The following is a 57,671-nucleotide window of genomic DNA, read 5'->3' on the forward strand; positions in this document are numbered from 1 at the left end:
AATAGCGACCGCGCAGGACTTGGCGACTGGCAGGAGAATAAAAGTAAACTGCCAAACGGTATCTCTTCTCTGGTTAAAGAAGCAGAAGGAAATGGAGTAAAATTCGGTATTTGGATAGAACCTGAAATGGTGAATCCGAAGAGTGAACTCTATGAAAAACATCCTGACTGGGTAGTAAAAGATCCCAAAAGGCCTGAATACTACTATAGAAATCAATTGGTTTTAGATTTGAGCAATCCCAAAGTCCAGGATTTTGTTTTTGGTGTAGTAGATGGGCTTTTCACTAAAAATCCTTCCTTAGCTTATATCAAATGGGACTGTAATGCGGTAATTTATAATGCTTATTCAGCCCATTTAAAAGAGAATCAGTCGGCGTTTTATATCGATTATGTAAAAGGATTATATCGGGTATTAGAAAAAATAAGAGCTAAATATCCAAAAGTTCCCATCATGCTTTGCTCTGGTGGCGGTGGAAGGGTAGATTATGCAGCACTGAAGTACTTCACAGAATTTTGGCCCAGCGACAATACCGATCCGCTGGAGCGTATCTTTATGCAATGGGAATATTCCTATTTCTATCCGGCAATAAGCAGCGCTAACCATGTTACCGATTGGGGCAAGCAACTCATTAAATTCAGAACTGATGTTGCAATGATGGGTAAACTGGGTTTTGATATTGTGGTTTCTAAACTACCGGAAAAAGACTTGTTGTTTTGCCAGCAAGCCATACAGAATTATAATTTAGTAAAAGCAGATATCTGGCATGGTGATCAATACCGTTTGGCCAATCCAAGGGAGGGAAGCGTTGCAGCCATGTTATACCTGAACAATGAAAAAACATCCGGAGTAATTTTTAATTACCTGGTTAATAACAGATATGCAGAAAATAGTAAGTTTCCGATTAAAATGCAGGGACTTGACCCAAATAAAAATTATAAGCTAACAGAAATCAACCTTTACCCGGGAACCAAAAGTACAATAGATGGATCACGTGTTTACAGTGGCGATTTCTTAACCAAAATTGGTTATAATCCTAATGTTAGCGCCAGCAGAACCAGTGTTGTACTTAAATTAGAAGAAGCAAAATAATGAATGTAAAATCTCTCGCTGCTATTTTAACTGCAGTACTACTCTTAAATGGTTTGAACCTTTCGGCTAAAATTACACTGCCCGGTGCAATTGGCTCAAATATGGTGTTGCAGCAAAGCACAAAAGTTACCCTTTGGGGTAAAGCAGTGCCCATAAAAAATGTTACGCTAAAATGCTCATGGACTAAAACGCCATATGTAATTAAGAGCAATGCAACTGGAAACTGGGAAGTAAAAGTGAATACACCTGCATATGGAGGACCGTATATCATTACCATTTCGGATGGGGAAGCAATTACATTAAAAAATATAATGATTGGTGAGGTTTGGTTTTGCTCAGGCCAATCCAATATGGAAATGCCTTTAGCGGGTTGGGGTAAGGTAGATAATTACGAGCAGGAGATTAATGATGCCAACTACCCGAATATCAGGTTGCTTCAGGTTAATCATGTCACAGCTGATTTACCTGTTGACGAGGCAAGTATTGCTGCTGGGGGCTGGCAAAGTTGTTCTGCAAAAACTGTAGCTGCATTTTCTTCAACAGCCTACTTTTTTGCCAGAACGGTTTACAAAAATACGGGTATTCCCATCGGATTAATTCATTCTTCATGGGGCGGTACCATTGCAGAAGCCTGGACCAGTGCCACAACGCTTAAAACCATGTCCGATTTTAAAGCAGAAACAGAACGGATTCAAAATCAGGCACTTTTGAATAATGGCGCAAACCAGGGGGAATTGCAGGCAAAATGGGAGAAAAACGTAAAGGACGCGGATTTAGGTTTCGTTGCCGGAAAATATATCTGGGCTGCAGACACAACCGAAAAAGATTGGCGTAAAATCACTGTCCCGGCATTGTGGGAAGATGCTGCATTACCGGGTTTGGATGGTATTGTTTACCTCAAAAAGAAAATCCTCATTACTGAACAGCCTAAAACAGATGCTAAGCTAAGCTTAGCTCAGATTGACGATAATGATATGACTTTTTTAGATGGCAGGCTGATCGGCGAAACAACAGGCTATAATCAAAATAGAAGTTATAAAATTCCTGCCACTAGTTTAACTCCAGGAGAACACTTACTGGTGGTTCGGGTGTTCGATAGTGGTGGTGGAGGAGGGATTTATGGCGAAAAAAATGAAGTGTTTTTAGATTTAGGCAACCAGGGTAAAGTAGATTTAAGTGGTGAATGGCATTACCGTGTAGCCCTAGATTTGAAAAAGCTTGGCCCTGCACCTGCTGCTAATCAGGGCGCCAATAGGCCCACTGTGTTGTTTAATGCAATGGTTAACCCTTTTCTAAAATACACCATAAAAGGAGTAATCTGGTACCAGGGCGAATCTAACGCAGAGCGCGCAGCACAATACCGCACACTTTTCCCGGCACTCATTAGCGATTGGCGCAAGCATTGGAATATAGGCAACTTTCCTTTTCTTTTTGTTCAGTTGGCCAATTTTAAAGCTAAAACATCAGCTCCTGGTAATTCGCAATGGGCAGAACTCAGAGATGCACAGTTAAATACATTGTTTGTTCCAAATACCGGCATGGCCGTAACAATAGATATTGGCGATGCTAAGGATATCCACCCCAAAAATAAACAAGACGTTGGCAATCGTTTGGCATTAATTGCATTAGCAAAGGTTTACGGAAAAGATAACGCTTATTCCGGGCCTCAGTATAGTGCAATGAAGGTAGTTAATCAGTCAATCGAACTTAGCTTCAGGTTTGCCAACGGACTAAAATTTTCCGGTACCGAATTAGCTGGATTTGCAATAGCGGGAGCAGATAAAAAATTCTATTGGGCAACAGGTAAAATTGTGGGCGATAAGGTAATCGTTAGCGCAACTGAAGTAAGTCAGCCGGTTGCGGTGAGATATGCCTGGGCAGATAATCCAAATGCTAACCTGACCAATAAATCGGGCTTACCAGCTACACCTTTTAGAACCGATGCCTGGTGAGGAGCAAGGAACAGAGAGCAAGGAGCAAGGAATAAAGAGCAAAGAAGTATTGTTATGAACTAAATTAACTATGAAAAATACAATTAAGATACTGGGGATAGGAATTTTACTATCTGTTTTTCAAACCGCAAATGCGGAGGATATTACCATCAGGATTACCAGCAAATATCTCAACCTGCCTGTATCTCAGAAGCAGGAAAGGGGCAATATGAAATTTGAAATCGGAGGGAAAACCGAAAGGCTTTTTAAAATTCGCCTGGCAGGAGACACGCCGGAATACTGGGTGTTTTGTGATGTTACCGCTTTGAAGGGCAAAACCATTAAAATTAGTTATGATGGAAAATCTTCAGGATTACAAAAGATTTATCAAAATGATACAATTGAAGGCCATGAAGGGATATATGAAGAAAAAAACAGGCCACAGTTCCATTTTACCAGCAGAAGGGGATGGATTAATGATCCCAACGGGCTAATTTTTTATGAGGGAGAGTATCACCTTTTCTATCAACATAATCCTTATGAGCGCGAGTGGGAAAACATGTCCTGGGGCCATGCAGTAAGTAAAGATATGATTCATTGGCAAGAACTGCCTGTTGCCCTTCATCCGGATGAGCTGGGGACCATGTTCTCCGGTTCAGCCGTAATCGATTATAACAATACTGCAGGTTTTAATAAAGGAGGTACGCCAGCTATGATAGCAGCTTATACGGCTAATACAGCTGATAAACAAACGCAATGCATTGCTTATAGCTTGGATAAAGGCCGAACATGGACTAAATACAGTAAAAACCCTGTAATTGACTCGAAAGCAAAATGGAATAGTGTAGATACCCGCGATCCAAGAATATTCTGGTATAAGCCAGGAAACAACTGGGTAATGGTGCTCAATGAAAGGGATGGACATTCAATTTATAATTCTAAAAATTTACTCGACTGGACTTTTGAAAGCCACACTACCGGTTTTTGGGAATGTCCAGATTTATTCGAATTACCAATTGATGGCGATAAAACAAAAACAAAATGGGTGATGTATGGTGCTTCTAATACCTACATGATTGGTTCGTTTGATGGGAAGAAATTTACACCGGAAACAGGTAAACATTATTATGTAACCGGAAGTATTTATGCTGCTCAAACCTTCTCCAATATGCCAGAATCGGATGGAAGAAGAATACAGTTGGGCTGGGGCAGGATTAGTCATGAAGGCATGCCTTTTAACGGGATGATGTTATTGCCAACTGAGCTTAAACTTAAAACTACAAAAGATGGCGTCAGAATGTTTAGCGAACCCGTAAAAGAGGCAGAAGCGCTCTTTATCCCTTCAAATAAATGGGAGAAGTTAACAGCATCTGATGCAAACGACAAATTGAAAACTTATGGCGGAAGTGATAAGCTGCGCATCAAAACCAGGATAAAATTATCACATGCTACAAGTGCCGGATTGAGTTTAAATGGCCAGCGCTTATTGGATTATGATATGAATTTTAATCTTGTAAATGGCGTATTCTATTCCCCTCAGGATATGACGAGCATGGAAATCTCTGCCGATATTTATATAGACCGGACTTCTGTAGAAGTATTTATCGATGGTGGCGCATACAGCTATTCGATGCAGCGAAAATTAGATGCCAATAACAAAGAAGGATTGCATTTTTGGGGCACCAATATCAGCGTTGAAGCCCTAGAGGTATTTTCGGTTAAATCTATCTGGAAGTAATCGAATTCGATACAAAACCGGGCTAAAAGAATTAAAAATAGCCGGACGATAGGTGCAGAACCATTGCCCGGCTATTTTTATTTAGATTTGGGTCATCCAGATATTGATATCCATAGTAGAAGGTATATTCAATTTCTTTCTAATCCTATATTTTTTACTTTCAACAGATCTTACAGAACTTTTGGTGTAGCGGGCAATTTCTTTGGTTTCAAAGTTTAGCCTCAATAATACACAGAACTCTATTTCTGCAGCCACAAGAGTAGGGGCAATGTCGAGTAATTTTTTGCTAAAGCTGGTGTCGAACTCATTAAATTTAACTAAGAATGCCGGGTTATTCTCAACAGCAAGTTCTACAATTGATTTGAGCTCCTCCATTTTCGCCGGTGAACGATCTTGCTCATTGAGCTCAATCTTCTCCATCAGTTCATTTATCTTTTGCTTAGCCCGATGCACTTCCTCCTCGTTTTCTGCTCTTAGCAACAACTCTGCGTTGTTCAGCCTGATAATAAACACAATGAGTAGAATCGCAAATAAAATGATCAGGGCAAGAGCTGCTAAATAAAACTTATTTAACAAAACAGTCGTTTCCTGGTAATTTTTAAGTGCCACAACTTTAAACTCATCAATCATCTGGTAGTTAATGTCTTTAACATTGTTGATGATATTCTCCAGCTCATTACTGATGTGACTGTTGAGCACGATAAGTTCATTTTGCATCCCCAGCAATTTCTCGTTTTCACGCTGAAGTTGTTTCAGCTTATTCAGGTAAACCTTGCGGTCGTTACTGCTGCTGGCCTTTTGGTCACTGGTCGTGGCAATCTGGGTATTTTCTTTTTTGGTAATTTCAACAGTGGTGACATCGTTTTTATTAGCAATGGCATCTTTTATCCTCTTAAAAAAACCTTTCTTTTCAGCAGGCTTAGCCTTAACAACGGTATCTACTTTTACCTTAACATTTCTTTCAAACTTGTGGTCCGTAACGTTATTTAAGGGTAAACCATTATTAACCTTGTTGAAATCGGCATAGATAGTTAGTAGGGAGTCAAAGCTATGTTTAAGCGAATACAGCCTGTCAGACAAAGCCGATTTTTTGTGATACCAGTACTTTACCTTTTGAATTTGGAGGGCTGTAAGGTGAGAAGTATCAGCCTTTTCCTCAAGCAAGGTGTCTATCATGAGGAAGACCTTTGATATCTTCGCATTATAATCGTTGTATTTTTTACTCCCGGCATTAAGTAAAGATTCCTGGAAATCGCCCTCGGCATGATGGATGAGTAACAGAATTTGTTCTGGTTCAGACTGGCTGTGCTCAATGTTGGTAGCCAGTTTCGAAACGCTGCCCAGCTTACCGGTTATCGTATTCAATACCACTAAAGCCGCTCCGGCAGAAATAATTGTTAAAATCAAAAAAATAAGTAATATCTTTTTTGAAATTGTCCAAGTGTACGTTAAGTTCATGGGATGGGGGATAGTTAATCGGGATAAAAAATTTTACTCGGCTCTACGTAAGTCTTGCAAAGAGAGCGTTTTTTTAAAAATTTAACGCTACGCACTTCTACGCAATAAGACGAGTAGGATATTTCGGTTCTGGTAATTTATTGATATTCAGTGGTTATTTGTGTTTTTTGGTCTTTTTATTAAGTTAAGGAATGTTCTTGATTTATTGAAGAAAAAAGATTTTGGCTGAAATTTGAAGTGTTATAATTAATTATATTTGGTTGTAATGCTGTAATTGTAAACAGTCGTAATTTCTTAAATATAATAAAAAAGTATTGTGTTTGCCGGCTCAAACAAATAAAAAAGAGATGGAGCACTTTATATCTAAACGGGAGGGCATTTCAGTGTTTTTATTTAGCTTTGAATTTCTATAATCATCCAACAAATTCAAAATTTTGTATTCTCAAATTAATGATAGCGTTTTAAGCAAGATTAACTTCACTGAAGAAGAACTTCAGGTTTTTAATCAGTTGCTCAAGTTTAAAACTGTACCAAAGAAAACCTATATGCTCAGGGCAGGAGAAATCTGTCATTTTGAAGCATTCGTTAATAAAGGCTGTTTGCGTAAATATTATATTGATGAGCAAGGGCAAGAAGTGATTATCCAGTTTGCAATAGAAAATAACTGGATCAGCGATATACCCAGTTTTTCTACTCAGCAGCCTGGAAATATTTTTATTGAAACACTGGAAGATTGCGAGTTGCTTTATTTAAGTCCTCAGAGCAAGGAAGAGTTGCTTAAAGCTGTGCCCAGATTTGAACGGTTTTATCGCATTTTGGTTGAACGTTATCTTAATGTATTACAGAACAGGTTGTACTTTAGCATATCGAAAACAGCACATGAAAAGTATGTCGATTTCCTGGCGCATTATCCATCCATACCTCAACGTGTGCCTCAGCATTATATCGCATCCTATTTGGGCATGTCGGCCGAGTTTTTGAGTAAAGTACGTACCCGGATGTCAAAGGAAAAATAACAGGACGCTTATAAATAAGGCGCCCTGTTGGTCAAAACGAAAATTATAGGGTAATGAAAATGCTGGACCGCAGGCTGGGCTGAAGGTTTTTTGTTCTATGTCCTTTTCCCCAGGTATCTTCTACCAGTAAAATGTCTCCTCCCTTAAAGGTTCTTTTATCTCCGATAGAGTTTTCAATTTCAATTATTCCATCAAGCAAAATGATGTATTGTTTCTGCGGTGCATGATGGAAATCAAAATCATAATCGGGTTTTACCTTTCTAAAAATAATGCTTTTAGTGTTTTCAGCGGCTGAAAGAAAACCGATATCCCCGTTAGGTAATAAAGGAATACTTTTGTCTTCAAAATGACTTTCGCCATTCTCATCAGCATAAATTCGGGTCAATTGGAAAGTTTCCATTATTTAAAGTTTTGGTTAAACCATTCTACTGCAAGTTTTATATCCTCTTCTGTAAGCGAGTGGCTGGTATTAATTTGATACCATGTGGCTTTGAAGCCGGCGCTGTTCAATGCATTCTCATAACTTTCAACTTCTGTTATGGCAACAGTCGGATCCAGTTTTCCTGAGCTCATAAAAACCGGGGTACCGTTTTGATGCTTAATTTCGGGCAATACCTTGTAGGGTTGCATTGGCCTGAACAGTATGGCTCCGCCAAGAAAATCGGGATTGGTAACCAGTACAGCGCCTGCAATATTAGCTCCGTTCGAATAGCCCAAAGCAATGATTTTATTAATGTCAAAACCTTCTTTAATGGCCAGTTCCTTCAAAAAATGAATCAACTCCTCTGTACGGAATTGTAAATCCTTTTCATCAAATATGCCCATGCCCAATCGCTTGAAAAATCTGGGCATGCCATGTTCGCTAACATTTCCTCTTACCGAAAGCACATTGAATGAATTGCCGAAATAATCGGCAATCGATAAAAGGTCGTGTTCATTTCCACCCGTTCCATGTAAAAGAAGCAGGGTGTGTGCACCTTCAATTCCTGAAGTTTTGTATATATATTTTAAGGGTTGATATTCCATGATGTTTAGTCGTTTAAATCTACAAGTGTTTTAACTATTTCTGCTCTTCTGCTTTCGTACTGAGCTGGAAGTTTAAGGTTAGTACCCAATTCTGCTAAAGGCTCATCTACTGTAAAACCAGGATTTTCAGTTGCAATTTCAAATAAAACACCTCCTGGTTCTCTGAAATAAAGGGAGTGAAAGTAATTCCTGTCAATTTGTGGGGTGATGTTAAGGCCAAGTTTTACAATTTTATCCCTGTACTCCATTAATGCAGCATCATCTTTTACCCTGAAAGCCACGTGATGAACAGTTCCATTGGCATTGAAGCCTCTTTTTTCACTTTCTATCTCTACTAAATCTACAATTGCAGCTTCGTTTACGGCATCGGTTATGTATCTGGATCTGTTGGCCTCTTTACTTAATAGCCTGTAGCCAAATACTTCCGTAAGGATGAAAGCAGTAGCTTCTATATTTTTTAAGGTTAAGGTGATGTGGTGAAAACCTCGTGTGGCTACAGCTGCATTTACTTCTGTGGTTTCCCATGGTTTACGATTATCGTTTTTAACCTCTGTTAATTCTAATTTTAAACCATCCGGATCAAGAAATGTTAAGTATTTCTCTCCAAATTTAACTGCAGGTTTATTGTAAGTTACATTGTGTTTTTCAAAACGTTCGATCCAAAAGTCTAAACTATTTTCGGGAACACTGTAGCCGATTTCTGTAGCCATTCCAGAACCTTTACGTCCTTGTTGAATTTCATCTCCCCAGGGGAAAAATGTTAAAATGGTTCCGGCACTACCTTGTTCATCACCAAAGTAAAAATGATATGTGTGCGGATCATCGAAGTTTACTGTTTTTTTGATAAACCTTAAGCCTAAAACTTTGGTGTAAAAGTCGAAATTACGTTTGGCGTTTCCTGCTATCGCAGTGATGTGGTGGATACCTAAAATTTGATTTTTCATTTTCCTTTCGTTTTTGATAATTCAAATTTAGGCTGATCAAAATCCCTGGGCATTGAACTAGTTCAAGAAGTGAAAAAATTAGATAGGATTAAAAAGTTTAATACTGCGCCCGCCAATAGCGCTTCATAACGCTTAGTATACGCTTTAACTACGCTTCATATACGCTTCAAGAGCGCTTCAAGAACGAGTGAAGCACGCTTGTTGTCTTACCTTTTCTAGTTATTTACTGATAAATTTGCAATTAACCTACCAATAGCTTTACTTTATAGGAATTAAATCAACTCATTCCTGGAGTTATAGCCCGAGGCATTTTAGCCTGTTCCCATCCCATTTACCAGTTTAGTTTAAGCGCAGCCCAGGGGGCATGTCTTTTACTTGCTTTTTCGTACAGCGTTTAAACCATTTCGTATGGGCCTTAACCTAGCTGTACCATGTTCCGGCAGTTTTGGCCTTACGGCAGAACCAATGAAGCATGACCAAACACCAAACGCTCCGCATCCCCCTTTGCATTAAATTCCTTTTATACCTTTTTTGCCTTTTTTCGGTAGCCAGAGCGCAGGTTTACCCGGTACAGGTAACGCCGGTACTGGTGCCCCCGTACCCCCTGCACATGAATGAATATTATGGCGGAACGACCGAACGTTTTGCCGTAGTACTCACCAACACCGACCTGCAAAAGCCGCTGCTGGAGGTACGGCTGCGGCTGTACATTGAAGGGCAACAGCTAAAACTTAAGAGCAGTGAAGGCGGGGATTACCCAACCATTAACCTCGATGCCGGTGTTCCGCAAAGGATTTCGCTGGGCGATCTTGCCCCTTATTTCCATCCCGACAACCTGGACTTTTCCGGCTGGGACCGGGCCGGATACATCCGTGATGGGCGCTTGCCCGAAGGGATGTACAGTTTCTGCTTCGAGGCCATAGCGGCCCATACCGGGCAGCTGCTTAGCCGGAAGAGCTGTACCATGGCCTACCTGGCCCTGAATGATCCGCCACTGCTGAACCTGCCCGGCAAAGCAGAACGGGTCGCCGCCGGGGAAGTACAGAATATCCCCTTCCAGTGGACCCCGCGCAACATGGGAAGCCCCTCGGCGGCATTCAATACCCGGTATGAGTTTACCCTGAAAGAACTCTGGGATACCGAAATAGCCCCCGAGGCAGGCTTTGAAAGCAGCCCGGTATTGTACCAGGCTAGCGTATCCACCACTACGCTCTTACTCGGGCCTGCAGAACCCCAGCTGGTGCCGGGTAAACGTTACGCCTGGCGGGTGCGTGCTATTTCCAGTTCCCCAACAGGGGAGCAGACCGATAGCTACCGCAACCATGGTTTCAGCGAAATTTATTGGTTCGACTATCAAAACGACTGTAAGCCACCTGCCGCCATCAATGCGGGTGTTACCGGTACACAGGCAATCCTGAAGTGGGAGGATCCGACAGGCGCCAGCCCTGCCGGGGGCTATACCCTTCAATACCGAGAGGCGGCCCTAACCGGGGGCAACTGGTACCGCATCAGTACGCTGGAAAAAACAGCGCAGCTAAGGGGGCTCAAACCCGGCCAGGTATACGAATACCGCATCGGATCGGTTTGCAGCACAGCAGGTTATGTTGCAGGTGCCGACAATGCCAGCTACTCACCGATACTGAACTTCGAAACCGCTGCCGACCCTGGCGGCACGACAACCATCAACTGTGGGATGATTGCCCCGGAGATCAGTATCGCCAATAAAAACCCCATCCCCTCGCTCTCAGCCGGCGAACTGTTTACCACGGGTAAATTCCCCGTACGGCTGACCAAAGTAACGGGCAGCAGGAGCTTTAGCGGCGAGGGTTACCTGACCATACCTATGCTGGGGCAGGTGAACGTAAAGGTGAGGTTTAAGGGGATTGGCATCAATACCGACAGGCAGCTATATGATGGGGTAGTAGAAACGGGCTACGAGGAAGGGGAGGCACAGGTGGCGGATGTGAAGGAGATCTACGACGACCTGAAAACGCTGGTAGCAGAAATCACAAGCCTGGTTAAAAAACGTACAGATTACCTGGAGCACTATTCGGGTACAGAAAGGGATAAAAAAGAAGCCCTGGAAAGGGAGAAAGAAGAGAATGAAGCCTACGCTGCGCTTGCGGGGAGCCCTTACCTTACTGCACAGGAAAAAGCGGAACTAAAAGCCGAACAGGCTGAAAAATCGGCTGGCTATAGCGGGCTGGCAGGCGAGAAAGACTGTGGGGGGAATACCATCGTTCCTAAAAAAGGGCCAGGCCATGATTTCGCAGATGTAGACTGCTATACGCAAAAGATAGCCGGGGCTACGAAACTAAAAAGCTATGCAGAAAAGGCCCGGGGGCGGGAAAGGCAGGCGAATGAAAAAGAACAGCGGGAGCTGGCCAGTTCCTGGGTGATTAATATTGGGGCTAAGCCAACAGATAAAGAAAATGTTGCGGCCTTTGCCACACCCGATGGATCGGCCATTTACCTGGACCGCGAACAGATAACCCGATATACTGCCCATACCGTTACGGGCGCATTGACGGGCTTTAAGCTGCGCAGTGGCGAATCCTACAGTTATGACAGCGGAACAAAAAGCTATAAAAGCCCAGGCGGGGAAGCTTTCCAGCCTGTCCGGGTCCCCGGGGAAGGAACCCTTGAAGTACTGCTTTTTGAGAAACTGGGCTGTGAGGTCAGGCTGTATGCGGTTAATGTAAGCTATCCCAATACCCCATCTATCCTGCCCGAACGCTCGGCAGGAAAGCTGAAAGAGCAGTTCAGTGTAGGCTGTCTGGAGGGTTTTTTCAAAGAACAGGGCAGGGAATATGTCTCCCGGTTAGAAAAACTGCTCAAAATAGCCGAATTCTTTAAAAAATGCGCGAGGGAGAAATGGGCCGCTTACGATGGGGGGATTGTACCCTACTGTTTCTGGAAGAATTCCAATACCGCCCCGGCCCTTTACTACAGTGCATTGGATGTGCCTTTCCGGGTAGGGATGATCGATGGCGCCTATGGTCAGGTAAAAGGCCTGGTTGAGCTGAGCGAAAAGCTATCGGAGATTACCTATGCCTATACCATAGGTTCACTGGATTGTGAGGGTTTGCTCGATAATGTGAAGGAATACGGGGAGCTGCAGGCAGAAATCAACAAGCTCAGCAAGGAAGAAGCGATTGAAAAACAGGTACAAAAAGCCTTTGCCGAATTCAAGGCAAGGCGTTTGGAAGCCCATACCCGCGATTGCCTGGCGAATAAGAAGATCATAACAGAAACCGAAGAAACAATAAAGGCGCTTTGGGAGCTGGTAGAAAATGAAGAAAAGCTCGAACAGTCCATTGCTTCGATTGGCGAAAGGTTAAAGGAATATTTGAGCAAGCTGGCAGATACCACCGAGCTGGCCCGCTACAAGCAGGGCAAACTGGTAATAGATGTGGCCTCAATGTTCATCGGGGCAGGAGAGGTGAATGGAGCCAGGAAAATCATTACTTTTGAAAAGTACCTGGCAAAGGCCGGGAAGGCTGATGTAGAGAAAGTTGTAGCGGAGTTAGGGGAGCGGGGCAAGAAGGTTGAGGGGATTGGGGATGAGGTTGTTGATGGGGCAGATGATTTAGTTAAGAAAATACCCGATGAAGTCTTAGCAGAAATTGATCGGATAAAAGAACTTTCAAAAGACCAAAGAATAAAAGAACTTGGACTAGATCCTGTTAAAGGCCAATTAGATTTATATGAAGGAGAGATAGGCCAACTGATTGAATCGGAATATGGTTTTTTTAAACGTTTTACCACTTCTGCGGAGGGTGACTTTGTTTCAATGAGTGGAGAAAATAAAGGAAAGAGTTTTGATGTCTTTGGTTTACCAAAACACGTTGCAAGATTTGAAAATTACGATATAGCCAAATTTTTTCCCTCAATTGATAAACATTTTTTAAACAAGCCGAATATTGATTTTTTGGTCTTAGATATGAGGTATATGAATGTTTCACAAAAAACAAAAGTAAATGAATACATCAACAAAAAATTTCACAACTCCTTGTTCAAGTTAATCAAAGTCGAATAATATGGGTATCTTATTCAAAGATAATTCGGGCTGGGGCCCAAAGCAAGCAATTTCAAATGCCTTTTTTAAAGATATTTTGGAAATAATTGGAGATAAAATAGAATATCAAGCATTGGTAAATGAAATCAATGATTCCATATTGTTTTACACTTTTACATTGGATTACAGAGATCGGACCGACACTGAGCTATTTCTTTTGTTAGAAGCAGTAATCATACTGTTTTTCGAATTTGATGAAATGTATTCCAATAGGCTCGATGAAGAGGTCATCATAGTTTATCGAAAATCGATTGAAGACTTGAAGGACCTATTGAAAGAGTTTTTTATAAAACTCTAGTGTAAAAACACAAGCTTCTGAAAATAATAGGAATAGTACAAGAGTACAGCGGAGAAAGCAAATTTTCGAGACCCTATAAAAAATATAAAAAAGGTATGCCCGAAAAATCAAAGGATATCATCCTAGATTATCTTTTAAGGAGGAGGATTGCTATTGCTACAAATATGCAATTTGTAAAATCATTGGAAAAAAATGATAATACGATTTTAGGTGGTGTCGTATATTTTACAGATGGAATATGGATTTGGCCTAATTACTTGAGCTATTATCTAAGAAATTTTGATATTGAGATTTCTCTAGCATTCAAAAAGTTTATTATGGAACAAAATATAAGGAATAATCAAATAGACACAACTGATGCAATAGCATTTTTGAAGAAAAGTAAAGTATTCCAATTTTTAGTTTTGATAGAGGTGTCTTAACTAAACGAAAAGCCATTGGGTGTATATCAGCAAGATATAGGAAGTCTGTCTAAATTGATTAATAAAACAAAATAAGATGTGGTGTTCTCCTCTCGTTTAAGCATTCGCTAGCTCAACGGTCAATAATTCTACAATAAAGGCCATGATTTTATTAGAAACAAATGTAATAGCAAAACTAAAGCTGAAACAGATATGAACTATATGTCTAACCCTGTTATATATACAGGTTATTGAATTAATCTTCATTAAATTGTGTTATACATAAAAAAGGCAGCAAAATTTCTTTTGCTGCCTTTCCTCAGAGCGTTTAATGTTTTACTTAATTGTGTACGGCAATCACTTCAAAACCTCCGTACATGGCCATTTCAGCTGTATGGTTTACCGTTAACTGCAACTTCATTTTTTCAATTAATTCTTTAGCAAAATTAATGCTGCGATACAGGTCTCGGCTTCCTCTGATCTCTATTCCCTTGGCCAACATTTTGAACTTATTCGGTTCAAACTTTTCAATGAATTGCTGAAGATCTGTGCTGATTTTAGTCTCTGTTTTTTGCATAATCTAAATTTTAGTTCAAGCATAAAAACCCGAGGTACTTGAAATGTTTGAAATTAAATATTAACATATAGAAGGTTTTAAACATCAGTTATAGCTAACCTGTTGATTATGAATTGAAATTGTGTTTGATTTCTTGTTGCACATTTTTTCTGTTTAGCAGCATTCAGGTTTAGTACTGTTGACTTGGTACTACTGACTACGGATTAACCAATGGTCTTCATTATTCCTTCATAAATCTGTATTTATTTCGTGCCAGTATTAAAGGGATGGGTAACCTTAATTTATTGAAAACATGGGCACCCAAACCAGGAAAATGAGTAAGAAAAAATAAATCAGATTAAACCATTCAAAAAAGATGAAGAGAAATGTCATATGCTTAGGCTTGTGTGCTTTGCTTTACGTAACAGGTTGTACCCCTAAAAAAGAAGAAAAAGAAGAGGTAGTTACCTATGCCGTTACCAGTCCGTTAAAAATTGATACCTCTTTTACCAAAGAGTATGTTTCGCAAATCCGTTCTGTACGAAATATAGAAGTTCGTGCCCAGGAAAAAGGATATCTTCAAAACATTTATGTAGATGAGGGCCAGCGTGTACATGCAGGTCAGCTGCTGTTTCGCATTATGCCTACCATGCTGCAAGCCGAATTGTTAAAAGCCCAGGCAGAAACTAAGGCTGCCGAAATAGAACTACAGAATACAAAATTACTAACCGATAAAAATGTAGTTTCTAAGAACGAGCTCGCTATGGCGAAAGCCAAATTACAGCAAGCCAATGCAGAAACCGCTCTGGCAAAGCTGCATTTATCATTTACCGAAATCAGGGCACCATTTGATGGCACAATTGATAGGATTCCACTTAAGCTAGGGAGTTTAGTAGATGAAGGTGCACTATTAACCAGCCTTTCTGATAACAGCCAGGTATTTGCCTATTTTAATGTTTCTGAACCAGAATACCTTAACTACCAGAGTTCTGCAAAAAACAAGGGCCAGCAGGAAGTGGGCTTGTTATTGGCGAATAATGAACTGCTCAAATCAAAAGGCAAAGTTGAAGTTATAGAAAGTGAATTTGATAATGAAACGGGTAACATTGCTTTCAGAGCAAGATTTACCAATCCAGATAACCTTTTAAGAAATGGTGAGACCGGAAAAATCCAGATGGTTGTTCCGCTGAAACAAGCATTGGTTATTCCTCAAAAAGCAACCTACGATATTCAGGATAAAACCTATGTATTTGTAGTAGACCAAAACAATGTAGTCCATTCAAAAGCCATTAATATAGCTGGTGAGCTGCCTGATCTTTATGTGTTGGGAGATGGTTTAAATACAGGCGATAAAATCTTGCTGGAAGGTGTTCAGAAAGTTAAAGATGATGATAAAATCAAATTTAAATTCCAGCAGCCTCAGGAAGTAATCAAACAATTAGGATTAAAAACCGAATAATCTAACCCCTATACTTATTTTATGTTTGGCAAGTTCATACAAAGGCCCGTCCTTTCTATAGTCATATCACTTATTATTGTTTTTCTGGGAGCGCTGGCCATTACCTACCTTCCGGTAACACAATTCCCCTCTATCTCTCCGCCAAAGGTTAATATCACCGCAGAGTACCCTGGAGCAAATAACGAATTACTCATTAAATCGGTAGTTATCCCTTTAGAGCGTGCACTCAATGGTGTTCCGGGAATGAAATACATAGCCTCTGATGCCGGGAATGATGGTGAAGCTACCATACAGGTGGTATTTAATCTGGGCACCGATCCCAATCAGGCATCCCTAAACGTGCAAAACCGTGTAGCTGCTGTTACCAATAAGCTTCCGCCATTAGTAGTGCGTGAAGGGGTTAAAATCAGTCGTGAGGAATCTAACATGTTAATGTACATTAACTTGTATAGCAAGGATCCCAAGATGAATGAAAACTTCCTTTACAACTATGCCGATATCAATTTACTCTCAGAACTGAAAAGGATTGATGGAGTAGGTTTTGCTGATATCCTGGGTAATCGTGAATATGCGATGCGCATTTGGTTAAAGCCCGATCGCATGCAGGCCTATAAGATTTCTGCTGATGAAGTGATGAAAGCGCTCGACGAGCAGAGCCTGGAAGCCTCTCCGGGTAAAACAGGGGAGAGCTCTGGTAAACGATCACAGGCTTTCGAGTATGTATTGAAATACCCTGGAAGATACAGTACCAAAGAGGGATATCAAAATATTGTTTTAAGGGCCAGTAAAGATGGAGAAATCTTGCGCCTGAAAGATGTAGCTGATGTAGAATTTGGCAGTTCGATGTACGATTTGTACTCCAATTTAAATGGTCGTTCCTCAGCGGCAATTGTGTTAAAGCAATCTTACGGCAGTAATGCCAGCCAGGTTATTAAAGATGTGAAAGCGAAAATGGCTGAGATTAAGGAAAATTCTTTCCCTAAAGGATTGGATTATGAAATCAGTTATGACGTATCTAAATTCCTGGATGCCTCCATAGAAAAAGTGGTACATACACTGGTAGAAGCCTTTATTTTAGTGGGCTTAGTGGTGTTCTTGTTTTTGGGCGACTGGCGCTCAACCCTTATTCCAGCCATTGCAGTACCGGTATCCCTGATCGGAACTTTTGTATTTATGCAATTCTTTGGGATTACACTCAACCTAATTACACTCTTCGCATTGGTGCTGGCCATTGGTGTTGTAGTAGATGATGCGATTGTAGTAATTGAAGCAGTCCACGCAAAAATGGAGCACAACAGCAAGCTTTCGCCGCTTAAAGCTACTCAGGAGGCTATGAAAGAAATTAGCGGTGCAATTATCGCCATTACTTTCTTAATGGCCTCGGTATTTATTCCGGTAACTTTTATGTCCGGTCCGGTAGGGATTTTCTACAGGCAGTTTTCCATTACCATGGCAACAGCCATTATCCTTTCGGGTATTGTGGCACTAACCCTTACACCAGCATTGTGTGCCATTATGCTCAAAAATCATCATGGTAAACCGAAAAAGAAAACCATTGTTGATCGGTTTTTAGATGGCTTCAACAACTGGTTTGGCCGACTTACAGGCCGTTATGTACAGGTGCTCAACAAAGTGGTAAGCCGCAGATTACTTACCTTCGGGGTTTTGGCCGCATTTTGTTTCGGGGTTTATCTCTTAAATGGTAGCGTACCTTCAGGATTTATTCCAAACGAGGATCAGGGAATGGTTTATGCCATTATTCAAACCCCTCCGGGTTCTACGCTGGAAAGAACCAATCAGGTGGCAGAAAAACTTCAAAAAATATCAGAAGATATAGAAGGTGTAAAATCGGTTTCTTCTTTAGCAGGATATGAGATTCTAACGGAGGGAACAGGCGCAAACTCCGGTACTTGTTTAATCAATTTGAAAGAGTGGCACGAACGTAAAAACTCAGCCCAGGATGTGATCAGAGAATTGGAAAAGAAATCAAAATCTATCCCCGGTGCAACGATTGAGTTTTTCGGGCCTCCAGCGGTTCCGGGATATGGTGCAGCAGGTGGTTTCGAATTGCGTTTATTGGATAAGGCTGGTAGTGGCGACTACAAAAAAATGGAAACTGTAAGCAAGGATTTTGTTCGTGAATTGAACAAAAGACCAGAATTAGCCTCGGTTTTTACTTTCTACAGCGCGAGTTTTCCTCAGTATATGTTGCGCATTGATAATGATATTGCACAGCAAAAAGGGGTAACCATTGATAATGCCATGAGCACACTTTCTACTTTTGTGGGGAGTAACTATGAAACGAGTTTCATTAAATATGATCGCCAGTACAAAGTAATGGTTCAGGCGCTGCCACAATACAGGGCCTTGCCACAAGATATATTGAAGCTTTCAGTTAAGAACGATCGTGATGAAATGGTGCCTTTCTCTGCCTTTATGCGCATGGAAAAGGTTTACGGTTTATCTGAGATTACCAGACACAACATGTACAACGCATCAGAAATTAGTGGACAATCTGCTCCGGGCTACAGTTCTGGTGAAGCCATTAAGGCGATTAATGAAGTGGCTAAGAAAACCCTTCCAAGGGGATTTGGGATCGATTGGGCAGGTATTTCGAAAGATGAGGTATCCAGAGGCAATGAAGCCATCTACATCTTCCTCATCTGCTTAGGCTTTGTGTATTTAGTACTTGCTGCGCAGTATGAGAGTTTTATCCTCCCGTTGGCTGTAATCCTTTCGCTACCTGCAGGTATTTTTGGAGCCTTTTTATTTTTAAAATTACTGGGACTTGAGAATAACATATATGCACAGGTAGCGATGGTGATGTTGATTGGTTTGCTGGGTAAGAACGCGGTATTGATTGTGGAGTTTGCCGTGCAGCGCCATAGCCAGGGGGTATCTGTGCTGAAATCGGCCCTGGAAGGAGCTACAGTCCGGTTCCGCCCTATTTTAATGACTTCATTCGCATTTATAGCCGGATTAATTCCTTTGATGATTGCCACTGGACCGGGTAAAATTGGCAATAGAACCATTGGCTCTGCAGCTGCAGGAGGGATGCTTTTTGGTACCCTTTTCGGAGTAGTGATTATTCCGGGCTTATACTACATCTTCGGTAAAATCGCCGAAAAGCATAAACTGATTAAGATTGAAGAAGAGCATCCATTAACAGAAGAAATTGAACACAATGTTTAAAAATAGCATTTATAAAAGCGTTGGCCTCATTTTAATATGCGCCGCATATTCGGCTTGTAAATTGCCGGAAGTTGCACAACGTAATGAAAATAAAAATGTTCCTGAGCGTTTTAGCAACTCGCAGGATACGCTCAACAGTGCCAGTATCCAATGGCGTAAATTTTTTACTGATCCACAGTTGGTTGATTTGATTGATACAGCATTGAAAAATAACCAGGAGCTGAATATTACACTGCAGGATATTGAAATTGCTAAAAGTGAAATCCGGGCCAAAAAAGGCGAACTGCTACCCAGTGTAAACTACCGGGTAGGCGCAGGTATAGAGAAAGTGGGGCGCTACACCAGTCAGGGAGCTGGAGATGCTTCCACAGAGATAGAGCCAGGTAAGGAAGTGCCAGATCCGCTTCCCGATTATGCTTTTGGTTTACAAGCCAACTGGGAGGCTGATATCTGGCACAAGCTCCGCAATGCAAAGAAAGCAGCATTGAGTCACTATCTTTCTACCGTAGAAGGCAAAAACTTTGTAGTAACTAATTTAGTGGCCGAAATTGCCAATTCCTATTATGAATTATTGGCCTTAGATAACCAACTGGATATTGTTAAAAAGAACATCGCTTTGCAGAGCAATGCATTGGAATTGATGAAAATTCAAAAAGAGGCCACCCGGGTAACCGAACTGGCAGTGCGTAAATTTCAGGCCGAAGTATTGAGTTCCAGAAGTTTGGAATTTGATATCGAACAGAAAATTACAGAAACTGAAAATAAAATCAATTTTCTACTGGGTCGTTACCCACAGCCGATTGTAAGGGATAAAAGTAATTTTACCGATCTGGTTCCGCCAGGTGTTCAGGAAGGTATTCCGTCACAGCTTTTGGCTAATCGTCCTGACATTAAACAGGCTGAATTTGAACTGGCTGCAGCAAAATTGGATGTTAATGTTGCAAAAGCACAATTTTATCCTTCATTAGGAATTTCTGCCGGCATCGGATTTCAAGCCTTCAACCCTGGCTATCTGCTGCGTACACCAGAGTCATTGCTCTATTCTTTAGCAGGTGATTTGGCCGGGCCGCTCATTAATAAAAATGCAATCAAAGCGGCATACATTACGGCCAATGCAAAACAGCTACAGGCTGTTTATGAATACGAAAAGAGCATTTTAAATGGTTATATGGAGGTTGCTAATCAGCTTTCAAATATTAATAATTTGCAGAAAAGCTATGATCTTAAAGCCAAACAGGTGAAAGCTTTAACAGAGTCAATTGATATTTCTAACGATTTATTTAAATCAGCTAGAGCCGATTACTTTGAAGTTTTAATGACCCAACGTGATGCTTTACAATCAAAATTAGAATTAATTGAAACGAAAAAACAGCAGCTTAATGCTGTGGTAAATATCTACCACGCTTTGGGTGGTGGCTGGAATTAGTGATTTGGTTAGGTAGTTTGCAGGGATGCCGGTTAATTCTGGCATCCCTTTTTATTATTTATCACCATGTTATTTGATGGGTTCTAATACAATTTCGTAAAGTTTCATTAACTCTTCTCCGGTAATGGATTTCGGTTTTACGCTGAGTTCCTGTAGCCCATCATTAAGCGATACCGTTCCAATCTCAAGCATTTTTCTACTGCTATTGGCATCAACCTCAAAGGTTTGATCGAAATTCCCAATTTTAACCTGATATGATCCACCAGAATTAGCTGCTGCAAGGTACTTTATCCAGATTTTATATTTTTTGCTGCCCGTTTGTTTGACTGGCCAGGAGATGTATTGTTCCTTCTTAGTCCAGTTTCCTACGAAGTACTGCGTTCGTTTACCGTCTCCAAATTTGAATCCTTCTGCATGCAAAACGCCATCGAAAGCAAGGAGTCTGTTGTTTGAATTATTATCCAGACGTCTTAGTGAATCGGTTTTGATTGGCGATGACAGTTTGATCAGAATTACTTCATCAACCGGATCATGAGTTTGTTCAGCGAGCGATAACCACAGGCCATCCTGATCTTGTTTAAGGATTGGCCATGGTGAACCTCCCAGCACCTTCGCTTCTTTTATGCTATTGAGCAAGCCTGCAACCAATAGCTTACCATCAGTTGGTTGTTGGAACACATGCAAAAACAGGCTATCATTTTTAAGTGTGGTTACTCCCCAATTTTGAATGGGAAGGGGCGAGGCTCCTGCTCCAATAACACTTGTTGCATATTTTTTCATCCAAACAGAGATACTGTCCAGAATACGAATATCCCGCTGGTCGAATTTCCCGTTCCCCATGGGGCCGATATTGAGTAATAAATTACCGCCTTTGGCACGTGATTTGGCCAGTAGCTGAATTAAAAATGAAGCAGATTTATGGCTGGAGTCCGCTTGGGAATAACCATATGATTCATTGGTAGTGGGAATAGCCTCCCAATCACCTCTAAACGGATAAAATTCTGCTGGCTTATCTGCAGTATTGAAATAATCGCCAAAGTTAAAATTATTTAGCCCTGCCAATCTGCCGTTCACCACTACTTTATTGTCTATAGCCCTGATGGCCTTTAGTATGCGTAAATTTTCTGAAAGTGGTAATTTATGTGGTGTGTCAAACCAAAGAATATCAGGATGATAACGGTTGATGAGTTCCTTAATTTGTGGAATTGATTTCTCATCTACATATTTTTGTGCTTTTGGTAACCATTCCGGGTGACTGTCATACCATTCTCTTCCTCCCAGCAACCTGTCGCCTCCCGGATTGTTATAATCCCAGTCATTACCGGGTGCATTGGGGTCTTCCCAGTCAAAAGCATGAGAATAATAAAAGCCGAATTTAATCCCATGCTTCTTACAGGCATTAGCAAGCTCCTGGAGTGGATCTCTCCTAAAAGAAGTGCTTGCAAGCGAATAATCCTTAGAAAAAGCTGTAGGATAAATGGCAAATCCATCGTGGTGTTTAGCGGTAATAATCAAATACTGCATACCGGCGTTTTGGGCATATTTCACCCAGGTTTCTGCATTAAAAAATTCAGGATTAAAATCTTTGGCAAATGTCAGATACTTTTCCCTTGGAATCTTTTTAATCCTCATGAGGTGTTCAGCATAGCCACCAAAAGCCTGGCCATCCCATACACCGCCTGCCATAGAATAAACACCCCAATGAATAAACATGCCAAATGAACCCGCTTTCCACCATTTTATCCGCTCAGCTTTATTGCTGACAGAGCTTGTCCACCAGCCATTTTTAGCCTCTTTAATGGCTGCCTGATCCCTTTTGGCGGGCGTATTAAACATATCTTTATCTTCATCTCCTTTGTTTTGTGCATAGGAACGAAAGAAAATGGGATACAACAAAATCAATAAAATGTATTTAATACTTCGGGATGTTTTCATAAGTATAAGTGGTTAGTTCTGTAAAATAGTATTATCCCAAAAAGATTTATTGAATAACGTAATCCAAATATTCAACTATTTTGGCTAAAAGGAATCAGCTCCCTGATTTAATGCAGTAATAATGATAAAAATAATAAATATTAATTCCTTATTTAGACTAAATCTTGTTAATTTTGGGTTTCGAAATATCAAAACCTCTTATACGATAACCCATAAATGAAAAAAATTTTATTAGCCCTTACCGTGCTGTGGTCAGTTGTAGCACAGGCTCAAAAAAACACACTCTTAGATCAATCATTCTGGCAGGGAAAGCCTAATGTAAATGCTGTTAAAGCAGAAATAGAGAAAGGTGCAAACCCATCACAACTTAATCCCATGAGTTTTGATCCGGTAGTTATGGCCATTAATGCAGAAGCGCCTAACGAGACCATTAAATTTTTATTAGCCCAACCTGGTAATGTGGTAACAAAACCTACTCACGACGGTAGGATTTATTTACATTGGGCTGCGAGTAGGGGTAATGAGGAAATTGTAGAATACCTCATCTCGAAGGGTTCAAATATTGCTTTAAAAGATAGTCATGGCACAAGCCCGCTAACCTTTGCTGCATCTGCTGGTCAGCCCAATACCAAAATTTATGATTTGTTTCTGGCAAAAGGAGCCAATTTAAAAACAGATTTAAACGGAAATGGTGCTAACGCTTTACTGCTGGCAATTGGCAATGATAAAGATCTTAAGTTAACCGATTATTTTATCGCTAAAGGACTTGATTTGAAAAGTACTGATGCTTCGGGTATAAACGCTTTTGGTTATGCTGCAAGAGCAGGAAATGTAAACGTTTTAAAAGCCCTGATTCAAAAAGGAGTTGCTGTAGATAAAAATGCCTTAATCACCGCCAGTGAAGGTGGTCGTAGAGGAGCTGCGCCTATCGAGGTATTTGAATATTTGGAAAGCTTAAAAATTGATCCTAAAGCAGTTAATAAAGAAGGAAGAAATGTTTTACATGCGCTGGTTCGCAGGCCTAATCAAAACGAAATTATTGCCCATTTTCTTGCCGCTGGTGTAGATGTAAATCAGGCTGATAATGAAGGGAATACCCCATTTATGAATGCGGTAGCAACCAATAGAGATACCGCCTTGTTGGCGCTTTTGTTACCTAAAGTAAAAGACATTAATCAGGCTAATGCTAAAGGTATAACACCCCTAGCGTTGGCAGTAAACACTAATTCTTTCCCTGTTGTAAATTATTTAATTGCCAAAGGTGCAAATGTAAATGCGGCTGACCGTGAAGGAAACAATATCGGTTACTACCTGATCCAGTCTTATGGCAGTGCTGAAGGCGGACGCGGCGGTTTCAACCAAAATGCCCCGGCTAAAGCTGTTGAGTTTGGAAACAAGTGGAATTTATTGAAGTCTAAAGGTCTTAATTTGTCTGCTCCACAACCCAATGGCAATACTTTATATCACTTAGCGGTAATTAAGGGTGAGCTTAGCTTGATTAAAGATCTTAAACCTTTGAATATTGATGTGAATATCACAAATAAAGAAGGCATTACAGCCTTACATAAAGCCGCAATGGTGGCCAAAGATGATAGCATTATGAAGTACCTTTTATCAATCGGAGCTGAAAAAAATGCTAAAACAGGCTTTGATGAAACTGCTTTTGATTTGGCCAGTGAAAATGAAACATTAAAAAAAGCAAATGTATCCCTTAGCTTCTTAAAATAATATGAACAATATCTTGAAAATAACAATAATGCTGATTGTATTGGCATTTTTTAAACCTGCTGATGCTGCTGCTCAGGAAACAGCCAAATACAAATGCATGATCCAGATGACCAATTATATGGGAGAGGGTGCCTACATCGTAATTTCATTAGTTGATGCCAAAGGGCAATACAATAAAACACTGTATGTATTGGGTTCTGATAAAAAATGGTACAATAGCTTAAAAGAATGGCATAAGTATAGTGCTAAGAAGCCCGCCAATATCAGTGCGATAACTGGTGCTTCCCTTACTGGTGGTGATCGAGGTGTTTCGGTAATCGAGATCGAAAAAGCTAAAATCAATGCCGGGTACAAATTGCGTTTTGAATCGGCTGTTGAGGATAAAGAATATTACGTGAAGGACTTAGAAATACCTTTAACCACTGCAACGCTTTCTGCAAAGAATGAAGGTACAGGGTTTATCAGGTACGTACGTTTTAGCCCTAATTAATATCGGGGCAATATGATTAAATCTATTTGGAGATACAGCCACCTTACTTTGGCTGTATCTTCTTTTCTTTTTTTACTGCTGGCCGCAATTACAGGTATTATTTTATCCGCGGAGCCAATAAGCCAAAAAACCAAGAGCTACAGCAGGAGTAACCTTGATGACATAACTGTTGCCGCGTTGATTCCGGCATTGCAGGCAAAATATGATGAGGTAACCACAATATCGGTTAGCCACAAACAATATGTAGAAATTCAGGCCATTGATAAAAATGGAGAAGATGTTAAGGCTTATATAGATCCTGAAACGGCAGAGGTTTTAGGTAAAGTAGAAAAGCAGACTGCATTTTTTCAATGGGTAACTACACTTCACCGTTCCCTTTTCCTTCATTCAGCAGGTAGAATTGTTATTGGTTTAACAGCCTTTTTACTTATTTTAATTGCCATCACCGGAATCCTGTTAACCATTCAAAGACAGAGAGGTTTGAGGCGTTTGTTCGCTAAAATCCATAAAGATGGCTTCGCTCAATATTACCATGTCGTATTAGGGCGGATATTACTCATTCCCATTCTCCTCATTGCCCTTACGGGTACATATTTATCGTTAAATACACTTGGTTTACTGAAAACGGATAAAAAGGGAGTTGAAGTTAATATCGACGACATCAAATCTGGTTCACCGAAAAATATTAAAGATTTTGAGGTTTTTCAGCATATCCGTTTATCTGAGGTTGAAACCATCGAATTTCCATTCTCCACAGATATTGAAGACTATTATATCTTAACATTAAAGGATCGGGAAATAGCTGTTAATCAGGTTACCGGAGTAATGCTTGCTGAAAGTAGGTATCCGTTTAGCATACTGGCCAGGAATCTGAGTCTGGATCTCCATACCGGGCGGTCAAATATCATTTGGGCTTTGGTTTTAGCCATTTCCTGTATAGGGATTTTATTTTTTATCTATTCAGGCTTTGCCATTACTTTAAAACGCATTTCCAAACGGACCAAAAACAAATTTCGGGCAGAAGAAAGCCAGTTCATAATTTTGGTAGGATCGGAAAATGGAAGCAGTTATGGCTATGCCAGCGACGTTCATCGATTGTTAATCAAAGCCGGAAAAAAATCCTACCTCAGTACCTTAAACCAGTATAAGGTTTACCCGAAAGCCGAGCAGCTCATTATCATTACTTCTACATACGGGTTGGGAGAGCCTCCTGCAAATGCAGATAAGTTTTTACAACTAATAGATCAGCAGCCACAGCCCCAGGCCATCCAGTACAGTGTATTGGGCTTTGGTTCTAAGGCATACCCCGACTTCTGTAAATTCGCTTTCGATGTTCATAATCAGCTTTCCAAGAAGCACTGGGCCACTTCTCTGGTTGATGTACATACTGTAAATGATAAATCGCCTCAGGAAATATCGCTTTGGGCAGAGTCATGGTCTCAGCAAAGCGGCATCCTGCTTCATGATTTTCCGAAGCAAAGGAAGGTAGACACTAAGTCGTTGCAAAGATTTGATGTATGGTCTAATACCGGAGTATCAGCTGAAACCGCTACTTTCCAGATCAAGCTGAATACCAAAGGGAAGCTAAAAGCCGAATCTGGAGATTTATTAGCCATTTATCCTGCAAATGATCACCGGGAAAGGCTTTACTCCATTGGCGTAGTGGATAATAAAATTCAGCTAAGCGTTCGGCTCCACCCTGACGGATTGGGGTCTGCTTACTTGCATTCTTTGAAATCTAAGGACCAACTGAAGGCTAAGATCATTAAAAACCCTCACTTTTACTTTCCCAAGCAGGCAAGTAAGGTGATTATGATTTCCAATGGAACAGGAATTGCACCTTTCCTGGGGATGATGGATCAAAACGAAAAGAAAATTCCTTGCTATTTATTCTCCGGGTTTAGAGCTGCTTCATCCTTTGAGCCATTCGAATCATTCATAGCAGGGATGATAACTAAGGCTAAACTCAGTAAGCACCATATTGCTTTTTCGAGAGAAGGGGATAAAAAATACGTTAGTGATTTAATCAACATTGAAGCAGACTGGATTGCCCGGTGTTTAAAAGATAAAGCAGTAATTATGCTTTGTGGATCATTGGCCATGCAAAAAGATGTACTGGCAATATTGGAAACCATTTGTCAGGAGAAGACAGGTCAGGCCCTTTCATTTTATCAATCCAGAAACCAGGTATTAACAGATTGTTACTAGTTTACCTGGTTTAAATTGCTTTTTATGGAATGAATGTTTAAGTGGAGATCTTTTGATGAAATAACAGCACCTTGATCGGTAATCATAATAAAGCTGTAAGCCGGATATTTTTTAATAAATGTTTGTCCGGCCAGTTTGCCCAAAACCATTATGGAAGTGCTTAGGCCATTCGCAACCTCAGCACTTGCGCCGAATACGGTTACACTAATTAATCCGGTTGCTGGATATCCCGTTGCCGGATTGATGATGTGAGCATACCTTTTTCCATTAAGTTCAACAAACTTACGGTAACTCCCTGATGTAACCACAGCACCTTTTCTCAAAGGTACTACTGCCAGCAGTGTATCTTCTTTCATCGGGTTCGTTATTCCGATAGTCCAATCTGTGCCATCCGGTTGTTTGCCCCAGGCACTCATGTCTCCTGATGCATTTACGATGCCTGCATTAATTCCTCTCCACAACATCATTTTACGGCATTTGTCTGTCGCATATCCTTCGCCCAGTGCGCCAAATCCAATTTTCATACCTTTAAGTTTAAGGAAAACAGTAGAATTAACCTTGTTAAGGATGATATTGTGGTACCCAACTTTTTGCACCGATTTTCTGATGGCTTCAACGGAGGGCATTTTAGTCATGGAGCCATCAAACTTCCAGATTTTATCCATCGCAGCAAAACTAATATCGAATGCCCCTTTTGTAGCTTTAGATAAGGCAATGGCCCGCTCAGTCAGCGCAAATACCTCAGGGTTTACTTTTACCGGCCTGATACCAGCATTTCTGTTAACTTCCGAAACCTGCGAATCTGCTTTCCAGTCTGAAATGAGATTTTCAATTCTCGAAATTTCTGCGATAACAGCATCGATATTTTGCTCTGCTGTAAGCGAATCCTTTGCCACAAGGCTGATGTCAAATCTTCCTCCCATTAAGAGCGTTGTTCTTTTTCTTAAGATTTGGGCAGACGAGCTAAGCGTAAATAAGCTAAAGAAGAGAAAGAAAAAGGTTTTCATTAGTGTTTTTTGATGTGTAAAAATAAGTTTTTTTAACCGTAAGATGGCTAGATTTCGCAATTGAAGCACAGGTTTAACTATCGAATGCAATCATTTTTATCCAGCTTATAGTTGCTTGATAGATAATTGCGCACACAAACGTTTGTGCAGGCTTTTTATTGAGATTCAATCTGATTTTATATAATATTGTTAAGAAGCTTATGGGCCGTTATCCCTAAATTTCTGCTCAATCTAATCATCCTGAAATGAATAAATATCTTTTACTTATCGCAACACTTGTTTTTCCATTTTTATCTTTTGGCCAAAAGTATCAGGTAAATGTTATACCTAAGCCTAAACAAGTAGAGATTCTGGCTGGTGAATTTAAATTTCAGGCCAATACAAAAATTTTTTACCACCAAAGTACATATGGTAAAGCAGTATTTTTGGCAAACTTGTTAAGAAATGCTACAGGGTATAAATTCCCGATGGTAGTAACGGATAAAGCGCAGTCAGGAATAAATTTACTGATATTAAACGATTCAGCTCTGGCTAAGGAAGATTATCACCTGGAAATTACCACCAGTCAGGTTAAGATAATTGCAGCAGATACAGCAGGAATTTTTAACGGAATTCAGACTTTTCGACAACTTTTGCCTGTGTCGATAGAGAAAAAAAGTAAAATTGGTGCACAATGGTCTGTGCCTGCAATGCAAATCAGTGATGGCCCACGTTTTGCCTGGCGTGGTTACATGCAGGATGTAAGCCGTACATTTTACAGTGTTCAGGTAATGAAAAAATACCTGGATGTAATGGCTTTGTATAAGCTCAATGTACTCCATTTGCACCTAACCGATGATCAGGGCTGGAGGATAGAACTTAAAAAACATCCGGAACTTACAACAAAAAAGACTACTGTTTTTGCTGATAAACACGAAGAGCCGGCAGAAAGAAGTGGCTTTTACACGCAGGAGCAATTGCGTGATCTCATTCAATATGCGGCAGCAAGAAACATCACCATTGTACCTGAGATAGATGTACCCGGGCATTGTTGGCCAATTATACTCACACATCCCGAATTGGGCGTAAATAAGAAGCGTACGCCTGAGCATGTTTTTCCTTTTCTGGCATCATGGTCATATTGGGGATATCAATTTACACCCAATCCGCTCGATCCAACGAAAGAAGAGGTTTATACCTTCTTAGATGATGTTTTTACTGAGGTTGCTGCATTGTTTCCATCAACTTACATTCATTTCGGAGGCGATGAAGTTGTGCACAGGCTATGGGAATCAGAACCACATGTTCAGGCATTTATGAAAGAGAAGGGATTTAAGAAGGTAAATGAACTTCAGGCTTATTTTGTTAATCGAATTTGTAAGATCATTAAAGAAAAGGGCAAAAAACCTATTGGATGGAATGATATTCTGGATGGAGGAACAGCACTTTCCAGGGAAACTGCGATCATGTCCTGGCTGGGTGACGAAGCTACCAAACAAGCAGCATCACAACAATTCTATACTGTTGCTACTCCAACAGATTACCTGTACTTCGATATCACACAAGATGATCGTAATGATGGAACAATGTCTGATTTAGCTTATGGGAATATAAATTCTCTAAAAAGGGTGTATAGCCTTAATCCAACAGCAGGTTTATCTCCTGAAGAAGAAAAGTATGTGTTAGGATTGCAGGCAAACCAGTGGACGGCTATCCCGCAGGAAGTTAAAGATATGAATGTGCAGAATTTTCCCCGGTTGCTGGCTGTGGCTGAAGTAGGCTGGACTGCTCAGGCTGACCGGTCGTTTGATGATTTTAATCATCGCCTTGATGCACATTATCCTCGGTTAGATGCATTGCGCATAGATTATTTTACAAAGGGTGGTTACATTACAGGCACCTGGGATCCGGGTAAGCTGGAAAATGATGCTAAAACTGTAGAGTGGGATGTTACATCAAAGGTATATGCAAATGGCAGGGTAACGGCAGGCTTTTTTTACACGAAAGGGAAGTCCTTCTTAAAAATAAAGCAAGTAGAACTGCTGGAGAATGGCCGTGTTATTTCCGTAGATAATCATGAAGGTCTGGCGGATACTTATCGGGGTACACACAAACCTAAAACCTATCTTTATCGGATGAAAGTAGATCATTATAAAGCTAAAGCAAAATATACGCTCCGGGCCATTGTTTCTGGTACAAAAGGAACAGATTCATATGGTAATCTCACTTTTAGCCAAAGCCCGTATATGCCTTTTGTTGCTACTCAGAAAATACCTTAATGCATTTGGTTGTCAAACGTTTGCGCTAAGATTTGTAATTTATTTAAAACTCATTAAACATTTTCGAAATCTACCTGTTGAATAATTATAAATGATTCAATATGGTAAACGAAAGAATTGATAATCAGAGCACGCAATCAGGTAATGAGGAATTAACAACACAGAAGCTGAATCATGATATGGTAGAAAAAATCAGTCAGCAACTTTGGAATCAAATCAATAATGATGCTGGTAATGCGCAGCTAAGCGATTGGCAGATGTGGCGCTAAGTGCTTTGATTTTTAGTGTGGCAGTTTCTTTTGGAAAACCCCATATAAGTATGTTCCCAGGAGTGCACCGAGAATAACTATTCCCACTACCGGGTAGCCATTTCCAAGATTAACAAACATTGGACCAGGGCATGCACCACTAAGTGCCCATCCCAATCCAAATATAATCCCTCCAAAAATGTATTTTTTGTAGCTGCGGTCTTTATCCTTAAACAGGATAGCTGAGCCACCGATATCTTTGAATTTGAATTTTTTGATGATTAGCACCGATATAACACCCAATATAACTGCTGTACAGATAATACCATACATGTGAAAGGAGTGGAATCTAAACATCTCCTGGATTCTGTACCAGGATACTGCCTCAGATTTTGTCATTACTATTCCAAATACCATACCAGCAAGTATAAATTTGATCGATTTCATAGGACTTAAAAAATTAATGGAAAGATTAAAAAAGTCATGATTAAACCTCCTATGAAAAATCCGATAACAGCAATTAAAGAGGGGAGTTGTAGATTCGACAAACCTGATATGGCATGACCGGATGTACAGCCTCCGGCATAGCGTGATCCAAAACCAACTAAAAGTCCTCCTAATAGCAAGAGTATAATACTTTTTGGATTGTTTAGCGCACTCAAAGAAAATAATTCGTCTGGATTGAGTTTGCCATTAAAATGAATGCCCAGTTCTTTAAGGTCATTTTGGGTTTTAGTTGAAAGTTCTAGCGGTTCAGGATTGCTTAAGTAATGTGTAGCGATGTAGCCCCCAAAGATAGAACCCAAAAGAAATAATACATTCCAAATCTGTGCCCTCCAGTTAAAGTCGAAAAACTTTACAGTTTTACCTGCTCCTGCCATGCTACATAATGTGCGGAGATTAGACGAAAAGCCAAAGGATTTTCCAAAAAATATTAGTGTTAGCATAATCATTGCGATCATAATACCCGAAAAATACCATGGCCAGGGTTGTTTAAGGAATGCTATCATAAGTTTATATTAACCAATTATACCTTAGGAGGGTTGTTTTTCAAACCCCCGTATATTATCCTTAAAGATAAATATACTTCCGCTGGCATCAAAATAAGCCTGATAGCCAAAGATCTAGGTAAATAACCAGTTAACACATCCTTCATTCATTGGGCTCATCTTGTTGAAAAAGTCTTTTGGCGTAAAACCTGTTATAGACTTGAAATCCTTTATGAGGTGGGATTGGTCAAAAAAATCGAGTTTATAAGTAATGTCGCAGAATTTGTTCTTCCTTTTATGTTTAATCTGTTCTTGAATGACTTGCCTGAAACGAATAACTTTTCGCATCTCTGTAGGGTTTTTACCTACATGAATTTCAAAATGTTTATACAACGTTTTCCGGCTGATTTTGTACTTATTGGCAATTTCCTTGACGGTATAATTGCGATTAAGATGCAGCATGTCGGCCATCACCTGGTGGAGAAAGGGGTGTGTAAAACCTACGTGTTTGCTCAAAAGATATTCTTCCAGGTGTTTGATTTTATCATCCGCTGTATCCAGCGACATAATCCTTGTCATTTCAGACTTAAAATCCGGATATGGGTCGAAATAAGAAAAAGAATTACCCAGATAGGTATTAAGGTTTTGCGCTAAAAAAGCATTTAATCCCAAAGGCTTAAAACTGATGGTAATTTCGTTTATGTAACCTGGAATATGAACCTCAATAGGCTTGTTATAGTTGCATATGAGGGTAGACAATAAGGGAATCCGACGGTTTCTACCTACCGTAAGCTTATTTTCTTCGAAAGTAAACTTTGGATTATGATTGATAGAAACGATAGAATTAACCTGGGGAAAGGTATAGTAACAAAGCTTATCCGATTGCTCAGATTTTTTAAGTATATAGAAATATTCAATATACTGGTTTAGTAATTTAGATTGTGGTTTGAAAAATAACAATTCCATTTAAAATATATTCAATTTTAATAAGCTAAATATGGCAGCAAGAAATAATTTCCATTTTGCTTAGTAGGGAAGTGTTGGCAAAAAGGTAGACTGTGGGCTTGATCTTCTTTGGTATATATAAAGATGATCATTTTATGATCAATATCGTTTGTTTTACATCACATAATTTGATGTAAAAGTGTAATTCACTTCTAAAATTATGAATCTCTATACTAGAGATTTCACCAGATGCTATAGACTCAAACGAGATAAAATCTCCCTTTTGGAGCGATCGAAGCTCCTTTATCGTACTTGATTTCTCTATTTTCATATCCGATTCCGATTAATAAAGCCAATCAGGCAGGTAATCAAGTCAATTAAATTCAAACAGATAGGGTAACCCATAAAATTAACCGGGCTAACCTCAGTATCTGAGTTGTTTGCTTTCTTAAACAAGATATTCGAGGTTATACCTTAGTCTAAGAACTAGTTTGTTCCGTTCTGTAAAAGTAGTTAAGGAATAAAATGATAAATAGTAAATCTGTAACCTTTAGATAAAAAGGACTTTAGGAAGCGGGGTTGTGTTAAATTTAGCGGCTTTTTTTAAGCAAATCAGGCCGGTATTACCGGCCTGATATTATTCGGGGGAAATTGCGGATTAAACAAGCTTTCCCTGGTGGTATAAGGCTTTAATACTGGCGTTTCTGGCTACGGCTTCTGCCGAACAACTGGCGTCTACCAGATTAAAATCAGCATTGTCGCCTGCTTTTGGCCACTGCTGTTCACCTGCCTCATTAAGGGGGAGGATGTCATTGGTGGCAATGCGCAAACATCTCGAAAGCTCAAATTCAGAAGATGATCCATATAGCTGAGCCATTAAGTTTGCTTTTTGTAACATGCTTCCCGACCCGAAAGGACTCCAATGATCTACCACACTGTCTGTGCCGGTCATTACTTTAATGCCGTGTTTATAGAGAGTAGGAATCGGCATAATTAATCTTCCAAAGGGAATGGTGGAAATAACACCTACATGGGCTTCTGCCAATTGTACGCAGGTTTCTTCCAGCTTTTTGCTGTCTAAATTTCCCAATGCAAAGCAGTGGCTAATAAAAGTTTTACCTTTTAAAGCAGGATTTTCTTTCACTTTCGCTGCCAGGTATTGAATGGTTTTTAATCCACTTTCTCCCGATTCGTGAAGGTGGATGTCGATGCCTTTGTTGTTGTCTAATGCAAGTTGAACTGTAAAATCAATTGTTTTTTCAATGTTTCCATCAATGCTGTATGGGTCTAATCCGCCAATAAAATCTATATTCATTTGAGCGGCCTCTTTCATTAATGAATCTGATTTAGAGTAGAATACCCCGTGCTGCGGAAAAGCAACTAATTCGGCGCCGAAAGTGTTTTTCTTATTTTCAATCGCTTTATTGAGGTTTTTTAAAGAATCCAACTTGGATGTGGGTTCAATATTTACGTGGCTACGGGCGAAATTACTTCCTTTAGATTGCAATAACTCAATGATTTTTTCTGCGCGCTGCGTAGATGTCTTAAGTAATTCAGGAAGTATCTGTTCTTCCAGGGCTATCATATCTTTTACCGATTTCTGACGTTTGGAACGTGCCTTCCATTTACCGCCATAAAAAGTCTTATCTAAATGAATGTGCATATCGCGCATGGCCGGAAGAAGAAGATAACCTTTCGCATCTATGGCTCCTGAGACATTACTATTTGCTTTAATGGATTTAAATTTTCCGTTTTGAATGGTTACCGTAAACAGTTCTGTTTGGGTTCCGGTGATTTCAAAGTCATCTTTGATAAAGCCGGTTTCCAGCCTTACATTCTTTAAAACCAATTCAGATTTTTCTGAATTATTGGTTGCAGTTTCCATGGCAAGCAGCGATGAAGGTAAAGATGAGGCTAAAAGACTGCCGCCAACTGCACCCATCGTTTGCTGGATGAATTTCTTGCGACTTAAGGGATTATTTGTCATACCTGGAATGTTTTTACAAGAATAAGATTTTTGGTAATTTAATTACTTGTAAAAACAACGCTATAACTTGTAATAATTATAATGATTCTCTAAACGCTCTTGGCGAACTTCCGGTGTGGTTTTTGAAAAAATTAGAGAAATAGGCCAAATCTTCAAAACCCAGATCAAAAGCAATCTCTTTTATACTCAGCTTAGAGATCTGGAGTAAGCGCTTTGCTTCTAGTGTAATTCTGTTCTGAATGAGTATGTTAGCCGAGTTGTGGGTGTTCTTTTTGCAAAGGATATTCAGGTAGTTTGCTGTAATGTTGAGTTTATCGGCATAAAAGGATACTTTCTTGTTTTTCTTGTAATATTCATCTATCAGTTTAAGGTAATTGGCTATCAGAGGATGAGGCTTTAGCACTTCCTTTGCTGAATTAAGTTGCTCATTTTCGTGCCCGATAATGGAGCAGATGAGCCGCCAGCGAAGCAAAATGATATCCCATAAGCGTGTTTCTTTTTGTAATTCAAGATCGAGCTGATGGTACTCATATAGAAGCAAATGGAATGCCTGATTATTCAAATCAATAACTGCCGGAGATTTGAAGGGATACGAAGAAGAAAGATTAAGAGCATTGGGAAAGGTTTGAAATAGCTTTTCGCTAAACATCAATTGAAAACCACTGGTATTTTCTGCCAATTGCCAGTGGTGCACCTGTCCCGGCAGTAAAATGTGTAGCTGGCGGTCTTGTACAGTATAATCTACAAAATCGATATTGTGTATACCTTCACTCTTTTCGATTAAAAAGAATAAATAGAAATCATGTTTATGGGCAGTAGTAATGTGATTCTTCCCTTCTTTTACATGATTTAATAGATGAATATCATTCGGATCATTAGATTGAAAATTGCCTAAGCCTAAAGTCTGAAATTCCTGTACTGTATCCATTGTCTACCAAATTAGGGAATTTAGCAGAGATACACAATTCAGTAAGTTTTACCGGCAACTCAAAAAAGATCTGATGAATGCATCGATTGCCTTTATGCTCGATTCGGCTGGTGCTGCACCAACCGAAATATCTGCCTAATGCTGAATTAACTTTCGAACTTTTTTCTGATAGGACCAATAAAAAACAATCGGATAAACAAAAAGATTAAATATGGTATTGGTTACCAAGCCTCCAATAACTACAATAGCCAGCGGTTTTGAAGCTTCAGATCCGATTCCTGTAGAAAGCGCAGCCGGCATTAAGCCGATAGCCGCCATCATAGCAGTCATTAAAACTGGTCGGAAGCGACTTGCAATTCCGTCTCTCATCGCATCAGTAAAGGTCCAGCTGTGCTGATGTTTAAGTGCTGCAATATTGGTTTTAAATCGGGTTATAAGAATTACACCATTTTGAACACAAATTCCGAACAGGGCTATAAAACCTATGCCAGCCGAAATATTGAAGTTTACACCGGAAATTAATAGCGCCAGTATACCACCTACAATAGCAAATGGAACATTGTTTAATACCAATAGTGCATCTGTGATGTTGCCAAAAAGTACAAACAAAATGAAGAAAATAAGCAATAAACTAACCGGTACTGCCTGTGACAACCGACTGATTGCGCGTTGTTGATTTTCGAAATCTCCTGCCCACTCTAAAGTATAGCCTTTAGGCATTTTAACGGCTGCGTTCACCTTTTGCTGCGCTTCGGCAATCACACTCCCCATATCCCTTCCTCTAATGGAAAATTTAATGGCGCCATAGCGTTTATGTTTGTCACGGTAGATCATACTCGGCCCTGTAATTTTCCGAATACTGGAAATTTCTCCCAGTTGTACATTTGATCCGGATAGGGTAGGGATTCTCAATTTTCCGATTGCTGTTTCGTCATTCCTGAAATCCTCAGGATAACGGATAATTAAATCAAATTTCCGCTCTCCCTCATAAATCTGTGTAGCTGCTTTCCCACCGATTGCCATTTCAATTACAGCATTTGCATCGGCAGTGTTTACTCCGTAAAGTGCCATTTTTTTCTGATCAAGATTGATTTGAAGCTCGGGTTGACCAAGATTTCTCAATATTCCAAGATCTTCTATTCCTTGAACGCTTTTCAAAATACTTTCAATTTTTTCTTCTTCTTTCTCTATGTAATCGAAGTTCTCTCCGAACATTTTGACCACAATCGAACCTTTTACTCCGGAAACGGCTTCTTCCACATTATCAGAAATCGGCTGAGAAAAATTTAAACTTATACCTGGAAAAGTTTTGAGCTTTTCCTGCATCCTTTCGATTAGCTGTTCTTTGGTTTGCTTGCGTTTCCAGGCTTTGCGGGGATAAATGTCAACATGAAATTCCATGTTGTAAAATCCGGTCGCATCGGTGCCATCGTTAGGTCTTCCCGTTTGAGACATCACTTGCTTCACTTCATCAAAACCCATGAAAACCTTTCTGATGTCGTTAGATAGTTTCCTGGTTTCATCAAGCGAGATGCTTAACGGGCCAGTTGCACGTACATAAATGGAACCTTCGTCTAAACTTGGCAAAAATTCCGTTCCGAGAAATTTAAAACTGAAAGCACCAAATATGAGGATGATCATGGCTGTTCCAAATACCAGCCGCTTACGCTTAAAACAGACATCGTAAAACTTCAGGGTTACTTTGGTCATCCATTCCAGAAAGATATTATGCTTCTCCCGTACATTTTTTTTCAATAACACACTGGCCATTGCCGGTACAAGCGTGAAAGTTAAAATTAAAGCCCCCAACAGGGCAAAACTCAATGTCCAGGCCAGCGGAGAAAACATCTTTCCTTCAACCTTTTCGAAAGTAAAGATAGGCAGGAGACCTGTAATGATAATTAATTTGGCAAATAGAATTCCCTTTCCATTTTCTAAACAAGCTTTTTTAATGAAACCCAGTTTGCTCATGTTGTTAAAGCGCTCCATCCCCAGCTTTCTGGCTTTAAGATCGAGTGCCACAAAAATACCCTCTACCATGACCACAGCCCCGTCAATGATGATCCCGAAATCTATCGCGCCCATAGACAATAGATTGGCAGGCATTCCTTTTAATTTCAGGCAAATGAAGGCAAAAAGTAGTGCCAGGGGGATAATGATAGATACAATAAGCGTGGTTCGCCAATCGGCCATGAACAGGAATACAATAAGGGTAACGAAAAGAATTCCCTCCAGCATATTTCCCATTACGGTATGAACTGAATAGTTTACCAGATCTTCCCGGTCATAAAAGGGCTTGATTTTTACATCTCCAGGCAAGGTCTGTTCGTTAATTTCCTGGATTTTAGTTTTTAACCTGGCAATTACATCACTAGGATTTCCACCTTTTCGCATCACAACAATGCCTTCTACAACATCCGGATCCTGATCTCTACCTACCTGACCTAATCTTGGTAGAGCAGATTCTGCTACTTCAGCAATCGTTTTTACATATACAGGAGTACCATTGATGTTATCAACTACAATATTTCTGATCTCATCAATATTATTCAATACCCCAATTCCCCGAACTACATAAGCTTGTCCGCTTTGTTTAATCACATCTCCACCCACATTAATATTGCTTTTAGAAACAGCATCAAAAAGTTCGTTGGCACTTACTCCATACTGTATGGCTTTTTGTGGGTCTACAGTGATTTGATAGGTTTTAACCTCTCCGCCAAAACTCACTACATCAGCAATACCGGAAACAGAAAGTAATTCCCGTTGAATCACCCAATCCTGAAGGGTTTTTAATTCCCTGATAGATTTTTCATCGCTGCTTAGTGTATACCGGAAAATTTCACCTGTAGGTCCGTATGGAGGTTGTACCTCGGGCTGTATACCCTCAGGTAAATCTGCTTCATCCAAATGGTTATTAACCTGAACCCGGGCTTCTGCATAATTTACATCATCTTCAAAACTTACCTTCACAATCGAAAGCCCGAATAAAGAAGATGACCGGATGCTGCTGCGCTTTTCCGTTGGGTTCATGGCAATTTCCAACGGTCGGCTCACAAATTTTTCTACCTCTTCAGCACTCCTTCCGGGCCATTGGGTAATAATGGTAATGTTGGTATTTGTTACATCCGGAAAGGCATCAATGGTCGTCTGCTTAAAGCTTAAATATCCCGCCAGAATGAGAATAAACGTAGCAAAAAAGACGAAATATTTGTTTTTTAAGGCAAAGCCAATGATATTTTTAATGAATTTATTCATGGTGCATGGGGCTGAAGCGTGGGTTTTATTGAGATTTGAGGCTTTCGAAAAGAAAGACCTGTTTGGAAGCAATTACACAATCTCCGGCGTTTAAGCCTTTACTGATGTAAACCTTATCTGCTGTTTTTCGACCAATTTGAATCTCCTGAATCCGAACTTTACGGTCTGAACCTAACACCAGCACGTAGTTTTTATTGTCATCGAAAATAACAGCTCTCGAATTTAATACCGGGAGGCTGGTTCCTGAACTTGCAGAAACACTAACGGTTCCCAACATACCAGGTTTTAATAAGAAATCAGGATTGTTGATTACTACACGGGCATTCATAACCTTACTGTCCTGGTCAATCAAACTATAAAGTTTATCTATCTTACCCCGAAATGTTTTCTCAGGGTAGGAAAGTGTGGTTAAGTTTACCTCATCACCAGTTTTGATTCTGGAAATATCTGATTCATAAATATTAATCATGGCCCAAACTTTAGATAAGTCGGCAATGGTAAAAAGGCTTTTGTCGTTATCGCTGCGGAGTTGCATGTGATCGGTTACATTCTTTTCAATAACAAAACCATTGATGGGGGATTTTATGGCATATGAGCCATTTTTACTTCCGCCATTTAATTTTAGCACCGCATTAGACCTTTTTAATTCTGCCTTTTTGATGCGGAAATCGTTTTGCGCTTCTTCCAGTTCTTTGGCAGAGGATAATCCACTTTGATAGAGTTGCTCTGCTTGTTTTAATGCTCGGGCCGCATTGTTAAGCTCTGCATCGGCAGCAATTACTTCTTTATCAAAGCCTGCCATTTCTGCGCTTTGTACAGTTGCTAAAGTCTGACCACTGGATACCTGGTCACCCAATCGTACTCCAACACGGCTAATTACTCCGCTTACCATAGGGAAAAGCTCAGATCTCTTTTCTTCATTAGCTGTAATTTTTGCCGAAAATGTCAGGTTAGTTTTCCCCCTGGCTTGTTCAACAGTATCAATCAGGAGCCTGTTTAATAAAGAGTCGGTTAGGGTAAATTTTTCAGGTGCTGCCGGAGCAGGGTGATTGCTACAGGAAATTCCCAGGCCAATGAGAGAAATACCAATGATGCTTAATGTGTTTTTTTTTATGACTTGCATTTGGAGATTATTTAAAGATGTTAGCACCAGTTACATAATTGATTTCTGCTCTCGAACTCATTCGTTCAAAACCTATAGTATTTAGCTGAAGCGTATTTTCTTTGTATGCATCGTAGAGATCCAAAAATTCGATTAAACTGATGTTACGGGCTTTAAAGTTGGTGATGAGTCCGGTAATCAGTTTGTTAAAATCAGAATGAAAGCCGGGATCTATTTCCTGGAATCGTTTCTCATTTCGCAATGCTGTTAAATAGCTGTTATACACTTCGTTTGCCAATAAAAGTTCTTGTCTTTTGATATTGGTTTGTGCGGCATCTATGCCCAGCCTTGCTTTTCTGATTTCTCCCTGATTTCGGTTAAATAATGGAATAGGTATTTTAAGCCCCAGACCAGTATATTTTTCCGGATAGTTACCTTTTAAATCGTAACTCAGGGAAACTTCTACATCTGGAATGGCCATTGCCTTTTGCAGCCGCAGTTGTTGCTCATTGTATTGGAGTGTCTCCTGGGCCAGTTTCAAATCTGCGCGATTGTTTTTCGCAGAATCCAGCAGGTTGAGATAACTGAATTTGTTGATGGGTTGGCCTGATAATATGATATCAGAAAGCAAGGGTTGAATAACAGTTGTTGGCGGTATACCACAAAGTAATTTAAGGTCTCTGAGGTCATCCTCCACATCGTTTAGAAGAGAAGTAAGTTCTGATTTTAAGTTAATCACTAAAGATTTAATGCGTATAACCTCTTTTTGAGCAACGTTGCCTATTTGCAACTGGAGATTGTAGGCACTTAAAAGTTGCTGTGCGGCATCAATTTGTTTCTGGTAAACCTGCAGCGATTGCTGATTATAGTACGTTTTATAAAAACTGCGTTCAAGTTCGAATTTGAGTGCCCTGATCAAATCAAAATATTCCAGTTCAGCAAGCTTTATCCCTGTTTGAGCCAGTTTGATATTTTTATCTCTTTTTCCGGCAAGTTTAACCAGTTGTGAAATTGAGGTAGCAAACTGACCATAAGCAGAAGAAGTTTGAAGGAACTTCCTGGTTTCATGGTTGTAGAATAAATTTTCATATTCCAACTCTGGATTATCGAAAAGCTTTGCAGTAATTAAATCGGCCCTTGCCTGATCAATCTGGTAATTGCCCGCCAGCAGTTCATGGTTATTTTTTAAGAAAAGCTGTTCAGCCTGTTTTAAATCTAACTTTAATGTATCTGTTTGCGCCAGGGTAGAAGTGGAAATTGAGGTTAAACCAAGACATAACCACAAAGAAAATTTGCTCATGTGGCAAAGCTATTTCGACGAAATTAAAGGCGGATTAAATCGAAATTAAAAGCGGATTAAAGCTTTGGTAATGTGATGCTGATGGTACAACCAGATAGATCTGCATGGGTAACAGCTATAGTGCCGTTAAAAAGATCAATTATTTTATGTGCCATATACAGCCCCATGCCATCTCCCTGATGACCCGAATCCTTTGAGCGTGTATAAAAAGGTTTGAAAATTTCATCCAGCTCACTCTTTGGAATTCCTGGCCCCTGATCCTGAATTTGAATGATAAAATGATCATTGAAATCGCTTAGCGTACAGGTTACCTCCTGCTGATTAGAAAACTTAAACCCATTAGAGATGATATTATCCAACGCAATCTGAAGCAGTACCTGATTGCCTGAAATTATGGGGGCAATTTCTGCTGTAATACCATCAATTATTTGAACCTGAAGGTTTTCCTCCTTTTGCCAGTTGGCCTGGATGTTTAATAAAATGGAGTGAAGATTTACAGGATTCATTTGAGAACGGATCAGCTCCAGGTCCATTTTTGCCAGCGTTAGTAAACCTGTAATAATGTGTTCCATTCTGGAAGTATCTTCCAGCATTGTACCCAACACTTTTTGATAATCTTCTGGTGTTCTATTTTGGGTTAAGGCAAGCTCACCTGTCATCATTATGCGGGTTAAAGGTGTTCTTAGCTCATGAGAAGCATTAGCAACAAAGGTTTTTTGAAGAATAAACGCCTGCTCTAATTCTTCCATCAGTTGATTGAAGCTTTTGGCAATGAGGTTAATTTCATCCTTATTGTCTGTTTCTAATACCCTAAACTCCATATTTTTGGATCCCACTTTATTTACTTCAAGCATAAATTGATGAAGTGGTTTAAGCATTTTTTCGGCTATCCATCTGCTGAGTAGCAAAATAAACACCGAAATCAGCAAAAAAACGAAAACCATAATTTTAAGGAGTTTGTTTAGGCGATTATGAGAACCGCTGTCGTGTGCAGAAGCCAGTATTACAAAGTCTCCCTGATTATCTTTGTAATAAATACCTACTACCTGTCTTTCGCCTTCTGTATATTGTAAACGACCATTTTTACGAACTTTTTCAATGGTAGATTTAGTCCAGTATTGTGTTGTATCACCAATAAAGGTTGCCTTGTTTTTATAGTCGTAAATTCGGGTAACTTCGCCATTTAGTTTTTGCAGGTATTGGTGTCGAACATTGTTTAAAGCTTCTCTGCTGATTTCATCTGCTTCGAGATAAAGTTTGGCGGTAACCATGGTTCTATCCGTAAGCCGTTCAAAAAAGTCGGACTGTAAAAACTTCATAAAGATAAGATAGATCGTAAATAGCACGGCAAGCAGCATGGTGGTGCTGATTAAGGTAAAGTATAATGCAATGCGATCTTTTATCTTCATTATTTTAAAATATAACCCATATTAATTTTGGTGTGAATCAGTTTCCGTTCAAAGTCTTTGTCGATTTTCTTCCTCAGGAAATTCACATACACATCGATCACATTGGTTCCGGTATCAAAATGAATATCCCAGGCATGTTCTGCAATATATTGCCTGGTTAAAAGTCTGTTGGGATTACGAAGAAAAAGTTCGAGCAGGATAAATTCTTTGGCGCTCAGCTCGATGTTTTTTCCTGCTCTTGAAACCTCTTTGCTATAAGTATCTAAGCACAAATCTTCAAAACAGAGCAGATGCGTCGATGTGGCGATATTGGCTGGTTGTCTGCGAAGTAATGCGGCCACTCGTGCCAGCAACTCTTTGAGGTGGAAAGGCTTAACGAGATAGTCATCTGCCCCTGCGTCTAATCCGGTTACTTTATCATCTACCGTTCCCATTGCAGTAAGCATTAAAAGTGGGGTAGTGATCTGGCTGTCGCGAATATGCTTACAAAGCTGGATTCCATTTAATCCTGGCATCATAATATCAACAATGAAGATATCGAAGTTTTCATGGAGAAAAAGTTCCAGAGCAGCTATTCCATCATGAACGCCCACTACCTTGTATCCATTTTCGTTTAAGGCCGACTTTAAAAGCTCGGCGATTTTAAGATCATCTTCCGCGATTCCGATTTTGAGCATAGGTGCAAAAGTACGCAAAACCAATTAAAGGCTCTGTTCAACCCTTATCTGTTGAAATATAGGGTAACAAAATTGTATTAAGGTTATTATCGTGTTTGAAATTTATCCCGGTATTGCGTGGGGGTCATACCAACAGTTTTTCTAAAAACCTTTCTAAAAGCTTTGGGATCATTGTATCCTGAATTGTAAATTACCTCTGTCATTTGCTGACCGGTTTGTTCTAAAAGCTTCTTTGCAGCTTCGATACGAGTTTGCTGAAGATATTCTATTGGCGTTATGCCAATAACCTGTTTAAAACGACGTACAATATTTCTTCTGCTTGATGGAATATCTTTTATCATTTCTTCAATAGTGGCTACATCCTGATAGCAGCTTTCGATTTTCTCTTGTGCGGAAGCAACCAGGTCATCGTTATGGTGCCTGATCGGTTGAAAAGAACTAAAGTAAGCCTGGTTATTCCTGTCCATATCAATGGCGAATACTTTCGCTGCTTTAATGGCTATGTCTTTGCCACAATGGTTTTGTAAAAGGTATAGTAATAAGTGGAACGAGGAGGTTGCACCACCACTGGTATACAAGCGGCCATCCTGGGTTACCGTTTTATCGGCTTTGAGTTTAACATGCGGAAAGGCACTGGAAAAAGCATTGCTCGCATCCACATGGGTTGTTGCTACTTTGCCATCCAACAAACCTGTTGCACCCAATAAAAAAGCACCGGTACAAACGGTAGCAATCTCAGCTCCTTGCTGATATTGATGGGTGAGCCATGGAATGAAGGCTGCGTTTTGTGAGAGTGCGGTCCGGATATCATCAGTAGAAAATGCAGGAATAATAATCAGCTGGTAACTTTGATCATCTTTTAAAGATTGCATCGCATATCTGTTAAAGAAACCATCCGTATTGTCTTCTAAATTGATTAATTTGAGTTCGTAAGGTTTTTCTAAGCCCATTTCTGTTTGAAATCGATTCGCTGTATCAAAAACATCTAAAATGGCAGCAATGCTCAATAATTTATATTGCCTGGTAAGTAAAATACCTACGTTTTTCATATTTATTGGGTTAGAGTAGAAAGTAAATATAGGAAAAATGTCTTAAATACCCCCTAATATTGACTTTTCCGGCAACTGCTTGAGCGCTCCTTTCCCTGTAACTTTAAATTAATTAATCAACCAAGGAAAGACAATGAAAAAAGAACCAAAAAGTAGCAAGTTATATGGGACATTGGTATTGTATGAGATGCATACCGATTTCTTACTGAGAGCTTTAGATGGTATTGCTCAAACTGACGCTCAAAAAAGATTAGATACGAAAGCCAATCATATCGCCTGGATTACAGGAAGCATTGTGCAGGGGAGATTTTTTCTGGCAGAGTCGCTGGGTAAAAAAGTGCAATCTAAAACAGGAGATTTATTCGTGGATAATAAAGGGATTATCGATGAAGCAACCTACCCAACATTGGAAGCATTTAAAGAAGACTGGAATCTGATTTCACCCATTTTATTGGAAGTTCTGCAAAATGCAGATGAAGCACAATTGACAAGCAAGTTTGAGATGCCTGGAATGGACATGACTTACTTTGATATGATTTCATTTACAGCTTACCGCGAAGCCAACTGTATAGGCCAGGTTGCACTTTGGCGCAGGTTATTAGGATATCCGGGTATGAACTATATGTAAAAAAGATGGAAAATTTAATTAATGACTTAAGGTCGACCTTAGCAGCTTTTGAATCGACTTTTTTATCCTGCCCAAAAGAACAAATTAATGAAGTGCCTTTTCCCGGAAGCTGGACAGTAGGCCAGCTAGTGAAACACATGGCAATGGCAAATGATGGCTTTACAGATGTGTTTAATGGGCCAACAACCGAAACCAGCAGGCCGGCAGACCTGAATGCAACGCAAATAAAAACCATTTTAGAAGATCTGAATAACAAGATGAAATCTCCCGACTTCGTTTATCCAATTCTGAAGGATTATGATTACGATCGGCTGCGTACTGATCTCAAGGCTGTAGAAAATAAACTGACCAATACAGTTGGGAAATTGGATTGGACCAAAACGTGTACAGCCTTTGAATTGCCCGTTTTTGGTTACTTAACCCGCTTAGAGGTTATTTATTTTATCGTTTACCACACCAGGAGACATACTCATCAGCTGAATAAGATGATTGAACAGCTGAAGGACGCGAAAACAGAAACTGCATGAGAAACAGTGCTTTAGATTTGTTAAATGGCTTTGTAGGTAATTGGAAGACGGAGGGGACCCTACCAAATGGCACAATTATTCAAGGTTCGGATGCTTACGAATGGCTCGATGGTAACTTTTTTTTGCTCCATCATGTAAATGTGAGAATTGGTGATCGGATTTCTAAATCTATAGAGATTTTTCACTACGATGAGCTGGAAGATGTGTTCAGAGCTCAATCATTTGATAACGAGGGAAATATTTCTATTTCCGCTATGAAAATAGAGCATAATAAAATTAATATTGAAGCAGATGGTCTTCGATTTAAAGGTAAATTTAAGGATAATGAAATTGTAGGGGTATGGGAGCAGTACGAAAATAACTGCTGGAAGAAGTGGATGGATATCAGTCTTAGTAAACTGTAAAAATATGAGCGTTCAAAATAAACTTTCAGGTAAAGAACGGGTTGACACCTTTATGGATAACCTTGAGCATCCTTTTAAGGTTGAAGTGGCAAGGTTACGCTCAATTATTCTTCAGGCGGATGAAAAGCTAGCGGAACGTGTGAAATGGAATGCACCAAGTTTTTATTATCATAAGGATATGGCAGCCTTCAATCTTCGCGCAAAAGGGTATGTACAGCTCATTTTTATCTTTTATGAGGGTAATATGATCGAATCACCTTTATTATCAGGTAGTTGGAAAGATAGGCGGGAAGCGCGATTTTATAGCCTTGATGATATTGAAGTGCAAAAGGAAGCGCTTCAAAAGATAGTAACAGCGTGGATAAGTTTAGTGAATACAAATTAATAATAACCTTCCAACAGGAAGAAAAATAAAATAACAATGAAAGCAATAAATACATATTTGAATTTTAATGGTAACACCGAGGAAGCATTTAACTTCTATAAATCTGTTTTTGGTGGAGAGTTTTTAACCTTGCAACGTTTTAAGGATACACCAGGGTGCGGAGAAATGCCAGTCGCTGATCAGGATAAGATTATGCATGTTGCCCTGCCTGTGGGTGGTAACATTTTAATGGGAACAGATGTTATGCCGCCTATGCCTGCCGTTACTTATGGCACTGGAATATCTATTTGTATCGATGCAGAAAGTGAAACAGAAGCACAGCACTTATTTGGTGGACTTGCAGCAGGAGGAAGGGTTGAAATGCCTTTGGAAAAAATGTTTTGGGGTGCACTTTTTGGTATGATAACCGATAAATTTGATGTTCAATGGATGATTAATTATGAGTACGATCGTAAATAATTAAGCGCTAAGTTGTTGATAAAAAACATGATATCTTTATGTTTTTTGTTATTTTTAATCAGATAAACCTAAATTATAAAATATGAAAATCGCAGTTATTATTGTAAGAGTGCTTTTAGCAGCCATGTATTTATTTGCTTCGGTAAGTTATTTTGCAAACTATATGCCTGATCCACCCAAAATGACAGCAGACCAAACCACTTTTATGACAGGTGTTATGGCATCGGGATACTTAATGACACTAATCAAGGCTACCGAACTTGTGGCGGGTGTGTTGTTGTTAATCGGAAGAACTGCTCCACTGGCAGCACTAATCATTTTTCCGGTAACACTTAACATCTTTCTTTATCACGCCAGTTTAGCTCCGAAAGATTTGCCGATGGTTGGTGTGATGCTTTTATTCAATTTGTTCCTTTTTTACGCCTATCGCCATAAATATTTGCCAATTGTTTCGAAGTAGTTCAGTTTTCAGTTCTCAGTTGGCAGTTTTCAGTTGGCAGTTTTCAGTTAACAGTTTTCAGTTTGCGATTCAGGCGTCTAGTCAGTTAAACAATTGGACAGTTAAACAGTTCAGCAATTAAACAGTTTTCAGTTAACAGTTTTCAGTTTGCAATTCAGGCGTCTAGTCAGTTAAACAATTGGACAGTTAAACAACTCTTTACTTCCTGAAAAATCCAGGCGTACACTGCATCTGGCGTTTGAAGAAAATATTAAAATTAGCGGGGTATTCAAAACCCAGGCAATAAGCAATTTGGGCAATATTCCATTCAGTATGCTTCAATAAGGCAACGGCTTCTGTAGCAATTCTCCTGGAGATATGTTCAGAAGTCGTTTTTCCTGTTACTTCTTTTACCGCATGGTTCAAATGATTTACGTGTACGGATAGCCTGCCAGCGAAGTCGTGCGCAGTTTTAAGTGTTAAATTATGATCTGTGGAGCCTATTGGAAACTGCCTTTCCAATAGCTCAATGAATAATGAAGTTAAACGCACTGCAGCTGTGCTCGGTTTGGCAACCTGGTCTGAAGGCAGGATTTTTAACGCTTCATGAACCACAAGTTGTACATAATTGCGCAACAGGTCATATTTATGTACATACTCGCCATCCATTTCTTCCATCATTTTAGTAAAGAGTACGTCTAAGCATTGCTCCTGTGCTTTATTAATATCTATAATTGGATGATCGTTAATGCGGTATAAAAGCGATTCTCTCAAACTTTCATTACGCGAATGGATAAAATTATCGGTAAAAAGGCAAAAATAACCTGCTTGTTTTTCAGAAATACCTTCCCATGCATAGGGAATATTAGGATTAGTAAACAACAAAGCACGCTCTTTTACTTCGATACTTTTATCGGGGTAATGCAGGATTCCTGATCCGATAATGAGTGAAATCTTATAGAAATCTCTTCGGCTATAGGGGGAAGGGGTGATGGAGCAGTAGTTAGATCTTCTAAATACATTAAAATGTCCCATATCCTTAACCATGCTCAAGCTGGGCATAACCATTTCAGGGCGGTTAATTTTTAACCGGTTGTAGAAATCTTCAAGGGATTCACTTTTATTAACTGTATAAAGCTCTTGTTGCCTGGCTAACATGATTAAACCGAATTAGAAACAAATTTATAACTTAATGCTCATACCATCGTGCATTTCCTCGCTCGGTTCTGCAACTAATTTGTCACCTTCTTTCAAATCTCCGAATATTTCAACCTGATCATCAGTTTCCCTACCTTTTTTTATGGCTACTTTCTCTATTTTATCCCCGCTAACCTTCAGTACAAACAGGCCTTCGCTGGTATCAAGCGTTGCTTTTTTATTTACAATAAATGTGCTCGCATTAGCAGGTAAGGGTATATTAATTTCGGTTACCATACCCGGCAGTAATGTTTTACTGAGATTAGGAACATCCATTTCCACACGTTCTGAACGTAGACGAAGGTCTAATGCACCCGAAAGTCGTTTTACTTTGGCCTTGAAGGTTTGGCTGGGTAGCGATTTAACACTGAAGCTTACTTCATCTCCAGCTTTCAGGTAACCTGTATAAATTTCAGGGATAGAAACGGCCAAACGTAGATTGCGCTGATCCTGAAGAGTAAATAATGGCAATTCTGAACCTTTACCTGATGGCCCAACATAGGCACCTAAATTCACATTTCTGGCAGAAATGATGCCGCTAAAAGGTGCACGAATTTCCAGATAATTTTGAATTGCACCAACTTCTTTTAAAGCTGCCTTTGCAGCTTCAAATTGAGCCAAATCTGAGTTTCTTCGGGCCATAGCCTGATCTAAATCGTTTGTAGAAATGGTTCCGGGAGTTTTACTGGTTTCGTATAATCGATTATAGTTAGCCTTGCTTGCAGTGTAAAGTGCTTCCTGTGATTTTAGACGGGATCTTGCAGCAGCCATTTGAGAACTCAGTTCTGGAGCTTCCAAAGTCATTAACAACTGCCCTTTTTTTACTTCAGAACCGATATCTACTTTCAGGGTTTGAACAAAACTACTTACTTTGGCATATAAATCTACCTGTTGCAAGGCAATCAATTCGCCAGGTAAGTTTAAAGCAGTTGAAAGCTTATCTTTTTTAAGATTAAAGGTGCTTATCACTGTCTTTTTTTCTTTTGCTGGTTCTGCTTTACTTTCGGCACTACCACATCCATATAAACTGGTTAATGCCAATATGCCAGTGCTGATTATGGAGATGTGAAATATGTTTGTTTTCATTCCTGATGATCGTTTATTTATTTTCTTTTAAACCTTTTATATAGTGTGTGCTTTCTTCATCTTCCGGATCTAACGAGATAGATGTTGTGGAGACTTTACCCTGAACCCATGCAAAAACGAGTGGAAGGATAATTAATACGGCAAAAGTTGATGCCACTAAACCTCCAATTACCGCTCTGCCCAGCGGAGAGACCTGATCGCCGCCTTCTCCATGTCCAATCGCCATAGGTAACATACCCATCACCATGGCCACACTGGTCATAATAATTGGGCGCAACCTGAGTGCTGCAGCTTCCCTTGCAGAGGCTAAAGCATCTCCATTATTTTTTCTCAGTTGCTCTGCGTTGGTAATCAGCAACACAGCATTGGCTATTGAAACCCCGACAGACATGATAATTCCCATGTAAGATTGAAGATTGAGTGTAGAGCCTGTTAGAGTAAGCAAAAGCAGTGATCCCAATACAACGGCTGGTACAGTTGCTAAAATAACCAATGGAACTTTAAAGGATTGGAAATTAGCCGAGAGCATTAAAAATATGACAACAATTGCCACAAATAAGCCAGATTGCAAACTGTCCAGGGTTTCTGTGAGCACTTTGCTTAAGCCAATTGGACTAATGATTAATCCTCTCGGTAGTTCACCCACATCTTTAATGGCTTTATTCACATCTTTAGTGGCAGTTCCCAGATCAGTATGATATAGGTGTGCCGTAACTGATAAATAAGGGGTTGCCCCAAGGTTATCATTTTCGCCATAAGTGGTATCTGCATCAATAGTAGCAACATCACTCAACACCGGTCGGGTTGCATTTCTTAATAGTGGAATTTCGCCAATATCATCCTTACTGTGCATTTGATTTAAAGGAACCTGTACCTGAACGTTATAGGTAAGCCCTATTTTTTCATCTAACCAAACATTTTTATCCGTATAACGTGATGAAGAGGTAGAAGCCACCAATGATTTGGCTATGTCGCTCATGTCTACGCCTAATTGCGCTGCCCTGGTTCTGTCAATATTAATATTAAGTGATGGATATTTTATGGGTTGCGCAATCTGAACATCACGCATGTACGGGATTTCCTTTAATTCAGACAAGATTTTATTCGCATATTTTTCGTTTAGCTTTTTATTCTTTCCGGTAATCCTAACCTCCATGGGAGTGGGGGAACCCTGGCTTAAAACCTTTTCTGTAAGTTCAATTGGCTCGAATGAAAGTTTAACCTCCGGCATCATCTCTTTGATTCGGGCCCTGAGTTTATCTTTAAATTCGTCCATATCTACGTGGTAATCTTTCAAACTTACCTGAAAAACAGCTTCATGCGGCCCACCCATAAAGAGATAGATAGGGTTAACGGAGAAGAGTGCCGGATGCTGACCTACATAAACTGAGGAAATAGAAAGATGCCCTGTACCAACCATGTTTTTTAGTTCGGCAAGCACTTTATTGGCTTTCTCTTCAGTACGTTCTAAACGCGTTCCATCGGGTGCACGCATGCGGAGCTGGAATTGGCTGGAATTCACTTTAGGTAATACATCTCTCCCGATATTGGCCAGAAGTAATGCTGCGGCAGCAATAACCAACACGAGATACATCAATACAACAGATTTTCGATGAGGTAGGATTCGATCAATGAACCGCATAAAGCGATTTCTGAAGCGCTCGAAATAGGAAATCTTGCCATCGTTATTGAAATCTTCCCGCTCAACCAGTATTTTCTTCTGATTTAAAGTATCTCTTTCGCTTTCAAGTGGCAAGCCGGTAGCCACAAAATCGGCCTCATCCTGTGTAATTCCGGGGTGCTGGGATGCTCCTTTCTTTGGATGGGCGATCATCAGCCAGTTGGCCATAATAGGCACGAAAGTTTGAGATAAGAAAAAAGAAACAATCATGGAGAAACCAATGGCAAGTGCCAATGGTAAAAATAAAGCTCCCGGAATGCCCGACATGGTAAATGCCTGTGCAAATACCGCCAGTATACAAAACAGGATCAATAATTTAGGAAATGCAATTTCTTTACAGGCATCCCAAATGGCCAGCGCTTTGGGTTTACCCATGTCAAAATGTTGATGGATATTCTCAATCGTCACTGTTGATTCATCTACTAAAATACCAATAGCTAATGCTAAACCACTCAATGACATGATGTTGATCGTTTGTTCGAAGAGTTTGAGGAATAAAACACCCGCAATAATAGAAGTAGGAATAGTTAAAATTACGATGAGCGCCGCGCGTTTGTCGCCTAAAAAAAGCAAAACCATTAAACCTGTAAGAATTGCTCCGATGGCACCTTCGCTGATCAAACTTTTTACTGCATTAATGACGTAAACCGACTGGTCAAATTCATAAGATAGCTTAACATCTTCTGGAAGCGTATTCTGAATGGCGGGCAAATTCTCTTTTAATTTTTTAACCACATCCCAGGTGGATGCATCACCCGATTTGGCAATGCTTAGATAAACAGAACGTTTGCCATTTATTAAAGCATAACCGGCCGTTAAATCAGCTCCGTCTTTAACGGTTGCCACATCCCTCAATAGAAGATTTTGCACACCTCCTTTAAACAGTGGGATGGTTTCAAAGTCCTTTATTTTTTTAATGGTGTAATTGGTAGGGGTAATGTAGTTTTTGTCGCCAATCCTGACATTTCCTGATGGCGCAGTTTGATTATTTAACCGGATTGCCTCAACCACCTGGTCTACAGTAAGATTATGAGACCTTAAGAGTGTTGGGTCTACATTAATCTCAATGGTACGGGGACTTCCCCCAAAAGGTGCCGGGGCTAACAATCCTGGAATAGCTGTAAATGACGAACGTACGTAGGTGTTGGCCATATCTTGCAACTCATTATTGGTTCTTACAGGGCTACTCAGTACGAGCTGTCCGATAGGAAGTGAAGAGGCATCGAAGCGGATAATGAAAGGAGGTTGTGAACCCGGCGGAAATATGGCCTGTGCCCTGTTGGAGAGTGCACTAAGCTCTGAGGCTGCCTGGGCCATATTGGTTCCTTCGTAATAGGTAAGTTTCATAAGCATTAAACCCTGGGTATTTTTGGTTTCAATGCTTTTAATCCCATTAGCAAAAAGCAAGATATTGATGTATTGTTTGCCAAAATAAGCCTCCATTTGGGTTGGCGTGTAACCACCAAAAGGATGTGCAATATAAATCACCGGCAAATTCATTTGCGGCAAAATATCAACCTTAATCTGCTTGATGGCACCAATACCGAAAAAGAATAATCCTGCAACTAATACGAGGATGGAAATGGGTTTGCGAAGTGCGAAACGTATTAAGTTCATTTGTAGTAAGCTGGATTAAAATTCATTTATAAATAAGTCGTAGTTCCCTAACGCTGCTGATTTCAGTAATAGCGCTTGCCAAACATTAGTGTAAGCAATATCGCGGTCGGTTTCTGCACGGTTCAGGGTGAAAAGTGCCTGGGTCAGGTCGACCAGGGTTGTTAAGCCATTTTTATATAAGGTGCTTTTTTGCAGATAGGCATCTGAAGCTGCCTTTACCTGTATGGGTGCTTCTGTATAATTGGCCAGGGCATTTTTTAACTTATTATCCGCCAGTGCGAGTTGCGCTTTCAATTGTTGATCGGCGAGCTCATATTCGTGTTTAAGCCCTTCACTGATAAACTGTTGCGAACGTACCTGAGGGGCATTCTTCAATAAACCAGACAGGTTCCAGGTCATTCCTATTCCAATCAAATAGTTTCCGCGTACGGGATTGGTCCCATCAAAGTAATTTCTGGTGTAGGCATGTTGGTTAATTAGATAGTCTGAACTAAAACCAGAACCACGTCCCTGAAATACACCAAATAATGAGAAGCTGGGGTAGTAAAGTCTGCGGTAATAACCCAGCTGTTCATTACTTACTTCTATCCGTTTCTGGTAAAACTTTAAGACAGGATGGCTGTTTTTTACTGCAGTATCATTAAGCATGTTGATTGGAATTCTACTGATTGAACTGGTGTCCAGTGTATAGGTGGTAGCTGTTTCCCCCATCAAAAACCCTAGTTTATTGGCTTGTTCCTGCTCCAGATCTTGCGCTTTGGTTAACGCAATTTTGGCGCTGGATACTTCAGCTTTAGCAAATGACGAGTCTACTCCTGCAATCAATCCATTTTTTGCCCTGATTACTGCCGTGTTTTTAAAGGTTATTGCTCTTTCTAAGTTTTTTTGTTGTGATTTAGTCAGTCGCTGAGCTGCCAATAAATTTAAGTATGCAGCGGAAACACGAATTTCTTGCTGAAATTTCTCTTGTTCCAAATCGTTTTGATCTCTTTTATAAATCGCATCAGCAATTTTTATTCGCTGATTGATCCTGCCAAAGCTGAAGAAATCCCAATTTACATTAGCCAGGTACAATGCCCCAAAAGCTGCGTTCCAGTTTTGTGATGACAAGGCCGGGCCCGAGGAGGCTGTTCCCAATCCACCCAGACCATACTGTGGCCCATTCTGACCATTAATGGTTCCGTAGTCTTGTTGGGCGCTGAGATTCAGATTGGGCAAATATTCTCGCTTCGCCTGTACTACACCAGATTTCGAGGCCTGAGCATAGTTGTTTTTTGCCTTGATTGTGCCATAATTGCTAAGCGCTGCATTGACGGCTTGTTTCAAGCTTAATGTTTGAGCGTTGGTAGTTAAAGTATTGAAAAAAAGTAATCCAAATGCTAAATAACGTATTGCTGTTCGGGACATAGTGTGAAAATTACACGGCAAATTTATTACAAGGTGCTATAAGCAAAGTATTCGGTTCAAATCAATAATTATGCAAATCAAATAACGCAGAATTGTTACTTTTCAATGATGGATATCTTTTTTAAAAAAAACTTAATCATTTGTCCCGGGAAATTGTTTTGAGATAAATCCAATTCATTATCTTTAATAACTAACTGTAAATAAAAAATGAGAAAGCTACCATTATTCATGTTGCTGTTTATTGTCACCTCTTTTTCCGCGCTGGCACAAAGTAAAGATGCGATTTTAGGTAAATGGCTAAATCCATCAGGCGAAGGACAGATTGAAATTTATAAGAAAGGGGATAAGTATTATGGCAAACTGGCCTGGATGAAAGAGCCCAACCTGAATGGAAAACCTAAGTTAGATGCGAAGAATCCTGATGAAAAGTTACAGAGAAGACCGCTGTTAAATCTGGAAATCTTAAAAGACTTCGTTTATGACGATAAAAAATGGACTGCCGGTACAATATATGATCCGAAGAGTGGAAAGACTTACAGTTGTAATATGACTTTAAAGGGAAATGATGTTTTAAATGTAAGGGGATACATCGGAATATCACTTTTAGGACGTTCAGAAACATTTAGAAGGGTAAAATAATCAAATGAAAAAAATACTTTGGTGCCTGTTTTGGGCACCTTTTTTTTGTGTAGCACAGACCACTACATTTAAAGCGCTTACCGAAAACAACAAGACCAGTTTACGTGGGTTAAGTGTGGTTAGCGATAAAATAATCTGGGCAAGTGGAAGTAATGGTTCTGTTGGGAAATCTACTGATGGTGGACTTAGCTTCGACTGGATGAAACCTGTGGGTTTTGAAAAGCTGGATTTTAGAGATATTGAAGCTTTTGACGATCAACAAGCCATTATTGTTAATGCAGGGTCGCCAGCTTTTATTTTAAAAACTATAGATGGAGGTAAAAGCTGGACTGAGCATTACAAGAACTTAGATTCAGCTATATTTTTAGATGGAATGGGATTCTGGGGACGAGATAAAGGTATCGTTTTCGGTGATCCGATTAAAGGTAAAATGCAATTGCTTAAAACCCTGAATGCCGGAGAAACCTGGAAGGATATTTCGGGCAATTTGGTATTGGCAATGGCAGAGGGAGAGGCCGCCTTTGCAGCGAGTGGAACCACCATTAAAACACAAGCGGGTGGTAAAGTATGGGTTGCTACCGGGGGAAAAGTATCTAATGTTTATTTCAGTGCAGACTATGGTCAAACCTGGAAGGTTTTTAAGTGCCCGATCTTGCAGGGGGAGAACTCTACAGGTCCATTTTCAATCGATTTTTACGATGCCAAACATGGTGTAGTTGTAGGTGGGAATTACCTTAAAGACAAAGAAAACGATAATAATATACTGCTAACCGCCGACGGGGGTAAAACCTGGCAAAAACCCAAAATGCCGATTTCTGGTTATCGTTCAGGTGTAGCTTATTTAAATGCTAAAACGCTGGTTGCTACCGGAACTTCTGGTACTGATATTTCCTATGATGGCGGAAATACCTGGAAGAAGATATCAGACCAGAGCTTTAATGCCATCCAGCCGGTTAAAAAGGGAAAATCATTTATTTTAGCAGGCGAAAAGGGAAGGATTTATCAATTATCATTAAACTAATTTAGATTTAAATAAGCCTATTGTTCGGCTCCAGGCCAGTTTAGCTGCCGCTTCGTTATAACGGGTAGGAGAAGTGTTGTTGTTAAAGGCATGGTTTACCCCATCGTAAATGAAAAGTTGATAATCGATATTATTTTCTTTTAAAGCCTTTTCGTAATTGGGAATCCCTGCATTGATGCGTTCATCTAAACCTCCATAATGAAGCATCAGGCTTGCTTTAATCCTGGGCACATCGGTAACATTAGCCTGGGATCCATAGTAAGCCACAGCTGCTTGTAATTTAGGATCATTAACGGCAAGTTTGTTTGCCATGGCACCACCCCAGCAAAAACCTACACAGCCAACCTTGCCATTTGAATCTTTTCTGTTGCGCAGATATTCTAATGCTTTAAGGTAATTTTGCAGGTTTTTCTCGGGGTCAAGTTTGCCAATGAGTTCGCGTCCTTTGTCCTCATCTGCAGGTGTACCACCTAAAGGAGATAAAGCATCTACCCCCAGGGCAATAAAACCTTCAGCTGCGACTCTTTTGGTTACATCAATAATATGTGGGTTTAAGCCCCGGTTTTCATGAATCACTACCACACAGCCCAACTTCTTTTTGCCCTTAGGTCTGGCTAAAACAGCTTTCATTTCTCCTTCAACCCCAGGATAAGTAATGTTTTCTGTTTCAATATCATCACTATTAAAATCGGCAGCAGCAACATAGTTGTTTTCCAGCATGGGTAAGATTGTCAAAGCTAAAGCTGTACTTCCCGCCAGAATGGCCAGTTTTTTCATAAAGTCTTTTCTGTTTAACTGACTATGTGTATACTGGTCGTAAAGGTTGATGATTTTCTGATCCATGAGCTAGGTTTTGAATTGTAATACAATATAAACAAGCTTGCGCGAATTTAGTAGCTGCTACTTAAAAGTTACATTGAATGATTGCTGGTTTTTCGCTGTTAAACATTGAAAAAACAGATTCCAACTCCAATGAGTTTTATGATGACTAAAGACTGCATCTATGGATTCAATAGCTATTGCTCTTCGACATACTTCTTGAAGTTGTTCAAAATCGCTTGCCAGCCTCCTTTTTGCATTTCTACAGGGTTTGTATTTTCTGCATCAAAGGATTCGATAATTTCAGTTGTATCACCATCACCCTTGAAACTTACAGCAACTTTTCTGCCATCAGCCATGCCATATTCAATTAACTCATTCACTATAACATTGCTATATACACCTTCAAAATCAAAACTCATGCTTCCGTCTTTAGCAGCCATTGTAGTTTTAAATTTTCCATCTTTGCGTAAATCGTTATCTGCATAAGGTGCATGCCAGTCATCAGATGCGTTGGTCCATTGGGTGATGTGTGCAGGTTCTGACCAGAATTCCCATACTTTACTTACCGGAGCATTTACTGTTGCAGATACCGTGATGCTAATTGTTTTTGCTGTTTCCATAAATGTTTAAATTTTATATCGTAAAGATAGCAGGTGTTATTAAATCTATGAGTAGGTGAATGCGACAAATGTAGGGTGCCGGAAGGATGATATTTACAACATTAATTGTAAAATACCTGTAAACAAAAAAAGCTTCGAAGATTTCGAAGCTTTTGTACTCGGGGCGGGAATCGAACCCGCACGACTTTTAGGGTCACAGGATTTTAAGTCCTGCGTGTCTACCAGTTCCACCACCCGAGCAGGTGATTAACCTTTTAAATTTAAAAGCCTTCGGTAAAGAAGGCTTTTGGAGCGAAAGACGAGATTCGAACTCGCGACCCCGACCTTGGCAAGGTCGTGCTCTACCAACTGAGCTACTTTCGCCTAAACGAAAACATATGCTATGTTTTCGTTGGGGTTGCAAATATAGATATTTATAATTTAAATCAAAAAATAATTAAAAATAATCTTGTCGGTTTGTACTGTCTTTTGACTTTAATTGCTGCATTTGATTAGTTATAAGTATTTTAGTGAAAATGTGTTTTGCTAAAATAATGTCGTAATAAATTGCTGATTTCCCGCTTTACTATAAATTAACTGAATTTTTAATGCTTAAATGGCTTCTAATTA

47 protein-coding genes and 2 tRNA genes (1 of these 49 running past the window's edge) are annotated in these 57,671 nt (G+C 39.8%); 23 read left to right on the plus strand and 26 right to left on the minus strand.

Annotation, left to right across the window (positions count from 1 at the left end):
* The 3 genes from ACQY77_RS21315 to ACQY77_RS21325 form a co-directional block, all read left to right on the plus strand.
* A protein-coding gene (locus ACQY77_RS21315) for an alpha-galactosidase (RefSeq protein WP_421940300.1) crosses the window boundary here: on the plus strand, positions 1–1,089 show its 3' portion. Its footprint begins 1,029 nt before the window's first position; only the last 1,089 of its 2,118 coding nucleotides appear in the window; its start codon lies beyond the left edge, outside the window; its stop codon occupies positions 1,087–1,089.
* The gene (locus tag ACQY77_RS21320; protein WP_421940299.1) at positions 1,089–3,041 is read left to right on the plus strand and encodes a sialate O-acetylesterase; all 1,953 of its coding nucleotides are present in this window, start codon (positions 1,089–1,091) and stop codon (positions 3,039–3,041) included. The genes ACQY77_RS21315 and ACQY77_RS21320 overlap by 1 nt, the downstream gene beginning before the upstream one ends.
* Positions 3,042–3,111: 70 nt before the next feature.
* A complete protein-coding gene (locus tag ACQY77_RS21325) occupies positions 3,112–4,758 on the plus strand; it encodes a 2,6-beta-D-fructofuranosidase (protein ID WP_421940298.1) in 1,647 nt (548 codons plus the stop codon).
* An 81-nt stretch (positions 4,759–4,839) separates the two neighbouring features.
* On the opposite strand, the gene ACQY77_RS21330 is transcribed toward ACQY77_RS21325, so the two are convergent.
* Positions 4,840–6,165 carry a helix-turn-helix transcriptional regulator gene (locus ACQY77_RS21330; protein ID WP_428430096.1) on the minus strand — a complete coding sequence of 442 codons (1,326 nt, stop codon included), beginning with the start codon at positions 6,163–6,165 and terminating at the stop codon, positions 4,840–4,842.
* Positions 6,166–6,650: 485 nt separating this feature from the next.
* Here ACQY77_RS21330 and ACQY77_RS21335 point away from each other — a divergent pair, with 485 nt between their 5' ends.
* Positions 6,651–7,232 carry a Crp/Fnr family transcriptional regulator gene (locus ACQY77_RS21335; protein WP_421940295.1) on the plus strand — a complete coding sequence of 194 codons (582 nt, stop codon included), beginning with the start codon at positions 6,651–6,653 and terminating at the stop codon, positions 7,230–7,232.
* A gap of 43 nt (positions 7,233–7,275) precedes the next feature.
* Here ACQY77_RS21335 and ACQY77_RS21340 read toward each other — a convergent pair whose 3' ends face one another.
* Genes ACQY77_RS21340 through ACQY77_RS21350 form a run of 3 tightly spaced genes read right to left on the minus strand, consistent with a single transcriptional unit; the run spans position 7,276 to position 9,202 of the window.
* Positions 7,276–7,632 (minus strand): hypothetical protein, encoded by a 357-nt coding sequence (locus ACQY77_RS21340; RefSeq protein ID WP_421940294.1) that lies wholly within the window; start codon positions 7,630–7,632, stop codon positions 7,276–7,278.
* A complete protein-coding gene (locus tag ACQY77_RS21345) occupies positions 7,632–8,258 on the minus strand; it encodes an alpha/beta hydrolase (RefSeq protein ID WP_421940293.1) in 627 nt (208 codons plus the stop codon). Before ACQY77_RS21345 ends, ACQY77_RS21340 begins: the two co-directional genes overlap by 1 nt.
* A 5-nt stretch (positions 8,259–8,263) precedes the next feature.
* Positions 8,264–9,202, minus strand: coding sequence for a ring-cleaving dioxygenase (locus ACQY77_RS21350; RefSeq protein WP_421940292.1), 939 nt, complete (start codon positions 9,200–9,202; stop codon positions 8,264–8,266).
* 472 nt (positions 9,203–9,674) lie between these two features.
* On the opposite strand from ACQY77_RS21350, the gene ACQY77_RS21355 reads away from it, so the two are divergent.
* The 3 genes from ACQY77_RS21355 to ACQY77_RS21365 all read left to right on the plus strand — a co-directional run bounded on the left by ACQY77_RS21355 (position 9,675) and on the right by ACQY77_RS21365 (position 14,000).
* Positions 9,675–13,241 carry a fibronectin type III domain-containing protein gene (locus ACQY77_RS21355; protein WP_421940291.1) on the plus strand — a complete coding sequence of 1,189 codons (3,567 nt, stop codon included), beginning with the start codon at positions 9,675–9,677 and terminating at the stop codon, positions 13,239–13,241.
* A 1-nt stretch (position 13,242) separates the two neighbouring features.
* Complete coding sequence (locus ACQY77_RS21360) at positions 13,243–13,578, plus strand: hypothetical protein (RefSeq protein ID WP_421940290.1); 336 nt, start codon at positions 13,243–13,245, stop codon at positions 13,576–13,578.
* Positions 13,579–13,673: 95 nt separating this feature from the next.
* On the plus strand, positions 13,674–14,000 hold the full coding sequence (locus ACQY77_RS21365) for a hypothetical protein (protein ID WP_421940289.1): 327 nt from the start codon (positions 13,674–13,676) through the stop codon (positions 13,998–14,000).
* A 319-nt stretch (positions 14,001–14,319) separates the two neighbouring features.
* Here the strand turns inward: ACQY77_RS21365 and ACQY77_RS21370 are convergent, their stop codons facing one another.
* Positions 14,320–14,556 carry a hypothetical protein gene (locus ACQY77_RS21370; RefSeq protein ID WP_421940288.1) on the minus strand — a complete coding sequence of 79 codons (237 nt, stop codon included), beginning with the start codon at positions 14,554–14,556 and terminating at the stop codon, positions 14,320–14,322.
* A gap of 355 nt (positions 14,557–14,911) precedes the next feature.
* Here ACQY77_RS21370 and ACQY77_RS21375 point away from each other — a divergent pair, with 355 nt between their 5' ends.
* Genes ACQY77_RS21375 through ACQY77_RS21385 form a run of 3 tightly spaced genes read left to right on the plus strand, consistent with a single transcriptional unit; the run spans position 14,912 to position 20,612 of the window.
* A complete protein-coding gene (locus ACQY77_RS21375) occupies positions 14,912–15,994 on the plus strand; it encodes an efflux RND transporter periplasmic adaptor subunit (RefSeq protein ID WP_421940287.1) in 1,083 nt (360 codons plus the stop codon).
* A gap of 21 nt (positions 15,995–16,015) precedes the next feature.
* Positions 16,016–19,186 carry an efflux RND transporter permease subunit gene (locus tag ACQY77_RS21380; protein ID WP_421940286.1) on the plus strand — a complete coding sequence of 1,057 codons (3,171 nt, stop codon included), beginning with the start codon at positions 16,016–16,018 and terminating at the stop codon, positions 19,184–19,186.
* The gene (locus ACQY77_RS21385; protein ID WP_421940285.1) at positions 19,179–20,612 is read left to right on the plus strand and encodes a TolC family protein; all 1,434 of its coding nucleotides are present in this window, start codon (positions 19,179–19,181) and stop codon (positions 20,610–20,612) included. Before ACQY77_RS21380 ends, ACQY77_RS21385 begins: the two co-directional genes overlap by 8 nt.
* Positions 20,613–20,681: 69 nt before the next feature.
* Here ACQY77_RS21385 and ACQY77_RS21390 read toward each other — a convergent pair whose 3' ends face one another.
* Complete coding sequence (locus ACQY77_RS21390) at positions 20,682–22,547, minus strand: alpha-L-fucosidase (protein ID WP_421940284.1); 1,866 nt, start codon at positions 22,545–22,547, stop codon at positions 20,682–20,684.
* 216 nt (positions 22,548–22,763) lie between these two features.
* Here ACQY77_RS21390 and ACQY77_RS21395 point away from each other — a divergent pair, with 216 nt between their 5' ends.
* The 3 genes from ACQY77_RS21395 to ACQY77_RS21405 are packed head-to-tail and all read left to right on the plus strand — an operon-like array spanning position 22,764 to position 26,973.
* Entirely contained in the window at positions 22,764–24,275 is a 1,512-nt protein-coding gene (locus tag ACQY77_RS21395) for an ankyrin repeat domain-containing protein (RefSeq protein WP_421940283.1), read from the plus strand.
* Between the two features lies 1 nt (position 24,276).
* Positions 24,277–24,765: a DUF2271 domain-containing protein gene (locus tag ACQY77_RS21400; protein ID WP_421940282.1), complete on the plus strand. Its 489-nt coding sequence runs from the start codon at positions 24,277–24,279 to the stop codon at positions 24,763–24,765.
* Positions 24,766–24,777: 12 nt separating this feature from the next.
* Positions 24,778–26,973, plus strand: coding sequence for a PepSY domain-containing protein (locus ACQY77_RS21405; RefSeq protein ID WP_421940281.1), 2,196 nt, complete (start codon positions 24,778–24,780; stop codon positions 26,971–26,973).
* Here ACQY77_RS21405 and ACQY77_RS21410 read toward each other — a convergent pair.
* On the minus strand, positions 26,970–27,980 hold the full coding sequence (locus tag ACQY77_RS21410; protein WP_421940280.1) for an FAD:protein FMN transferase: 1,011 nt from the start codon (positions 27,978–27,980) through the stop codon (positions 26,970–26,972). The two genes, ACQY77_RS21405 and ACQY77_RS21410, sit on opposite strands and share 4 nt — an antisense overlap.
* 245 nt (positions 27,981–28,225) lie before the next feature.
* Between ACQY77_RS21410 and ACQY77_RS21415 the strand changes: the two genes are divergently transcribed.
* Positions 28,226–30,238, plus strand: coding sequence for a beta-N-acetylhexosaminidase (locus tag ACQY77_RS21415; protein ID WP_421940279.1), 2,013 nt, complete (start codon positions 28,226–28,228; stop codon positions 30,236–30,238).
* Positions 30,239–30,339: 101 nt separating this feature from the next.
* Positions 30,340–30,507, plus strand: a complete 168-nt coding sequence (locus ACQY77_RS21420; protein ID WP_421940278.1) for a hypothetical protein — start codon at positions 30,340–30,342, stop codon at positions 30,505–30,507.
* Between the two features lie 12 nt (positions 30,508–30,519).
* On the opposite strand, the gene ACQY77_RS21425 is transcribed toward ACQY77_RS21420, so the two are convergent.
* The 11 genes from ACQY77_RS21425 to ACQY77_RS21475 all read right to left on the minus strand — a co-directional run bounded on the left by ACQY77_RS21425 (position 30,520) and on the right by ACQY77_RS21475 (position 44,130).
* Positions 30,520–30,933 carry a DUF6691 family protein gene (locus ACQY77_RS21425; RefSeq protein WP_421940277.1) on the minus strand — a complete coding sequence of 138 codons (414 nt, stop codon included), beginning with the start codon at positions 30,931–30,933 and terminating at the stop codon, positions 30,520–30,522.
* 5 nt (positions 30,934–30,938) lie between these two features.
* The gene (locus tag ACQY77_RS21430) at positions 30,939–31,496 is read right to left on the minus strand and encodes a YeeE/YedE family protein (protein ID WP_421940276.1); all 558 of its coding nucleotides are present in this window, start codon (positions 31,494–31,496) and stop codon (positions 30,939–30,941) included.
* Between the two features lie 114 nt (positions 31,497–31,610).
* Positions 31,611–32,441, minus strand: a complete 831-nt coding sequence (locus tag ACQY77_RS21435) for a helix-turn-helix domain-containing protein (RefSeq protein ID WP_421940275.1) — start codon at positions 32,439–32,441, stop codon at positions 31,611–31,613.
* A gap of 637 nt (positions 32,442–33,078) precedes the next feature.
* Positions 33,079–34,407: an amidohydrolase gene (locus ACQY77_RS21440; protein WP_421940274.1), complete on the minus strand. Its 1,329-nt coding sequence runs from the start codon at positions 34,405–34,407 to the stop codon at positions 33,079–33,081.
* A gap of 76 nt (positions 34,408–34,483) precedes the next feature.
* On the minus strand, positions 34,484–35,335 hold the full coding sequence (locus tag ACQY77_RS21445) for a helix-turn-helix domain-containing protein (RefSeq protein WP_421940273.1): 852 nt from the start codon (positions 35,333–35,335) through the stop codon (positions 34,484–34,486).
* Positions 35,336–35,470: 135 nt separating this feature from the next.
* Positions 35,471–38,593, minus strand: a complete 3,123-nt coding sequence (locus tag ACQY77_RS21450; protein ID WP_421940272.1) for an efflux RND transporter permease subunit — start codon at positions 38,591–38,593, stop codon at positions 35,471–35,473.
* Between the two features lie 25 nt (positions 38,594–38,618).
* Positions 38,619–39,716 (minus strand): efflux RND transporter periplasmic adaptor subunit, encoded by a 1,098-nt coding sequence (locus tag ACQY77_RS21455; protein ID WP_421940271.1) that lies wholly within the window; start codon positions 39,714–39,716, stop codon positions 38,619–38,621.
* 7 nt (positions 39,717–39,723) lie between these two features.
* Positions 39,724–40,995, minus strand: coding sequence for a TolC family protein (locus tag ACQY77_RS21460; protein WP_421940270.1), 1,272 nt, complete (start codon positions 40,993–40,995; stop codon positions 39,724–39,726).
* A 56-nt stretch (positions 40,996–41,051) separates the two neighbouring features.
* The gene (locus tag ACQY77_RS21465; RefSeq protein WP_421940269.1) at positions 41,052–42,404 is read right to left on the minus strand and encodes an ATP-binding protein; all 1,353 of its coding nucleotides are present in this window, start codon (positions 42,402–42,404) and stop codon (positions 41,052–41,054) included.
* Positions 42,404–43,081 carry a response regulator transcription factor gene (locus ACQY77_RS21470; protein WP_421942404.1) on the minus strand — a complete coding sequence of 226 codons (678 nt, stop codon included), beginning with the start codon at positions 43,079–43,081 and terminating at the stop codon, positions 42,404–42,406. Before ACQY77_RS21470 ends, ACQY77_RS21465 begins: the two co-directional genes overlap by 1 nt.
* 86 nt (positions 43,082–43,167) lie before the next feature.
* Positions 43,168–44,130, minus strand: coding sequence for a GlxA family transcriptional regulator (locus tag ACQY77_RS21475; protein ID WP_421940268.1), 963 nt, complete (start codon positions 44,128–44,130; stop codon positions 43,168–43,170).
* Positions 44,131–44,263: 133 nt separating this feature from the next.
* Here ACQY77_RS21475 and ACQY77_RS21480 point away from each other — a divergent pair, with 133 nt between their 5' ends.
* The 6 genes from ACQY77_RS21480 (at position 44,264) to ACQY77_RS21505 (ending at position 46,993) form a co-directional block, all read left to right on the plus strand.
* Positions 44,264–44,758: a DinB family protein gene (locus ACQY77_RS21480; protein ID WP_421940267.1), complete on the plus strand. Its 495-nt coding sequence runs from the start codon at positions 44,264–44,266 to the stop codon at positions 44,756–44,758.
* Positions 44,759–44,763: 5 nt separating this feature from the next.
* Positions 44,764–45,285, plus strand: a complete 522-nt coding sequence (locus tag ACQY77_RS21485) for a DinB family protein (protein WP_421940266.1) — start codon at positions 44,764–44,766, stop codon at positions 45,283–45,285.
* Complete coding sequence (locus ACQY77_RS21490; RefSeq protein WP_421940265.1) at positions 45,282–45,689, plus strand: hypothetical protein; 408 nt, start codon at positions 45,282–45,284, stop codon at positions 45,687–45,689. Before ACQY77_RS21485 ends, ACQY77_RS21490 begins: the two co-directional genes overlap by 4 nt.
* Before the next feature lie 4 nt (positions 45,690–45,693).
* Complete coding sequence (locus ACQY77_RS21495; protein ID WP_421940264.1) at positions 45,694–46,074, plus strand: DUF1801 domain-containing protein; 381 nt, start codon at positions 45,694–45,696, stop codon at positions 46,072–46,074.
* 36 nt (positions 46,075–46,110) lie between these two features.
* A complete protein-coding gene (locus tag ACQY77_RS21500; protein WP_421940263.1) occupies positions 46,111–46,533 on the plus strand; it encodes a VOC family protein in 423 nt (140 codons plus the stop codon).
* A gap of 82 nt (positions 46,534–46,615) precedes the next feature.
* Positions 46,616–46,993: a DoxX family membrane protein gene (locus ACQY77_RS21505; RefSeq protein WP_421940262.1), complete on the plus strand. Its 378-nt coding sequence runs from the start codon at positions 46,616–46,618 to the stop codon at positions 46,991–46,993.
* A 198-nt stretch (positions 46,994–47,191) separates the two neighbouring features.
* Here ACQY77_RS21505 and ACQY77_RS21510 read toward each other — a convergent pair whose 3' ends face one another.
* The 4 genes from ACQY77_RS21510 to ACQY77_RS21525 are packed head-to-tail and all read right to left on the minus strand — an operon-like array spanning position 47,192 to position 53,879.
* Positions 47,192–48,130 (minus strand): helix-turn-helix domain-containing protein, encoded by a 939-nt coding sequence (locus tag ACQY77_RS21510; RefSeq protein ID WP_421940261.1) that lies wholly within the window; start codon positions 48,128–48,130, stop codon positions 47,192–47,194.
* A 24-nt stretch (positions 48,131–48,154) separates the two neighbouring features.
* The gene (locus ACQY77_RS21515; RefSeq protein ID WP_421940260.1) at positions 48,155–49,255 is read right to left on the minus strand and encodes an efflux RND transporter periplasmic adaptor subunit; all 1,101 of its coding nucleotides are present in this window, start codon (positions 49,253–49,255) and stop codon (positions 48,155–48,157) included.
* A 13-nt stretch (positions 49,256–49,268) separates the two neighbouring features.
* On the minus strand, positions 49,269–52,553 hold the full coding sequence (locus tag ACQY77_RS21520) for an efflux RND transporter permease subunit (protein ID WP_421940259.1): 3,285 nt from the start codon (positions 52,551–52,553) through the stop codon (positions 49,269–49,271).
* A 15-nt stretch (positions 52,554–52,568) separates the two neighbouring features.
* Positions 52,569–53,879, minus strand: a complete 1,311-nt coding sequence (locus ACQY77_RS21525; protein ID WP_421940258.1) for a TolC family protein — start codon at positions 53,877–53,879, stop codon at positions 52,569–52,571.
* Between the two features lie 288 nt (positions 53,880–54,167).
* Here ACQY77_RS21525 and ACQY77_RS21530 point away from each other — a divergent pair, with 288 nt between their 5' ends.
* Positions 54,168–54,599: a DUF2147 domain-containing protein gene (locus ACQY77_RS21530; RefSeq protein ID WP_421940257.1), complete on the plus strand. Its 432-nt coding sequence runs from the start codon at positions 54,168–54,170 to the stop codon at positions 54,597–54,599.
* 4 nt (positions 54,600–54,603) lie between these two features.
* Positions 54,604–55,620: a WD40/YVTN/BNR-like repeat-containing protein gene (locus ACQY77_RS21535; protein WP_421940256.1), complete on the plus strand. Its 1,017-nt coding sequence runs from the start codon at positions 54,604–54,606 to the stop codon at positions 55,618–55,620.
* Here ACQY77_RS21535 and ACQY77_RS21540 read toward each other — a convergent pair.
* The 4 genes from ACQY77_RS21540 to ACQY77_RS21555 form a co-directional block, all read right to left on the minus strand.
* Positions 55,612–56,463, minus strand: coding sequence for a dienelactone hydrolase family protein (locus ACQY77_RS21540; protein ID WP_421940255.1), 852 nt, complete (start codon positions 56,461–56,463; stop codon positions 55,612–55,614). The genes ACQY77_RS21535 and ACQY77_RS21540 overlap by 9 nt on opposite strands.
* 173 nt (positions 56,464–56,636) lie before the next feature.
* A complete protein-coding gene (locus ACQY77_RS21545) occupies positions 56,637–57,062 on the minus strand; it encodes an SRPBCC family protein (protein ID WP_421940254.1) in 426 nt (141 codons plus the stop codon).
* A gap of 155 nt (positions 57,063–57,217) precedes the next feature.
* A tRNA-Leu gene (locus ACQY77_RS21550) sits at positions 57,218–57,302 on the minus strand.
* A 47-nt stretch (positions 57,303–57,349) separates the two neighbouring features.
* Positions 57,350–57,425 (minus strand) — tRNA-Gly (locus ACQY77_RS21555).
* Positions 57,426–57,671: the final 246 nt, after the last annotated feature.

Source organism: Pedobacter sp., assembly GCF_965279535.1.
GTDB lineage: Bacteria > Bacteroidota > Bacteroidia > Sphingobacteriales > Sphingobacteriaceae > Pedobacter.

Bases quoted from the DNA above. Each gene is read 5' to 3' on its own strand.
- ACQY77_RS21345 (WP_421940293.1), bottom strand. From the start codon at position 8,258: ATGGAATATCAACCCTTAAAATATATATACAAAACTTCAGGAATTGAA.
- ACQY77_RS21395 (WP_421940283.1), top strand. From the start codon at position 22,764: ATGAAAAAAATTTTATTAGCCCTTACCGTGCTGTGGTCAGTTGTAGCA.
- ACQY77_RS21545 (WP_421940254.1), bottom strand. From the start codon at position 57,062: ATGGAAACAGCAAAAACAATTAGCATCACGGTATCTGCAACAGTAAAT.
- ACQY77_RS21415 (WP_421940279.1), top strand. From the start codon at position 28,226: ATGAATAAATATCTTTTACTTATCGCAACACTTGTTTTTCCATTTTTA.
- ACQY77_RS21465 (WP_421940269.1), bottom strand. From the start codon at position 42,404: ATGAAGATAAAAGATCGCATTGCATTATACTTTACCTTAATCAGCACC.
- ACQY77_RS21460 (WP_421940270.1), bottom strand. From the start codon at position 40,995: ATGAGCAAATTTTCTTTGTGGTTATGTCTTGGTTTAACCTCAATTTCC.
- ACQY77_RS21360 (WP_421940290.1), top strand. From the start codon at position 13,243: ATGGGTATCTTATTCAAAGATAATTCGGGCTGGGGCCCAAAGCAAGCA.
- ACQY77_RS21420 (WP_421940278.1), top strand. From the start codon at position 30,340: ATGGTAAACGAAAGAATTGATAATCAGAGCACGCAATCAGGTAATGAG.
- ACQY77_RS21405 (WP_421940281.1), top strand. From the start codon at position 24,778: ATGATTAAATCTATTTGGAGATACAGCCACCTTACTTTGGCTGTATCT.
- ACQY77_RS21365 (WP_421940289.1), top strand. From the start codon at position 13,674: ATGCCCGAAAAATCAAAGGATATCATCCTAGATTATCTTTTAAGGAGG.
- ACQY77_RS21540 (WP_421940255.1), bottom strand. From the start codon at position 56,463: ATGGATCAGAAAATCATCAACCTTTACGACCAGTATACACATAGTCAG.
- ACQY77_RS21410 (WP_421940280.1), bottom strand. From the start codon at position 27,980: ATGAAAACCTTTTTCTTTCTCTTCTTTAGCTTATTTACGCTTAGCTCG.
- ACQY77_RS21530 (WP_421940257.1), top strand. From the start codon at position 54,168: ATGAGAAAGCTACCATTATTCATGTTGCTGTTTATTGTCACCTCTTTT.
- ACQY77_RS21380 (WP_421940286.1), top strand. From the start codon at position 16,016: ATGTTTGGCAAGTTCATACAAAGGCCCGTCCTTTCTATAGTCATATCA.
- ACQY77_RS21450 (WP_421940272.1), bottom strand. From the start codon at position 38,593: ATGAATAAATTCATTAAAAATATCATTGGCTTTGCCTTAAAAAACAAA.
- ACQY77_RS21385 (WP_421940285.1), top strand. From the start codon at position 19,179: ATGTTTAAAAATAGCATTTATAAAAGCGTTGGCCTCATTTTAATATGC.
- ACQY77_RS21495 (WP_421940264.1), top strand. From the start codon at position 45,694: ATGAGCGTTCAAAATAAACTTTCAGGTAAAGAACGGGTTGACACCTTT.
- ACQY77_RS21370 (WP_421940288.1), bottom strand. From the start codon at position 14,556: ATGCAAAAAACAGAGACTAAAATCAGCACAGATCTTCAGCAATTCATT.
- ACQY77_RS21325 (WP_421940298.1), top strand. From the start codon at position 3,112: ATGAAAAATACAATTAAGATACTGGGGATAGGAATTTTACTATCTGTT.
- ACQY77_RS21320 (WP_421940299.1), top strand. From the start codon at position 1,089: ATGAATGTAAAATCTCTCGCTGCTATTTTAACTGCAGTACTACTCTTA.
- ACQY77_RS21500 (WP_421940263.1), top strand. From the start codon at position 46,111: ATGAAAGCAATAAATACATATTTGAATTTTAATGGTAACACCGAGGAA.
- ACQY77_RS21355 (WP_421940291.1), top strand. From the start codon at position 9,675: ATGACCAAACACCAAACGCTCCGCATCCCCCTTTGCATTAAATTCCTT.
- ACQY77_RS21515 (WP_421940260.1), bottom strand. From the start codon at position 49,255: ATGAAAACAAACATATTTCACATCTCCATAATCAGCACTGGCATATTG.
- ACQY77_RS21505 (WP_421940262.1), top strand. From the start codon at position 46,616: ATGAAAATCGCAGTTATTATTGTAAGAGTGCTTTTAGCAGCCATGTAT.
- ACQY77_RS21445 (WP_421940273.1), bottom strand. From the start codon at position 35,335: ATGGATACAGTACAGGAATTTCAGACTTTAGGCTTAGGCAATTTTCAA.
- ACQY77_RS21435 (WP_421940275.1), bottom strand. From the start codon at position 32,441: ATGGAATTGTTATTTTTCAAACCACAATCTAAATTACTAAACCAGTAT.
- ACQY77_RS21520 (WP_421940259.1), bottom strand. From the start codon at position 52,553: ATGAACTTAATACGTTTCGCACTTCGCAAACCCATTTCCATCCTCGTA.
- ACQY77_RS21425 (WP_421940277.1), bottom strand. From the start codon at position 30,933: ATGAAATCGATCAAATTTATACTTGCTGGTATGGTATTTGGAATAGTA.
- ACQY77_RS21490 (WP_421940265.1), top strand. From the start codon at position 45,282: ATGAGAAACAGTGCTTTAGATTTGTTAAATGGCTTTGTAGGTAATTGG.
- ACQY77_RS21510 (WP_421940261.1), bottom strand. From the start codon at position 48,130: ATGTTAGCCAGGCAACAAGAGCTTTATACAGTTAATAAAAGTGAATCC.
- ACQY77_RS21485 (WP_421940266.1), top strand. From the start codon at position 44,764: ATGGAAAATTTAATTAATGACTTAAGGTCGACCTTAGCAGCTTTTGAA.
- ACQY77_RS21430 (WP_421940276.1), bottom strand. From the start codon at position 31,496: ATGATAGCATTCCTTAAACAACCCTGGCCATGGTATTTTTCGGGTATT.
- ACQY77_RS21400 (WP_421940282.1), top strand. From the start codon at position 24,277: ATGAACAATATCTTGAAAATAACAATAATGCTGATTGTATTGGCATTT.
- ACQY77_RS21340 (WP_421940294.1), bottom strand. From the start codon at position 7,632: ATGGAAACTTTCCAATTGACCCGAATTTATGCTGATGAGAATGGCGAA.
- ACQY77_RS21470 (WP_421942404.1), bottom strand. From the start codon at position 43,081: ATGCTCAAAATCGGAATCGCGGAAGATGATCTTAAAATCGCCGAGCTT.
- ACQY77_RS21535 (WP_421940256.1), top strand. From the start codon at position 54,604: ATGAAAAAAATACTTTGGTGCCTGTTTTGGGCACCTTTTTTTTGTGTA.
- ACQY77_RS21350 (WP_421940292.1), bottom strand. From the start codon at position 9,202: ATGAAAAATCAAATTTTAGGTATCCACCACATCACTGCGATAGCAGGA.
- ACQY77_RS21390 (WP_421940284.1), bottom strand. From the start codon at position 22,547: ATGAAAACATCCCGAAGTATTAAATACATTTTATTGATTTTGTTGTAT.
- ACQY77_RS21440 (WP_421940274.1), bottom strand. From the start codon at position 34,407: ATGACAAATAATCCCTTAAGTCGCAAGAAATTCATCCAGCAAACGATG.
- ACQY77_RS21480 (WP_421940267.1), top strand. From the start codon at position 44,264: ATGAAAAAAGAACCAAAAAGTAGCAAGTTATATGGGACATTGGTATTG.
- ACQY77_RS21455 (WP_421940271.1), bottom strand. From the start codon at position 39,716: ATGCAAGTCATAAAAAAAAACACATTAAGCATCATTGGTATTTCTCTC.
- ACQY77_RS21375 (WP_421940287.1), top strand. From the start codon at position 14,912: ATGAAGAGAAATGTCATATGCTTAGGCTTGTGTGCTTTGCTTTACGTA.
- ACQY77_RS21475 (WP_421940268.1), bottom strand. From the start codon at position 44,130: ATGAAAAACGTAGGTATTTTACTTACCAGGCAATATAAATTATTGAGC.